Source organism: Rhodococcus antarcticus (assembly GCF_026153295.1).
Classification (GTDB): domain Bacteria; phylum Actinomycetota; class Actinomycetes; order Mycobacteriales; family Mycobacteriaceae; genus Rhodococcus_D; species Rhodococcus_D antarcticus.
On sequence record NZ_CP110617.1, the window covers coordinates 1 to 55,685 of the forward strand.

At 70.2% G+C, this 55,685-nt stretch carries 57 protein-coding genes and 1 pseudogene (1 of these 58 running past the window's edge); 31 read left to right on the forward strand and 27 right to left on the reverse strand.

The window, feature by feature from the left end; all coding sequences use genetic code 11:
- Nucleotides 1–72 precede the first annotated feature (72 nt).
- The gene (locus RHODO2019_RS18505; RefSeq protein WP_265385088.1) at nucleotides 73–1,695 is read left to right on the forward strand and encodes a restriction system modified-DNA reader domain-containing protein; all 1,623 of its coding nucleotides are present in this window, start codon (nucleotides 73–75) and stop codon (nucleotides 1,693–1,695) included.
- Between the two features lie 214 nt (nucleotides 1,696–1,909).
- Here the strand turns inward: RHODO2019_RS18505 and RHODO2019_RS18510 are convergent, their stop codons facing one another.
- Both RHODO2019_RS18510 and RHODO2019_RS18515 read right to left on the reverse strand, forming a co-directional pair.
- Nucleotides 1,910–2,368 (reverse strand): hypothetical protein, encoded by a 459-nt coding sequence (locus tag RHODO2019_RS18510; protein ID WP_265385089.1) that lies wholly within the window; start codon nucleotides 2,366–2,368, stop codon nucleotides 1,910–1,912.
- Nucleotides 2,369–2,899: 531 nt separating this feature from the next.
- Nucleotides 2,900–3,298: an RNA polymerase sigma factor gene (locus tag RHODO2019_RS18515; protein ID WP_265385090.1), complete on the reverse strand. Its 399-nt coding sequence runs from the start codon at nucleotides 3,296–3,298 to the stop codon at nucleotides 2,900–2,902.
- Between the two features lie 707 nt (nucleotides 3,299–4,005).
- Between RHODO2019_RS18515 and RHODO2019_RS18520 the strand changes: the two genes are divergently transcribed.
- The gene (locus tag RHODO2019_RS18520; protein ID WP_265385091.1) at nucleotides 4,006–5,256 is read left to right on the forward strand and encodes an IS30 family transposase; all 1,251 of its coding nucleotides are present in this window, start codon (nucleotides 4,006–4,008) and stop codon (nucleotides 5,254–5,256) included.
- A gap of 574 nt (nucleotides 5,257–5,830) precedes the next feature.
- On the opposite strand, the gene RHODO2019_RS18525 is transcribed toward RHODO2019_RS18520, so the two are convergent.
- Both RHODO2019_RS18525 and RHODO2019_RS18530 read right to left on the reverse strand, forming a co-directional pair.
- Nucleotides 5,831–6,073 carry a DUF2188 domain-containing protein gene (locus RHODO2019_RS18525; protein WP_265385092.1) on the reverse strand — a complete coding sequence of 81 codons (243 nt, stop codon included), beginning with the start codon at nucleotides 6,071–6,073 and terminating at the stop codon, nucleotides 5,831–5,833.
- A 244-nt stretch (nucleotides 6,074–6,317) separates the two neighbouring features.
- A complete protein-coding gene (locus tag RHODO2019_RS18530) occupies nucleotides 6,318–6,989 on the reverse strand; it encodes a hypothetical protein (protein WP_265385093.1) in 672 nt (223 codons plus the stop codon).
- A 201-nt stretch (nucleotides 6,990–7,190) separates the two neighbouring features.
- Between RHODO2019_RS18530 and RHODO2019_RS18535 the strand changes: the two genes are divergently transcribed.
- The 3 genes from RHODO2019_RS18535 (at nucleotide 7,191) to RHODO2019_RS18545 (ending at nucleotide 11,770) form a co-directional block, all read left to right on the forward strand.
- A complete protein-coding gene (locus tag RHODO2019_RS18535) occupies nucleotides 7,191–8,363 on the forward strand; it encodes a DNA sulfur modification protein DndB (RefSeq protein ID WP_265385094.1) in 1,173 nt (390 codons plus the stop codon).
- 125 nt (nucleotides 8,364–8,488) lie between these two features.
- Nucleotides 8,489–10,858, forward strand: a complete 2,370-nt coding sequence (locus tag RHODO2019_RS18540; protein ID WP_265385095.1) for a hypothetical protein — start codon at nucleotides 8,489–8,491, stop codon at nucleotides 10,856–10,858.
- 771 nt (nucleotides 10,859–11,629) lie between these two features.
- Entirely contained in the window at nucleotides 11,630–11,770 is a 141-nt protein-coding gene (locus tag RHODO2019_RS18545) for a hypothetical protein (protein ID WP_265385096.1), read from the forward strand.
- Nucleotides 11,771–11,822: 52 nt separating this feature from the next.
- On the opposite strand, the gene RHODO2019_RS18550 is transcribed toward RHODO2019_RS18545, so the two are convergent.
- The 3 genes from RHODO2019_RS18550 to RHODO2019_RS18560 all read right to left on the reverse strand — a co-directional run bounded on the left by RHODO2019_RS18550 (nucleotide 11,823) and on the right by RHODO2019_RS18560 (nucleotide 12,853).
- Nucleotides 11,823–12,152, reverse strand: coding sequence for a eukaryotic translation initiation factor eIF-2-beta/eIF-5 family protein (locus tag RHODO2019_RS18550; RefSeq protein WP_265385097.1), 330 nt, complete (start codon nucleotides 12,150–12,152; stop codon nucleotides 11,823–11,825).
- A gap of 176 nt (nucleotides 12,153–12,328) precedes the next feature.
- The gene (locus RHODO2019_RS18555; protein ID WP_265385098.1) at nucleotides 12,329–12,598 is read right to left on the reverse strand and encodes a hypothetical protein; all 270 of its coding nucleotides are present in this window, start codon (nucleotides 12,596–12,598) and stop codon (nucleotides 12,329–12,331) included.
- Between the two features lie 6 nt (nucleotides 12,599–12,604).
- On the reverse strand, nucleotides 12,605–12,853 hold the full coding sequence (locus RHODO2019_RS18560) for a hypothetical protein (protein WP_265385099.1): 249 nt from the start codon (nucleotides 12,851–12,853) through the stop codon (nucleotides 12,605–12,607).
- 116 nt (nucleotides 12,854–12,969) lie between these two features.
- On the opposite strand from RHODO2019_RS18560, the gene RHODO2019_RS18565 reads away from it, so the two are divergent.
- Nucleotides 12,970–14,343, forward strand: a complete 1,374-nt coding sequence (locus tag RHODO2019_RS18565; protein WP_265385100.1) for a hypothetical protein — start codon at nucleotides 12,970–12,972, stop codon at nucleotides 14,341–14,343.
- Between the two features lie 209 nt (nucleotides 14,344–14,552).
- Here RHODO2019_RS18565 and RHODO2019_RS18570 read toward each other — a convergent pair whose 3' ends face one another.
- Together RHODO2019_RS18570 and RHODO2019_RS18575 are read right to left on the reverse strand one after the other, a co-directional pair.
- A complete protein-coding gene (locus tag RHODO2019_RS18570) occupies nucleotides 14,553–15,431 on the reverse strand; it encodes an NgoMIV family type II restriction endonuclease (protein WP_265385101.1) in 879 nt (292 codons plus the stop codon).
- 2 nt (nucleotides 15,432–15,433) lie between these two features.
- Nucleotides 15,434–16,561: a DNA cytosine methyltransferase gene (locus tag RHODO2019_RS18575; protein WP_265385102.1), complete on the reverse strand. Its 1,128-nt coding sequence runs from the start codon at nucleotides 16,559–16,561 to the stop codon at nucleotides 15,434–15,436.
- Nucleotides 16,562–16,707: 146 nt separating this feature from the next.
- On the opposite strand from RHODO2019_RS18575, the gene RHODO2019_RS18580 reads away from it, so the two are divergent.
- The gene (locus RHODO2019_RS18580) at nucleotides 16,708–17,181 is read left to right on the forward strand and encodes a very short patch repair endonuclease (RefSeq protein WP_265385103.1); all 474 of its coding nucleotides are present in this window, start codon (nucleotides 16,708–16,710) and stop codon (nucleotides 17,179–17,181) included.
- A gap of 138 nt (nucleotides 17,182–17,319) precedes the next feature.
- Here RHODO2019_RS18580 and RHODO2019_RS18585 read toward each other — a convergent pair whose 3' ends face one another.
- The 4 genes from RHODO2019_RS18585 to RHODO2019_RS18600 all read right to left on the reverse strand — a co-directional run bounded on the left by RHODO2019_RS18585 (nucleotide 17,320) and on the right by RHODO2019_RS18600 (nucleotide 21,105).
- Nucleotides 17,320–18,066: a hypothetical protein gene (locus tag RHODO2019_RS18585; protein ID WP_265385104.1), complete on the reverse strand. Its 747-nt coding sequence runs from the start codon at nucleotides 18,064–18,066 to the stop codon at nucleotides 17,320–17,322.
- 74 nt (nucleotides 18,067–18,140) lie between these two features.
- Entirely contained in the window at nucleotides 18,141–18,464 is a 324-nt protein-coding gene (locus RHODO2019_RS18590) for a hypothetical protein (protein ID WP_265385105.1), read from the reverse strand.
- A 350-nt stretch (nucleotides 18,465–18,814) separates the two neighbouring features.
- Nucleotides 18,815–20,008, reverse strand: a complete 1,194-nt coding sequence (locus RHODO2019_RS18595) for an HNH endonuclease (protein WP_265385106.1) — start codon at nucleotides 20,006–20,008, stop codon at nucleotides 18,815–18,817.
- Nucleotides 20,009–20,265: 257 nt separating this feature from the next.
- Complete coding sequence (locus RHODO2019_RS18600; protein WP_265385107.1) at nucleotides 20,266–21,105, reverse strand: esterase/lipase family protein; 840 nt, start codon at nucleotides 21,103–21,105, stop codon at nucleotides 20,266–20,268.
- A 246-nt stretch (nucleotides 21,106–21,351) separates the two neighbouring features.
- Between RHODO2019_RS18600 and RHODO2019_RS19445 the strand changes: the two are divergent.
- The 3 genes and pseudogenes from RHODO2019_RS19445 to RHODO2019_RS18610 all read left to right on the forward strand — a co-directional run.
- Nucleotides 21,352–21,399 (forward strand): annotated as a pseudogene (locus RHODO2019_RS19445) (hypothetical protein); the annotation flags it as partial.
- 238 nt (nucleotides 21,400–21,637) lie between these two features.
- A complete protein-coding gene (locus RHODO2019_RS18605) occupies nucleotides 21,638–22,066 on the forward strand; it encodes an HU family DNA-binding protein (protein WP_265385108.1) in 429 nt (142 codons plus the stop codon).
- A gap of 177 nt (nucleotides 22,067–22,243) precedes the next feature.
- On the forward strand, nucleotides 22,244–22,612 hold the full coding sequence (locus RHODO2019_RS18610) for a histone-like nucleoid-structuring protein Lsr2 (RefSeq protein ID WP_265385133.1): 369 nt from the start codon (nucleotides 22,244–22,246) through the stop codon (nucleotides 22,610–22,612).
- 142 nt (nucleotides 22,613–22,754) lie between these two features.
- Here the strand turns inward: RHODO2019_RS18610 and RHODO2019_RS18615 are convergent, their stop codons facing one another.
- The 8 genes from RHODO2019_RS18615 to RHODO2019_RS18650 all read right to left on the reverse strand — a co-directional run bounded on the left by RHODO2019_RS18615 (nucleotide 22,755) and on the right by RHODO2019_RS18650 (nucleotide 29,251).
- A complete protein-coding gene (locus RHODO2019_RS18615) occupies nucleotides 22,755–23,327 on the reverse strand; it encodes a DnaB-like helicase N-terminal domain-containing protein (protein ID WP_265385109.1) in 573 nt (190 codons plus the stop codon).
- A gap of 95 nt (nucleotides 23,328–23,422) precedes the next feature.
- Complete coding sequence (locus tag RHODO2019_RS18620; protein WP_265385110.1) at nucleotides 23,423–23,710, reverse strand: hypothetical protein; 288 nt, start codon at nucleotides 23,708–23,710, stop codon at nucleotides 23,423–23,425.
- Between the two features lie 206 nt (nucleotides 23,711–23,916).
- Nucleotides 23,917–24,390, reverse strand: coding sequence for a hypothetical protein (locus tag RHODO2019_RS18625; protein ID WP_265385111.1), 474 nt, complete (start codon nucleotides 24,388–24,390; stop codon nucleotides 23,917–23,919).
- Between the two features lie 508 nt (nucleotides 24,391–24,898).
- The gene (locus RHODO2019_RS18630; protein WP_265385112.1) at nucleotides 24,899–25,282 is read right to left on the reverse strand and encodes a hypothetical protein; all 384 of its coding nucleotides are present in this window, start codon (nucleotides 25,280–25,282) and stop codon (nucleotides 24,899–24,901) included.
- Nucleotides 25,283–26,000: 718 nt separating this feature from the next.
- Nucleotides 26,001–26,924: a ParA family protein gene (locus RHODO2019_RS18635; protein WP_265385113.1), complete on the reverse strand. Its 924-nt coding sequence runs from the start codon at nucleotides 26,922–26,924 to the stop codon at nucleotides 26,001–26,003.
- 227 nt (nucleotides 26,925–27,151) lie between these two features.
- A complete protein-coding gene (locus RHODO2019_RS18640) occupies nucleotides 27,152–28,357 on the reverse strand; it encodes a hypothetical protein (protein ID WP_265385114.1) in 1,206 nt (401 codons plus the stop codon).
- A gap of 308 nt (nucleotides 28,358–28,665) precedes the next feature.
- Nucleotides 28,666–28,863 (reverse strand): toxin-antitoxin system, encoded by a 198-nt coding sequence (locus RHODO2019_RS18645; protein ID WP_265385115.1) that lies wholly within the window; start codon nucleotides 28,861–28,863, stop codon nucleotides 28,666–28,668.
- A gap of 109 nt (nucleotides 28,864–28,972) precedes the next feature.
- A complete protein-coding gene (locus RHODO2019_RS18650) occupies nucleotides 28,973–29,251 on the reverse strand; it encodes an ArsR/SmtB family transcription factor (protein WP_265385116.1) in 279 nt (92 codons plus the stop codon).
- Between the two features lie 440 nt (nucleotides 29,252–29,691).
- Between RHODO2019_RS18650 and RHODO2019_RS18655 the strand changes: the two genes are divergently transcribed.
- The 13 genes from RHODO2019_RS18655 (at nucleotide 29,692) to RHODO2019_RS18715 (ending at nucleotide 43,617) form a co-directional block, all read left to right on the forward strand.
- On the forward strand, nucleotides 29,692–30,663 hold the full coding sequence (locus RHODO2019_RS18655) for a C40 family peptidase (protein ID WP_265385117.1): 972 nt from the start codon (nucleotides 29,692–29,694) through the stop codon (nucleotides 30,661–30,663).
- Nucleotides 30,660–31,325, forward strand: a complete 666-nt coding sequence (locus tag RHODO2019_RS18660; protein ID WP_265385118.1) for a hypothetical protein — start codon at nucleotides 30,660–30,662, stop codon at nucleotides 31,323–31,325. The genes RHODO2019_RS18655 and RHODO2019_RS18660 overlap by 4 nt, the downstream gene beginning before the upstream one ends.
- Entirely contained in the window at nucleotides 31,322–33,022 is a 1,701-nt protein-coding gene (locus RHODO2019_RS18665; protein WP_265385119.1) for a hypothetical protein, read from the forward strand. Before RHODO2019_RS18660 ends, RHODO2019_RS18665 begins: the two co-directional genes overlap by 4 nt.
- A complete protein-coding gene (locus RHODO2019_RS18670; RefSeq protein WP_265385120.1) occupies nucleotides 33,019–33,765 on the forward strand; it encodes a DUF6668 family protein in 747 nt (248 codons plus the stop codon). The genes RHODO2019_RS18665 and RHODO2019_RS18670 overlap by 4 nt, the downstream gene beginning before the upstream one ends.
- Nucleotides 33,766–33,783: 18 nt before the next feature.
- The gene (locus RHODO2019_RS18675; RefSeq protein WP_265385121.1) at nucleotides 33,784–34,083 is read left to right on the forward strand and encodes a hypothetical protein; all 300 of its coding nucleotides are present in this window, start codon (nucleotides 33,784–33,786) and stop codon (nucleotides 34,081–34,083) included.
- 44 nt (nucleotides 34,084–34,127) lie between these two features.
- Nucleotides 34,128–34,931, forward strand: a complete 804-nt coding sequence (locus tag RHODO2019_RS18680) for a DUF8175 domain-containg protein (RefSeq protein ID WP_265385122.1) — start codon at nucleotides 34,128–34,130, stop codon at nucleotides 34,929–34,931.
- Between the two features lie 137 nt (nucleotides 34,932–35,068).
- Nucleotides 35,069–36,403, forward strand: a complete 1,335-nt coding sequence (locus RHODO2019_RS18685; protein WP_265385123.1) for a hypothetical protein — start codon at nucleotides 35,069–35,071, stop codon at nucleotides 36,401–36,403.
- 28 nt (nucleotides 36,404–36,431) lie between these two features.
- A complete protein-coding gene (locus RHODO2019_RS18690) occupies nucleotides 36,432–37,946 on the forward strand; it encodes an SCO6880 family protein (protein ID WP_265385124.1) in 1,515 nt (504 codons plus the stop codon).
- Nucleotides 37,947–38,038: 92 nt separating this feature from the next.
- Entirely contained in the window at nucleotides 38,039–39,640 is a 1,602-nt protein-coding gene (locus RHODO2019_RS18695) for a putative type IV secretion/conjugal transfer ATPase (RefSeq protein WP_265385125.1), read from the forward strand.
- Nucleotides 39,637–41,451, forward strand: a complete 1,815-nt coding sequence (locus RHODO2019_RS18700; protein ID WP_265385126.1) for a type IV secretory system conjugative DNA transfer family protein — start codon at nucleotides 39,637–39,639, stop codon at nucleotides 41,449–41,451. Before RHODO2019_RS18695 ends, RHODO2019_RS18700 begins: the two co-directional genes overlap by 4 nt.
- Nucleotides 41,448–42,080 (forward strand): DUF4913 domain-containing protein, encoded by a 633-nt coding sequence (locus RHODO2019_RS18705; RefSeq protein ID WP_265385127.1) that lies wholly within the window; start codon nucleotides 41,448–41,450, stop codon nucleotides 42,078–42,080. Before RHODO2019_RS18700 ends, RHODO2019_RS18705 begins: the two co-directional genes overlap by 4 nt.
- Before the next feature lie 525 nt (nucleotides 42,081–42,605).
- Complete coding sequence (locus RHODO2019_RS18710) at nucleotides 42,606–42,833, forward strand: carboxymuconolactone decarboxylase family protein (protein WP_265385128.1); 228 nt, start codon at nucleotides 42,606–42,608, stop codon at nucleotides 42,831–42,833.
- Between the two features lie 94 nt (nucleotides 42,834–42,927).
- Complete coding sequence (locus tag RHODO2019_RS18715) at nucleotides 42,928–43,617, forward strand: PIG-L deacetylase family protein (protein ID WP_265385134.1); 690 nt, start codon at nucleotides 42,928–42,930, stop codon at nucleotides 43,615–43,617.
- A gap of 136 nt (nucleotides 43,618–43,753) precedes the next feature.
- Here the strand turns inward: RHODO2019_RS18715 and RHODO2019_RS18720 are convergent, their stop codons facing one another.
- The 5 genes from RHODO2019_RS18720 to RHODO2019_RS18740 form a co-directional block, all read right to left on the reverse strand.
- Nucleotides 43,754–45,526, reverse strand: coding sequence for an aminotransferase class V-fold PLP-dependent enzyme (locus RHODO2019_RS18720; RefSeq protein WP_265385135.1), 1,773 nt, complete (start codon nucleotides 45,524–45,526; stop codon nucleotides 43,754–43,756).
- Between the two features lie 421 nt (nucleotides 45,527–45,947).
- Complete coding sequence (locus RHODO2019_RS18725; protein ID WP_265385129.1) at nucleotides 45,948–46,343, reverse strand: sulfocyanin-like copper-binding protein; 396 nt, start codon at nucleotides 46,341–46,343, stop codon at nucleotides 45,948–45,950.
- Nucleotides 46,344–47,423: 1,080 nt separating this feature from the next.
- Entirely contained in the window at nucleotides 47,424–47,585 is a 162-nt protein-coding gene (locus tag RHODO2019_RS18730) for a hypothetical protein (protein WP_265385130.1), read from the reverse strand.
- A gap of 99 nt (nucleotides 47,586–47,684) precedes the next feature.
- On the reverse strand, nucleotides 47,685–48,077 hold the full coding sequence (locus RHODO2019_RS18735; RefSeq protein ID WP_265385131.1) for a DUF302 domain-containing protein: 393 nt from the start codon (nucleotides 48,075–48,077) through the stop codon (nucleotides 47,685–47,687).
- A gap of 40 nt (nucleotides 48,078–48,117) precedes the next feature.
- Entirely contained in the window at nucleotides 48,118–48,408 is a 291-nt protein-coding gene (locus RHODO2019_RS18740; protein ID WP_435532256.1) for a metal-sensitive transcriptional regulator, read from the reverse strand.
- Between the two features lie 153 nt (nucleotides 48,409–48,561).
- Here RHODO2019_RS18740 and RHODO2019_RS18745 point away from each other — a divergent pair, with 153 nt between their 5' ends.
- The 7 genes from RHODO2019_RS18745 to RHODO2019_RS18770 all read left to right on the forward strand — a co-directional run bounded on the left by RHODO2019_RS18745 (nucleotide 48,562) and on the right by RHODO2019_RS18770 (nucleotide 54,247).
- Complete coding sequence (locus RHODO2019_RS18745; protein ID WP_265385136.1) at nucleotides 48,562–50,715, forward strand: MMPL family transporter; 2,154 nt, start codon at nucleotides 48,562–48,564, stop codon at nucleotides 50,713–50,715.
- Between the two features lie 21 nt (nucleotides 50,716–50,736).
- Nucleotides 50,737–50,901: a DUF8730 family Cys-rich protein gene (locus RHODO2019_RS19465; RefSeq protein ID WP_494338169.1), complete on the forward strand. Its 165-nt coding sequence runs from the start codon at nucleotides 50,737–50,739 to the stop codon at nucleotides 50,899–50,901.
- A 323-nt stretch (nucleotides 50,902–51,224) separates the two neighbouring features.
- Complete coding sequence (locus RHODO2019_RS18750) at nucleotides 51,225–51,485, forward strand: SHOCT domain-containing protein (protein ID WP_265385035.1); 261 nt, start codon at nucleotides 51,225–51,227, stop codon at nucleotides 51,483–51,485.
- Nucleotides 51,486–51,593: 108 nt separating this feature from the next.
- Nucleotides 51,594–52,091: a DUF4395 family protein gene (locus RHODO2019_RS18755; protein WP_265385036.1), complete on the forward strand. Its 498-nt coding sequence runs from the start codon at nucleotides 51,594–51,596 to the stop codon at nucleotides 52,089–52,091.
- A 256-nt stretch (nucleotides 52,092–52,347) separates the two neighbouring features.
- Nucleotides 52,348–52,566, forward strand: coding sequence for a hypothetical protein (locus tag RHODO2019_RS18760; protein WP_265385037.1), 219 nt, complete (start codon nucleotides 52,348–52,350; stop codon nucleotides 52,564–52,566).
- On the forward strand, nucleotides 52,566–52,808 hold the full coding sequence (locus RHODO2019_RS18765; protein ID WP_265385137.1) for an SHOCT domain-containing protein: 243 nt from the start codon (nucleotides 52,566–52,568) through the stop codon (nucleotides 52,806–52,808). The genes RHODO2019_RS18760 and RHODO2019_RS18765 overlap by 1 nt, the downstream gene beginning before the upstream one ends.
- Nucleotides 52,805–54,247 carry a multicopper oxidase family protein gene (locus RHODO2019_RS18770; protein ID WP_265385038.1) on the forward strand — a complete coding sequence of 481 codons (1,443 nt, stop codon included), beginning with the start codon at nucleotides 52,805–52,807 and terminating at the stop codon, nucleotides 54,245–54,247. Before RHODO2019_RS18765 ends, RHODO2019_RS18770 begins: the two co-directional genes overlap by 4 nt.
- A gap of 8 nt (nucleotides 54,248–54,255) precedes the next feature.
- Here the strand turns inward: RHODO2019_RS18770 and RHODO2019_RS18775 are convergent, their stop codons facing one another.
- Nucleotides 54,256–55,062 carry a GNAT family N-acetyltransferase gene (locus RHODO2019_RS18775; protein WP_435532255.1) on the reverse strand — a complete coding sequence of 269 codons (807 nt, stop codon included), beginning with the start codon at nucleotides 55,060–55,062 and terminating at the stop codon, nucleotides 54,256–54,258.
- Between RHODO2019_RS18775 and RHODO2019_RS18780 the strand changes: the two genes are divergently transcribed.
- Nucleotides 55,046–55,685, forward strand: partial view of a MerR family transcriptional regulator gene (locus tag RHODO2019_RS18780; protein ID WP_265385039.1) — the 5' portion only. The gene runs 119 nt beyond the window's last position; 640 of the gene's 759 nt are visible here — the first part of the coding sequence; the start codon lies at nucleotides 55,046–55,048; its stop codon lies beyond the right edge, outside the window. The genes RHODO2019_RS18775 and RHODO2019_RS18780 overlap by 17 nt on opposite strands.

A 55,685-nucleotide genomic window follows, 5' to 3' on the forward strand; every position in this document is an offset into this window, starting at 1 on the left:
ATGAGCGCGGGTGCAGGGCCTCGGTCCCACAGTGTGTGGCGGCTGCCCACGATCGCCGGGGACCCGACGATCGTGGGGTTCGAGTTCCTGGGTGTGGAGATCGCGATCGTCAACCGAACCCACCTGCGGGGACTACCCGAGAAGGGCGACGTGTGGTCCCGGGGAGGCGCGTACATCCTGCTGAACCCCACCTCGGACGACGGGTCAACGGGCACGTATGTGGGTCACGCACGAGATTTGACGATCCGGTTGACGCAGCACACGGCGTTGAAGCCAGAGTGGCGGCGGGCGGTCCTGATCCGTCGGACCGGGCAGGAGCAGTTCTCGACGGCGCACGCTGAGTGGTTGGAAGCGGCGTTGCACACACGGATGTCCGGTGCCCCCAACGTGATGTTGTCGAACGTGCGGATCCCCGCGAACGACAGCATCCCCAACGCTGACGCGGAGTTGATGCGGCCGATCGTCACCAACGTGATGGGGGTCCTCCTCGCCCTGGGCGTGAACGTGGACCGTCCAGCGAAGAAGAAGATCCTGAAGCCCCCGATGGTGACCACTGCCGACGACGCCGAGGACACCGAGGACACCGAGGGGGGTGGGGAGGAGGCAAGCCCGGTGGGGGCGTCGACGTGGTGGTTGGCGGTGTACCTCGCTGCCCTCGCCGCACAAAACGTCACCCCCACACCCCACACCGCCCCCGACGCCGACCCGGTGGTGCTGCGTCACAACCCGACCCCGCAGGACGTGACCCTCGCTGACCTGCTCCGCGTCGAGATGGTGCAACCAGGCGCGGTGCTCCGACCGTTCACCAACCCCGACCCACACACCACGGTCGTGTCGTTGATAGTGCAGCCGGACGGTCAGGTCACGTTCGAGCACGACGACAACCCTGCGCAGTGGGCGTTGAAGGACGCGACCGTGCACGCCCAGATTTTTGAGAACGTCTGGCACTACTGGGCTGACCCCACCGTCGACAAGCCGCGGCGGCGCCTGCAGAAACTCGCTGAGCAGTTCCTTCGCACCGGGCACGTTCCCGACGGATTCGACCCCAACCCCACCCCCGAAACAACACCCCCGAGCGCGGACACCGCAACGCACCCGGACACCGTTATACCGCTCACCCAGCGGCTGTCGGATGTGTGGGCTGCAGCGTCGCACTTCGGTCCACCTCCCGTGCGACCTGTCGCCACGGAGAGCCTGGGTAACCCGGCACCTATTCCCGTGACACCTCCCGTGAAGGCCGCCAAGAACGTCACCGCGAAGAGCCGCGGGAAGACTGCTGCACCTGGTGAGCACCGGCCCGCCGCGAAACTCGGGTCGGGACGCTCCGAGATCCTTGCGCTCATGGATCGGGGTCACCTGAAGGCCGGTCAACGCCTGCACGCCACCTACCGGAACCGTCAGCACCACCTCAAGGTGCAACGGGACGGGAACCTACTCGTCGATGGCACCGCCCTCTGCGACTCGTTCAGCGGCGCCAAAAACCACATCACCATGACTGGCGGAAACGGTTGGTCGTTCTGGTACACCGACCAGAACATCCCAGTCCACGTCCTCCGCATCGACGACCTCACGACAGCCATCCGCCTCTACCGCGAGGAACAAGCCGAGAACACTAAAGCCAAAGCGAAGAAGAAAAAGAAAACCACCCAACAGTCGACGCAGACGTTCCCGGTAACCGTGCGCCGCCAGAAATAGGACCGACCAGAGGTTTCACCGAGCAGGCCCACCGATGCTGACGGAAGGGCAAGTTCCGTCGCTGGCATGCGGAACATAACGGCTTTGATCTGAACCATAGTAGGTAACAGGGTGTCTTGCTATTGGATTGTTACCAATCGGCTTAATGGCGCCCAGCTCAACACTCCGCACGCCATTTGTTGGTGTGCGGGGTATTGCAACTCAGTAGGGACGGCTACGGAATGGTCGTGGTGGTGTCCTGGGTGAAGCCTGAGGAGAGCCAGAGGGTGTAGGCGATGGTCGCGGGGGCGTTGATGGGGAGTCCGCCAGCTTCCAGCGCGACGTTCTCCCAGCTGAGGAGTGCGCCAGTGGTGGGGTCGAAGATGGCGGTGTGGTGCAACGCGGGAGCCTTGTGGCGGTCGTCGGCGCCCACGGCGATGCCGGGTCGTCCCAGTCGGTCGTAGACCGTGCCCTGCAGGGTGAGATCGGTGCGGGCGGCGAGGATGGTGAGCAGGGCGCTCTGCAGGTTCGGGGTGACTGCTTGGCTCGACCAGAGCTCAGCAGTCAGGCTGAGCCACCCGGAGCCATCGCGGTCGGGGTTCTTCGCGATGAGCTCGGAGACGAGGGCGGCCGTGCTCTGCCCCCCGCGACCCGACGATGCCAGTGCTGAGCTTGCCCGGTGCGTAGTCACCACTCGCGGCCACCGCGGGCCCGGACCCGGTCTCGGCAATGCGCCCGGACCCATCAGCGCTGCGCCACCGCTGGCTGTCTCCAGGGTCGATGCTGGAGCTGAGGACGGTGCCGTCGGTGCTCTGCGCCGTGTTCAGGTACCAACCCTGGGTGTGGACGTAGTTGTAGGGCCCGGTGCCAGGGAGCGGTGGTTGCGCTGCGGCCCGGGTGGCGAGGTCGCCGAGGATCTGCGCCGGGGTGTCGGTTGCGGGAAGCGCGGTGTAGAGCAGCGAGGCCGCGGTCTGCACGGTGGCCGGCGCGGTTGCGTGCAGGGCCGTCACACCGCCGATCGCGACCGCGGCGGTGACGGCGGCAGCAACCAGGATCCGCACCCGGGGCCGAGACGTCGATGGGCGGAGTTCAGGTAGTCGAACGATGCGGTCATCGATGTCGTTCGGTGGCCTGAACGCAGGGGGGTGCACGGACCGGACGGCGTCGTCGGTGGGGAACTTCTGTGCGGCCATCCGTTGCAGCGCGCTCCTGGTATCGGTGTTCATCACCGGTTCCTTCCTGAAGTCTGATCGATCCGGGGTTCAGCACCTGAGTGAGGGGTCGGGCCGGCTTCGTCGGCGCGGATCAGTGCTTCGGTGAGCCGTCGGCGGGCGCGGTGCAGGCGCACCGCCAGGGTCGCCGGGCTGCATCCCGCTACCCGAGCAGCCTCGAGGGTGCTCAGCCCGTCCCAGACGGTCATCATCAGCACGTCACGGTCGTTATCGGAGAGCTGGGCCAGAGTGGTGAGGAAGACAAGCCGCTCGAGGGCGGGGTCATCAGCTCCAACGTCGTGGCTGGTGCGTGCGGTCCGCGCGATCTCCGTGGCGAGGGCGTCATCGCGTTGCCCACGGCGCCACTGCTCGCCGAGGAGGTGACGGGCGGTGACCAACAACCACGGCAGCACCGACCCCGGCAGCTCGGCACGTCGGCGCCACGCGATGAGGAAGACCTCGTCGGTGACCTCGCGTGCCTGCTCAGCCGAGGTCCGCCTCATGGCCTACCCCAGCACCCGACCGTGGTGGGTCTTGTACAGCTGAGTGAAGCGCGCCTCGTCCGGATCCACGTGTGCCACCGCCTCCTCACCACTGGAGCCAACGCGGCTCACAGTTACGTAATGGCCACCAGCGCCAGATTCTTACCGCGGTCCCGCACATCAAATCGGCCAGCGCAACGCTCTTGGGCCAGCAACACCAGGACATATCGCAGGTAACTGCACGGCAACCGGCCGCACCCCGTTGGGCCGGGGGAGGGCCAGTTAGTTGTTGGCCACGAGGCCGCCTACAGCGCTGACAGCGCTACGAGGGCGTTACAGGCCTGCACCGACTCGGCCGCAGCGCACTCGCCCCCTCGGCCGGTCCGGCGGCGGTGCCATGCCCTTCGCGGTACTCCACCCGCCACACCCCGACCGCGTCCGCGGCCTGATTTCCCCGTTCATGGGTCGCCTGGCTCCATTCAAACCTGGCGAACACCACGGTCACCCTTCAGCCGCCTCGACGAGGTTCCCTGAGCGGTGGCTGGCCATCCATCGTCGCCGCAGCGACTCCGCTGTCAGCTCGGTGGGGCCAAGTCAGGTTCGGTGGATCCCAGTGAACGTCGCACCACCTGAGCGAGATGCGGGGTGTGGTGGTGGCGGGTCGAGGTCGTCCAGGTCCGGAGCCGTTGTCAGGTCAGCGGGAGTGGTTCGCCGCCCTGGTCGCGGCGGGGGTCAGCAACAGCGAGGCGTGTCGGACTGTGGGGGTGAACCGTAAGACCGGGACCCGGTGGCGTTACGGGCGCAGCATCCCCGCCGCGGGTGGTGGGCTGCTGCACTATGCGCCGGTGCTGCGCCCCCGTGATGGTGTCATCAGCTCCCGCTACCTATCGGAGCAGGAGCGGGTGGTCATCGCCGACCTGCACCGGGGCGGGGTCAGTGGGCGGGTCATTGCCGCCGAGCTCGGGCGCAGCCCGTCGACGGTGAGCCGGGAGCTGGCCCGCAACACCGACCCCGGCCGCCGCTACGGCGCCGGGGTGGCCCAGGCCCGGGCGGTGCTCCGCCGGGGTCGACCGCGACCGCGGAGGGTGGAGAGGGATGTGGTGTTGCGGGTCTTCGTGCAGCAGTGCCTGGACGTGCGGTGGTCCCCGGAGCAGGTCAGCCACGCCCTGAGTGTGGAGTTCGCCGACCAGCCGGCCCGGCAGCTGTGCACCGAGAGCCTCTACCAGGCCCTGTACAGCCGAAACCCGTTCGTGCAGCGGACGTTGCGGTCGAGGCGGTGGCGGTCACGGCGCCGCCCGCACCGGCACCCCGACGCCCGCCGACCGGCTCGGCACGCGACACCCCTGGTGATGATCGAGGACCGCCCGGCCTCGGTGAACGACCGGGTCGAGGTCGGCAACTGGGAGGGAGACTTGATCATGGGACCGGGCAACCGGTCGGCGATCGGGACCCTCGTCGAGCGCTCCACCAGGGCGGTGGTGCTGGTGCACCTGCCCGATGGGCGGACCGCGGTCGCCGTCCGCGACGCCCTCGTCGAGGTCTTCGCCGCCATGCCGGCCGGGGTGCGCCGGTCGTTGACCTGGGACCAGGGCACCGAGCTCAGCGCCCACGCCGAGATCACCCGGATCTTGTCGCTGCCGGTGTTCTTCTGCCACCCGCACAGCCCCTGGGAGCGCGGCAGCAATGAGAACATGAATGGATTGCTCCGCGACTATTTCCCCAAGGGCACCGACCTCGCTGTCCACCCCGCGCAGCGACTGCGCGCGGTGGCCGACGAGCTCAACAACCGACCCCGCAAGACCCTGAACTGGGCCACCCCCGCCGCTCTGCTCGCCGCCCACATCGCCGCGCTACCCTCGGCTTCGAAGTCCATCGTGGTGCGACGATGACTGGGATCCACCTTCCCACACTGGGGCCACTTCGGGTTGACACACTCAGGTTGAGCGCCGACTTGACCATCCGGTCGTAGCTCGCCAAGGGCGGCAGTCCCTTAGTCTGTCGACCAGAATTCCCTGTCACGGCTCAACTCCCCGGTTATTGTTTTCTCAGACGGTGACCCTCAGAGGCGGTTCAGTCAACTTCCCCGGGGGTTTGACACCCGCTCCGCAAGACCTTGCAACCCACTAATCACCATTCTTGTAATTGGCGCTCAAGCTTGACGCTAGACGCCTCTGAATGGTAGGATGAACCTGCGTTCGGAACGTCCGACGCGATCAAATAAGAGGAAGGAAAAAGGGTGCCAAGTAAGCGAAAACCATGGGATCTACTCTTGCGTTCAGTGTATTACGTAGCAATGATCTTCATTAACATTCTTGACTAAAGTCAAATAATATCGATCGAATTGCTGAAATCCTCAAGTAGCCTTCATGCCCGGTATGCATGAAGGCTACTTTAGGCTACGAATAGGCCACGTTCGGCGTGTCGTCTCAGGGGCAGGGCGAGATCATCTGTGCCTCGAGGGGTTCAGCCCCGGGTGGACCTCGGATCGTTGCCCGGCTTGACGGTGTCCTGCTTCCGGATCGTTCCGTTAAGCCCTCGAACCTGGAGCTCGCCCCCACCGTCGTTGCCCAATATCTCTCGAGCCCGATCGACACCCTCCGCCTGCGTGCCGACGACCGCGCTCGCCCGCGCAGCCCCCGGCTTCCGCACCTCGGTCCTGCCGTCGTCCCGCCGCTGCACGACCCGCTTGTTGGCCTTCTCGGTCATGGTGTCTTCTCCTCGAGCTCCGCGGCCGCACACGGAGGCGAGCCGACGCGCTTGGGATACCACGGACCACCGACATTTCTGGGCTCTCGGTGGAACGCTGGAGCCCTCATCGGCACTCATACGCTCCAAATCAACTTGCTGGCACCTGCGCCAGACCGACCGTGATTCTGAACGGCCACGGTGCCTCGCTGCCACGGCTCCGACATCCCGGATCTAGGGCAGAGTCAGAGCGGTGCCCGAACGTTCATCGCCGGTCCGGGCCTGGTAGTGCCGCCGGCACGACTACCCGTCCACCGAGCTCGACCCGTAGTCCTTGCGGTACGGCGATGCCATTCAGCCGTTGCCAGCACTCGTCGACCAGGTCGAACAGCCCCGTGATTCCGGGCGCGGCGACGGCACCTCGCCCTCGGGAGCCAGTCATGTCCCTGTCCGTCCAGATTCCACTCCGTCCTCGTCGCCGCTGGTTCAGCAGCGGGGCCCGCGACACCTGGACCAAATGTTCCAGCGCTTCGCCCACCACCTGGTCCCCCAGCTCGCGCAAGTGACGTCGATCAGCCGCCGGCAACACGTCGCAGAGTGAGGGCCACTGCACGACAATGATCCGGTCCCACACCTCGGGTGGCACGGTGTTGGCCAGGTGATGACTCTCGCCGATCGGTAGATCGCGGAGGCGACGCTGGGCTGTCTGCGTCTGACCCACATAGATCAGACCGGGCCCCTGGCACACCACGCCGTACAGCGCCGGTCCTTCCACGGCAGCACCGTCGCCACCGTGCGGTGCCGTCAGAGCGTGTCCGAGGGCCGCAGCGAACATCAGCCTGCGGTCTTGCAGCGCGCGGACCTTCATCGGTTCGCTGATGAGCTCCCGGGTGGCGGCTACCCATCGCTCAAACCCGTCCAGGGCGTCGCTGCTCATGCCCAACGCTAGAACAGCCGATCGTTGCCCTCTCCGGACGGGACGGTGGCCACTGCGCGCCCCCGGACGCCTCCTACGCACGGATGTACAGCGGGCTGCATGCGACAACCAAGTCTGCAGGGGTTGCTACGTAGATTATTCGTGCGTAGCATCGTCTACAGGAGGCACACTCGGTGTCGCTACGCAGGGATTGGTCAGGTCATGGCGGAGAAGATCAAGCGCCCCACCTTCGGGCGGATCGCGCGGCCGGGCATTGGTTACCACCAGGGATCGCGTCAGATGGTCACCACCGTGTTGTCACCGGTGCAGTTCGTGAACGCGATCGGTGAGCGGGAGGAGTGGGACCCGCTCTCGGGGACGGGTACCAACCGGAGGGAAGACAAGCAGCACCGGCGCGGCATCGCGGACTACCTGGCCGCGAACGCCGACTACGTCCTGAACAGCATCCTGGTGTACCTCTCGCCGGACGAGGCCGAGTTCGTCGCCGACGAACCTGGCGCACCTGTCTCTCTGGGAACCCTCTACATCGACGCCGACGCCAAGATGGTCGTCGGCGACGGAGGCCACCGCTCGAGCGCCTACGGCGATGTCATCGACGCCCACCGCCCCCTCGCCGACGAGGTCTTCGCCCGCATGACAGCGAACGGGCAGCCGGTCATCGTGGTGTTGGACGACAACCAGGCCCGCCGCGTCCAGGACTTCACCGACCTCCAGAACAACGCGAAGCCGCTCAACCAGTCCGTGGCCCAGTCGATGGACCGCCGAGAGCTGGTCAACCGCATGCTGCTCGAGGCCGTGATCAAGGCAGGCGACGTGCCGGTGTTCGACAACGGCAACAGGGTCGAGTTCCTCACCGACTCCCCGGGCAAGCTCTCCGCCAAGATCGCCAGCTACAAGACGCTGCGGTACGCCTCGGGCACCCTGCTCGTCGGCACCGGATACCGCTCGACCAAGGCGTGGGCGGAGGCCGTGGACCTCCTCGTCTCACGCGACGAGGAGGCCGCCGCCGAGAAGGTCATCGCCTTCTGGCAGGGCTACTCCGATCTCCCCCCGGTGGCCCAGGCGCTCTCCGTCGACCGCGGAGTGGCCATCCTGCGTGAGGACACCTGGCTGACCTCGGCGAACGTGATGTACGCCCTCGCCGCCGCCGTGCACAACGTGACGACCGGCGACGCCGCCATCACGACCCCCGAAGCGTTCGCCGCCCTTGGCTCCTTCGACTTCACCCGGACCGCGACGGGTCTGCACGGCACGCTGGTCGATCCGCCACTCACCGCCGGAGGTAACCCGAAGGCGAGGACCGGCCGGGACGCCTGGGAGAGCGCCGCGGAGGTGTTCACCAACGTCATCGTGCAGTCGGCCACGACGACGTAGTCGGCCGCTACACCCCCGTTCGGCAGGCAACTTCCGGGAACACCACCAGAACGCTGCACCCCGCTGCTCGACTACTACCCAACCGCCCGACCCGACCCGCGCCTCTCCCCCGTCAGGAGTACTCCATGACCCACCCCGCCGGCATCGTTCAGGCAGCGCTCGCTGCGAAGACCGCGACCGATGCCACCAACGTTCAGAAGATGCTCGCCGAGTCCTTCGGCGCCACCCACAAGCGCCCCCTCGGGGACAAGTGGAACAACCACGGGCTGATGAGCACCTCGGGCAGCTTCGATCTCAAGCTGATCGAGAACGTCACGAACATGCAGGACGCCGTCATCGAGCGCCACGCGCTCCTCAAGCACGGCACCGTCGCCGCCGTCCCCTACCCCTCCCCGCAGGCCGCCGCCGCCGACCTGTTCCCGTTCCAGACGGCGGCGGAGCGCGCCCGCATGGTGACCGTCACCTTCGAGGAGTCCGACAAGCCCACCGGCACGACCAAGCGGCTGACGCCCGTCTTCCGGGACCAGGGCTGCGGGCTGCGCCCCGAGTCCGTGCCCACCACCATCTTCGGCCTCGGTGGGTCCCAGAAGGACGGGGCCCTGTACCAGCAGGGCGCCTTCGGGCTCGGTGGGGCGATGACCTTCCGCAACGCCAGGGCCGTCGTCCTGGTCTCCCGTCGCGACCCGCAGCTGCTGACGGCCGGCGAGCAGGACCTCATCACCGTGGCCGTCGTCCAGTGGCAGGACAACGTCAAGGGGCGCACCGCCTACTACCTCGTCGACCAGAAGTGGAACACCGCAGGGGACCCGGGCAAGCCGTGGTCCTGCCCGGCTACCGAAGTCCCCGACTTCGAGCCGGGCACCCACCTCGCCCTGGTGTCCTACCGCGTCGACGGATTCCACCGGGTCCGGGAGGGCGATGAGCGCACCTTCGACACCGTCACCAACACCCGCCTGTTCCGGCCGGTGCTGCCCGTCCGCTTCACCAACATGATCGCGCGCGGCGAGACGCGCTCCACCAACCTCGTCGGGCTCGAGTATCGGCTGGACAACGCCAAGCAGACCTTCGACGAGGGCGAGGACGCCCTCCCGTTCTCCTTCGAGGGCACCACCTACACCCTGCCCGTCCGCTACGTGCTCTTCGCCAAGAAGCCCGGCGATCCCGGTGGCCGCCGCAGCTACGTCGCCCACAACCACGCCGTCCTGTTCCTCTCCAACGGCCAGACGCACCACCACTGGACGCCCCAGCAGTTCAAGCTCAAGACCAAGCTCAACAAGCTCCACGACCGGATCCTCGTGGTGGTCGACACCGATCAGCTCCCCATCCGCGTCCGCACCGGGCTGTTCACCGCCGACCGCAGCGAACTGGTCCGCGGCGACGCCGCTCTGCGCCTCGAGGAGGACCTGCGTGCGTTCCTCAACGACTGGGATGCCCTCAAGGAGGAGAACAACGCCGCCATCCGCGAGGCCCTCACCGGCACGGGTTCCGAGCCCACCCTCGAGGCTGCCCGCAAGATCAGCCGCGCCATGAACATCCCCGGCTTCGGCTCATCCGGAGACGGTGGTAGCGGCGGTGGCGGAACGAAGACCGGGGGCACCGGTAGCGGCGGCGGCGGCGGCAAGCCCACCAAGCCGGTCGACCTCAAGAACGACCCCACCACCATCACCGGACCCAGCACCGTCCAGGCCGTCATCGGGCGCACCAGGTCGATCACCTACACCGTCGACGTCGTGGACGAGTTCTTCAACGGCCGCGGCCAGCTCACCGTCGACAGCGACCACCCGAACATCAAAGGCGGCCACGACATCACCGTGGGCAAGGGCAACAAGGGTCGTGTCCGGGTCAGCGTTGCCGTCTCCGACGCCCTCGAGCCCGGCACCTACGAGCTCCGGGTGAGCCTCGCGGACTGGATGAAGTCCAGTGGTGGCGTCGGGCCCACCCTCGAGCACACGACCAAGATCGAGCTCGTCGAGGAGATCCCCGGACAGGGCAACGGCAGCGGAAAGCCCACCCCCGGAACCGGCACGGCCGGAGGTCCCTCCCAGGGCACCAGCGTGGCCCTGGTGTGGAAGGGAATGAATGACGAGACCACCTGGTCGCGCACCACGGTCGGGGAGATCGTCGACACCCCCGCCCACGTGCTCGCGGAGGCCAACCCCGACTACGCGGAACTGGCCGTGCTGGGCGACCAGAACATCCCCACGGTGGTGCTGAACACCGACTTCACTCCGCTCAAGCAGTACCTCGCCGGGCGCAACAAGCAGCTCGATTCCCTGGCCAACCCCAGGGAGCGCTACTCCGTCGGTGTGGGCGTTGGTCTCCTCCTGCTCAAGACGAGCGCGGACCAGCAGGCCGCCACCGATCCCATCAGCGACCGAGCGTTGGCCGCCGCGCAGAACGCCATTGCCAAGGGCGTCCTCGCCGTCATGCCGGCGTTCGACGACCTCAGCAAGGCCGCAGGCCTCGACGACACCGAGGACGACACCAACGAGTAGATCAACATCAGGCGCTCCGGAGATCCAGATGCCTAGTCAGCGCCAGGATCTTCCACATTCGCATTATTCAGAAGCTCTAACCAAAACTACTAAACTCTCGAGAACGGTAACCCAAAGATGCCCGAAAAGCCAGCCGTAATGGCGGACCTACCACCAGCGTTGCGGAGCGCGTTTGATGCTCTGAAAGAAGGTCTGGCAATCGGTAGCGAATACACGCTTGATCTGACTTCGATCGACAGTCTTTCGGAGAAGAATCTGTCTAATCCGCACGACGTAGCAGCTATCGCCATGCGCAAGCTTCAACTTCTCGCAGCCGTCTGCGGACCAGGCGTTACCACGACCAACGACATCGTGGTGTCTCTGTGTACAGAGCTATACCGCGCCCTGGGGCAGTTACAGCACTCGCTGGAAGGAGACCATGTCGACCTGATCAGGATCTGCAGAACAGAGATCAGGGACTGCGGCTTGGGAGTAGCGCGAATGCTACCGCCAGGAGAAATTGGCGAACTGGAGTAGACAGCAGCACACCTACCAAAGGTAGCGCTTTACCATACGCGCTACGCGGCGTAAAAAGAGATACCACCAGTCCGAAACAAAATCTCTAACGCATGACCTCTATGCGGGACATAGCCAATCCCTCACAGGGCGTGCGCCATTCTCGACCGAATCCAACGTTCGCAGCGGAGGACGCAACTCGCGACCTGTCATATACCAAACGTGGTTACCGTCGTGACCAGGCAATGAAGTCGTCGTGCCAACAAACAGGTCGTCGTGAAGCGCCTGTTCCTGCCAAATCATCGTAAGGCGAGCAAAGTCGGCATCTTCGGGCTCACCGAACTCAACTCGATCGGCAAGCTTCTCGAAGGTTCGGGCAGCGGCAGCGCCACGCACGCCAAGGAGAACCGAGGCTAGGACCGCAACCACATGGTTGGTCCGCTGCTGCTTGATGCTCATCTCACGCCCTTCAGAGCCCGGTGCGTGCCTGTGCAGACACCGAGGGGTCTTGATCGTGCCCGTTCGCCCCGGGCGGAGCAAGAGGCACGTCGGACATGAGCGAGTTCATCTGCCGGCTGATCGACTGCTCCCGCGCTTCGGCGGTGGCGCGGTTGTCGCGGACGATCGTGTCTGGACCCACTTCGCGTACGTACTCGCGGATGTAGTCCTGGATCGCCCTGGCGACAAGCTTCGAGACCGTCAGCCCCTGGTGCTCGGCTACAGCTTCGAGGAGTACACGGTCAGCTTCACTGGCGAGCCGCGCCGTAACGGGTGCTGGTGCCTTGTAGGCCACGACCATCTCCAAACCTCTGGACACTGATCCCAAAGACGGTACGCCGAACGATGCGCGAAGCAAACCTTCTGATGATGTGCGTCGTGCTGCTAGGAGCGATGGTGCAAGCAGCACATTTTGTGTATACATCGAGTGTGATGCTGCTCGGCATCCACGGCGCAGTCAGGAGATGGCATGTCCGCTCACTTCGTCCGGCGAGGCTCCGCCCAGATCAGAGCCTCCCTCGCGGTCACCGCGATGTTCTCGATGGTCGTCCAGGTGCCGGCGCAGGCCGCGACCACGACGTCCACGTCCACGACGGCGGTCGCCATCGTGGCGCCGCCCGACAAGCCCGCCGGCAGCGACGGCTGGGCGCAGCTGGGCTCCGGCAGCAAGGTCTGGATCGACGCCGCCTGCCGCACCTCCCTCGTCGCCGCCGGCGTGCCCCTCAAGACGCTGGACTGGTCGGTCATCTCCACCTACCCCGACGTCGCCGCCATCGGCTGCTCCGCCCTCACCCCCACCCCCGCGCAGGCGCCCGCGCAGCCCACGCCCACGACGTCCACGTCCACGACGGCGGTCGCCATCGTGGCGCCGCCCGACAAGCCCGCCGGCAGCGACGGCTGGGCGCAGCTGGGCTCCGGCAGCAAGGTCTGGATCGACGCCGCCTGCCGCACCTCCCTCGTCGCCGCCGGCGTGCCCCTCAAGACGCTGGACTGGTCGGTCATCTCCACCTACCCCGACGTCGCCGCCATCGGCTGCTCCGCCCTCACCCCCCACCCCCGCGCAGGCGCCCGCGCAGCCCACGCCCACGACGTCCACGTCCACGACGGCGGTCGCCATCGTGGCGCCGCCCGACAAGCCCGCCGGCAGCGACGGCTGGGCGCAGCTGGGCTCCGGCAGCAAGGTCTGGATCGACGCCGCCTGCCGCACCTCCCTCGTCGCCGCCGGCGTGCCCCTCAAGACGCTGGACTGGTCGGTCATCTCCACCTACCCCGACGTCGCCGCCATCGGCTGCTCCGCCCTCACCCCCACCCCCGCGCAGGCCGCGGCCAACGCGGCCAACGCGATCGCGAAGATCCCCGCCGTCGGCGGCACGTCCTCGTCGATGACCTCCGTGAGCAGCGGGGGCTCCACCACCACCTCCGAGGCCGGCACCACCACCGTCGTCCCCGACAACAGCTCCAAGCCGGTGCAGATCACGACCCCGGACGGTGGCACCGCCTCGCTCACGCTGCCGACCGCGTCCGTCCCCTCGATCGTCATGAAGGGCACGAGCTACTTCCCCTCGGGCGCCAAGACCACGGCGGTCCAGCCCGTGGCCCAGGCCTCCGGAGGCGGGGCGCGGACCATGATCACCCTCACCGACCCCAGCGTGCCGAACACGGTGGACGTCCGCATCGACGTCCCGACGGGGTCGTCGCTGGTCCTGCAGGAGGACGGCTCCGTCGCGGTGAAGGCCGCGGACGGCTCCTCCACCGCCGGTCTCGCCCCTCCGTGGGCCGTGGACGGGGGAGGCAACAAGCTGACGACCTTCTACGACGTCAACGGAAACACCGTCACCCAGGTCATCGACACGCTGGCCGCGACGTCGTGGCCCGTCGTGGCCGACCCCTGGTACAAGCCCTGGCAGTGGCAGGTCGTGAAGGCCGCCGCGAACTGGTGGAGCAACCACCCGTTCGTCCAGGGCTGCCAGAAGGGGATCACGGCGGTGTGGAACGCCGTGCCGCCCACGCCGACCTACCGACTCCCGTCCGCGGCCGTCATGTGCCTGGCCTTCGGCACCGTCTACTGGGCCGCCTACCCCCCCAACGCGGCCCCGGCCCCGGTGAGCAACCCGGCGCCCGCCCCGGCCCCGGCCCCCGCCCCGGCCCCGGCCCCCGCCCCGGCCCCGGCCCCCGCCCCGGCCCCGGCCCCGGCCCCGGTGAGCAACCCGGCCCCCGCCCCCAGCCCCGCCCCGGCGGGTGCGTCGATCTCCGCGTCGAAGGGCGCCTACTACGGCAGCGGCTCCTACTGGATCAACGTCCGCGTGAACAACTTCCCGACGGGGACCTACCGCTACCAGTGCATCGACAGCACGGGCGCGTTCTACACGAACACGGTGACGGTGACCAGCCCGAACCAGAGCACGTGGAACGGCAACTTCTGCCGCAACTACGCCCCCTACGTGACGCGGGTGGTGATCAACGGCATCAGCTCCAACCCCGTGAGCATGTAGCCCAGCCACGCTTCACTCCGTGCGGCACGTAGTTGGGTGATGACTGGGAAGGCCCCGACCTCCAGAGGTCGGGGCCTTCTCCGTGCCTGTCCCCGCCGACAACGTCGTCTCACGTCCGCTTGTCGTCAAAACCCTGCTCGCTGTCCCGCGGTCGGCCGGTTCTGGTGGTGCGTGCCCTCACCTGGAACCCCTGTGCCGACAGGTCCGGCTCACACAGCAAGATCGAGGGGCAGGTCGGCGATGTCCTTGAGGCGTCGTCCGTCGATCATCATCTGGAGCAGGTCGGTGGTCTCTTCGGTGCCGACCTGGTGGGCGGCGTCGAGGAGCTCGGGGAGGGCGAAGTGGTAGACGCAGTCGAGGTCGCCGGTGCCCAGGGCGAGCGAGCTGATGCGCACGGGGGTGGGTTCGCCGGTGACGACGACGACGTGGGGTAGGCGTCCCTTGCGGTTGCGGATGAGGTTGAGGGCTTCGCTGCGGGCGTTCTGGGCGCGGTCGCTGCGCAGGGTCCACTTGCAGGAGATGACGGCGTGCAGGATCGGGTGCGGCTGCACCGCCGCGCGCAGCGTGGCGTGGGTGGCGACGGAGTCGTCGACGAACACCTCGTGGGTGTTGATCTCGGCGTCGCTGACGGGGGCGCGGGAGACGACGACGTCGGGGGCGATGGCGTAGGCGTTGCCGAGGACGGCCTGCAAGGACGGGTTGGCGGTGACGGCGGCGTCGAGCTCGACGAGGTGGGCGTACTGCTCGAACTGCGCGACCCCGGAGGTCTTACCCCGGGTGGTCAGCTTCGCCACCGACCAGGCCCCGGGACGCAGGTGACCCAGGCGGGGGAAGGTGGCCTGCAGGAAGTTGGTGCAGGCCTGCTCGAACCCACCCCCGGCGGTCTGCCCGGCCAGGCGCTCGCCCTCGGTCTCGACCTTGAGGGCGGTGGCGACGTGACCGGCGAGGGCCTTGCTGAGCTTGCTGCTGCTGTCGGCGTTACTCGCCACACCCTGGGTGACCGACAGGATGCCATCGGCCAGCAGGGAGGCGTGGAACACCGAACGCTGCTCGGCGAGGAACGCCTCCACCGCTGGCTGGTCGGTCATGTTCAGGCGACGTCCGGGACCGCGACGAGGTGCCGCTCCGTCGCGGCGGCGACGTAGGGCTTGAGGTGGTCGGCGATGGCCCGGGCGAGGCCGACGGGGACGGCGTTGCCGATCTGCTTGGCGATACCGATCTTGGTGCCGCACCACCGGAAGTCGTCACCGAAGCCCTGGATGCGGGCGGCCTCGAGGTGGGTGATGGGCCGATTGGTGCGGGCGGTGGGGTCGTGCTCGTCCCACTGGGGGTGGAGGTACTGGCCCTTCTCGGGCTTGAAGAACTCGGTGCGGATGGTCAGGGAGGGCTGGTCCCAACGCATCCGGCCCATGACGTCGGTGGTGCCGGTGGGCTTGTTACGCCAGCAGTCGGGCAGCAGTTCGTCCGGCAGGTCGAAACGGCCACCGCCGGGGGGGATGCAGTCGTAGCGCAGCAGCGACTTCGGGGTGGGGGTACGCCCGAGGTGCAGGTCCTCACCGGTGAACGGTCCGGGCATGTTCGTACCGTCGAAGGCCCACGTGCGGGCCGGGAGGGCGGTGTCGCGGGTGGCCATGGGGATCCCGGCGAGGGCGTCGCGGACGGTGTTCCACGGGAGCAGGCCGCCGGCGCCGCCGCGGGCGTGGGTGGGGGTGGGCAACGGGATGGCCCCGATGCGGGAGCCGATGACGATGGTGCGGTTGCGGCGCTGGGAGACCCCGAAGTCAGCGGCGTTCAGCACCCCGTAGTTCAGGGAGTAGCCCTTGAGGTCGCCGTCGGCGACGCTGCCCTGCAGAGCGGCGAACTCGGTGCTGGAGAGGAACCGGTCGACGTTCTCGATGACGAAGACCTTGGGCTTCGCGTGGGTCACCACCCGCAGGTACTGCTGCCACAGCTTGTTGCGGGGGTCGTTGACGTCGCGGCTACCGAGGTTGGAGAACCCCTGGCACGGGGGCCCGCCGATGACGAGGTCGGCGGTGGGGATGTCGGCGTTGTCCAGGGCGGTGATGTCCCCGGCGAAGGTGTGGTCGGCCCCGTAGTTCGCGGCGTAGGTGGCGGCAGCCTGCTGGTCCCACTCCACCGACAGCACCGGCTCGTAGCCGGCGTCGACGAACCCGGCGGTCATGCCCCCGCACCCAGCGAACAGGTCGATGATCTTCATCCGCGCTCCCAGCACCTACACCACCGAATGACAGTGGTGTGACTCTAGCCGCGCGGCACCGGCGACCGGGCACCACAGGGTCGCACCCATGACCCGTGCGACCCCGAGGTGCCCACCAGGGCGGCACCGGCGATTCTGGGTGCGTTATGACCACACACCCGGATGCCGACGACACCGCCCCCGGGCCGTCAGCCGGCTACCGGCCAGTCCCCTCCTCGGTGGCGGCTCGGGCACGGTTCCGCGCCCAGCGGCGGCGGGACACCGCCCCCGAGCTCGCGCTGCGGCGGCTGCTCCACGCCCGGGGGCTGCGGTACCGGGTCGACACCGCCCCCCTGCCGGGGGTCCGCCGCCGGGCCGACGTGGTGTTCACCCGGGTGCAGCTGGCGGTGTTTGTCGACGGCTGCTTCTGGCACTCCTGCCCCGTCCACGGCACCAGCCCGAAGGCCAACGGACCGTGGTGGCGGGACAAGCTCGAAGCCAACGTGCGCCGGGACCGCGACACCGATACTCGGCTGGCCGAGGCAGGGTGGGCGGTGGTTCGGGTGTGGGAACACGAACCCCCCGCCGAGGCCGCCGACCGCGTCGCCCGGGCCTACGCAGCCCGCACCACCGGTCACTAACCGCCGCGCCGGCCGGGCCGCCCTAGTCACGGTCGTCGAGGCCATGACGCGCCAGCGCCGCGGCGAGGTCATGAAGCAGCGGGTGTTCACCCACCTGGGCATGACCGACTCCGCGTCCCGTGCAGATAGGAGGTACACCTAAGCGGGCGCTGGTCCCTCCGGGAGCTCGGCTCGAGCGAGCGTCTCCAGAAGTTCCCACGCGATCTGGAGCACCGTCGGGCTGGCCGCATCGCCCGGGTAGGTCCGCTGCTCCCAGAGTGTCGGGTCGACCTGCTGAGGCAGCTCTGTCTGGTCCGGCGACATCGGGATGGTTACAACGCCCGCGCCGCGCAGCTTGTACTCCCGAAACTCTGGTGTCATCTCCTCTAGGTCGAGGTGCGCACCGCCGTCCTTGTGCGCCATCTGGTCGATTAGGTCCCAGCGCGAGAACGTCGCCTGCCCTACCGAGTAGAGCGCCTTGCCGCTCCACCAGTTTGCGAACGGCAGAGTCGGTGGGATCGCTTGTCCGCTCATCGGGGCCGGAGCTTCCTCGCCCAGCGGGGCGACGTACCTCAGTCCGCCGTCCTGCACCGCGCGTAAAACGACGAGGCCGAACGCCTCGCCCACCGTCTCGCCCGTGTCGGTGCCGAGTGACACGATGATCCCCGGCGCGATCTCCAGCGGTCGCAGGCTGTTCACGTACTGCAGCTTGTGCTTCCAGCCAAGTTGGCCGAGCACCGAGCGCGAGCTCCGGGTGTCGTGAAGCAGAACCCGCAGGGACACCGCTAAGCGGACCGCCTCGTCGTAGTCGCCCTGCGCTACGAGGTTGCCGGACGAAACCAGGAACCGCATCTGCTTCCGGACCGCCGCGCGCAGTTCGTCCTCGGTCGGTGGCCGTTTCGTCACTCGGCCGACGGTACGGGCCACGCCGCCCAACGTCCGTGATCAGTACACCTGGCTGCCGGGCCGACCGGCCGGACTCAGCACCTCCCGCACCAAGCGCAGCAAGGTCTCCGTGCTGGTGGAGTCCTCGTCCTCGGCGAACCGCTCGGGCCCGTCGTCGCCCTCGCTGCCGGGGCGGTACAGCCCCACCCCCACCCGTTCTGCTCCTCCCGGCTCCAGGACAAGGAGTCCCCGGCGTCGGTGATGAGCAGGTAGCGCCCGGTCTCCAACACGACCTCGAGGGCGGCGCACATGCCCCCGGTCTGGGTGAAGATCGTGGGCAGGCCCGCGGCGTTGAGGGCGTCGATGACGTCCCGGTAGCGCTCGGTGCCGATGTCCATCGCGGCCTGGATGTCTCGCATGCTGTTCTCCCTACACTGGAGCGCCCACGTTCCGGCACTGACGGTCCCACCCGGGTACTGGGCTCTGCCGGGGCCAACCGGCCCCCGCCCCCGCTGGGGTAGGCCGAAGGACGGCCCGCGTCGAGCCACGCAGTACCCGCCGCAGGCGAGCGAAGCCCCCGGTAGAGCGGAGCGGGCCGGGGGTACGCAGTGGTGAGCGCGGGCCACACTGAGAGCCCCAGCGGGAAGGGGCCCAACGACCGCGGCCCGCAGGGACGCGGCACAGCGCCGGGCGCAGCCCGGCTCCGATCGCACGTCAGCTGCCTGCCGCTCGAGGTGCCGTCTCGGGTCTCGGAGGCCCGGCAACTTCCTCAATGGTCTGAGGCGGTCTCCGCTCGCCGTTCGGCCTCGTCGCGGTGATCTTCGAGGAGCTCGCCGCGTGGCCGCGTGGCCTCCTCGATCCTCAGCGGTTTCCCGTGGACCTCCGCCATGAGCTCGGCGTAGCCGTGCAGCTCCGGGGCGAGGTGCACCGTCCAGGTGGTTGTGTCGATCGTCAGCAGGAAGGCATCGAAGAGCCGGTGGATGTCGGCCCGGAGCAGGAGTCCCCCGTCGAGGTGGTGCACCGGGGTGTCGGCGAACCGATACAGGTGGGCTGCGTCGAGCACGGTCACCGGCTGCGGACCGGTGACCGCGCAGCAGGCACCGAACCGCTCGAGCAACGCGGCCTTGAAGCTCTGCTGACCGACCCGGCGCACACCCACCGACGGCACGAGCCCCCCGTCGGGTGCCACGGCGATCCGTCCACTCCCCTCGTCGCCGTCCGACCGAAGATCGGCCAGCCCGTCCACCGACGTGTGATCGCTGAGCAGTGCGACAGCGGCCGACCAGTCCAGGCGCCGCACCGCGTTCTGACGGTCACCCCCGGTAAAGACCCCCTCGAGCAGGCGCCGCGGCAGCGGCGTCGGCAGCTCGGTCCAGGTCGGGGCGTAGATCGCCTCGAACACCGCGAGCTCGCGCTCGACGTACTCGGGGTCGTCGAACTGGCTGCCGCAGTCCGGGCAGCGGTACGTCGGGGACATCGTGGTCCGCCGGTCCGGGCCCGACCGTTTGCACTGCGGGCACAACGTCATCGTCTTGCTGCCCAGCTCGGTCACGACCTCATCAACGAAGGCGTGGCCGTAAATGCTGACCTCGTCACGGATGACGACGAGATCCCCGACCGACACCGCCTTGTGGTTGGGCACCGTCGCGTCGTAGCTGTACTTCACGCCGAGCACGTCGCGGTACCGAACGGCCGGGTCCAACTCATCCACACGCGAGAAGCAACTCCACGCAGAAGGCTGCGGACGAGCAGAGGTGGTCGCGGACGACACGTCAGCAGCGTGATCCCGCGCCGGCGCGGACACGCCTTTCCTGCTGGGGAACTCGGCCCTCACGACCGCCACCTGCTCCGGCGTGAGAACCCACCGGGTGTAGGGAACCGGCGGCGGCCAGGTCCGCCGAAGCCAATTCCGCAGCACGAGCTGGGTCACTCCCAGCTCCAGCGCAAGCTCCCGCGGCGTCATCAACTCATCTTCCTAAACGACTGCCGGGGGGGCCAGTAAGCGCGCGGCAGGCCCGCCTTGGCCACCTAACCACTTCTCATGTTTCATAACCGTCGACGTGCCTTAAACGAAGGGTTTTGCACCGTGTCTGCCATCGCTGGCGGGGCACCCCGCTCCTTCGGTGCCCGTGTCTGGGGGCGAGGACGGTCCGCGTAACGCGCGCCCCAATAAGGAGCGATCCGTTGGTGGATGTCGATGAGGGGCTTCGCGGGAGGCGACTACACGCAGGTCGGGCGGAAGTTGGGGTCGCCCGGTCCCTTGACCTGCGCGAGGGCGTTGCTGACGAGCTGGTGCACCACGGGGTCGTTGGGGGTTTGGTCGTGCTCGATCGGGTCGAGGGGGCACAGGTTCTGGATGACGATGTTGGTAACCCGCTTGGCCGGCCCGGCCAGGGCCTGGCTGGTGTAGGGCCGCACGACTTCGTCGTTGACCGTGGAGATGACGGTGTAGCTGGGGCCCGCAACGATGTCGCCGATGGAGTTGAGCTTGGTCAGAAACGGTGATCCTGCTGCTTGGTCGTCGCACGCCGCGCAGGGGTTCGGGACCAGCGTGGACCCGGCCGGTGGTGTCGGGGCGGCGGTGGTGCCGTGGTTGGAGGGTGCGATGCCGATGAGCTGGTGGACCTGGCGGGCTCCGCCGAGGAACCCCATGTAGTAGCGGGGCATCATCCCGCCCTGGCTGTGGCCGACGATGTCGACCTGCTTGGCCCTGGATGCGGTGAGCACCCGGTCCACGAACGTCCGCAGCTCTGCCGCGGAGGCGGTGATGGGGCCCGACGCGGGTACCCCGTTGCTCACCCCGTAGTCCAGGGAGTACACGCAGTACCCCTGGCTTTTCAGGTCTGGTGAGAGTGTGGCCCAGTTCTTCGCCATCAACTCGAACGTGCCGGGGACGAGCACCACCGGGTAGGGGTGCGCCGCACTGGGCCGACACGCGAAGTCGTTGGCCCCGGGCGGAGAGATTCCGACCGCGCTGGCCGGGGATCCGGCCGCCACCGCCAGGGCCAGGGACACCAGGGTGGCCGCCGAGACCGCCGTGAGGCGACTGATGATCGACATGGAGCTCCTCCGTCAGGGTGGGGCCCGCCGAGAGTGGGTTCGCTGGGCGGGCTCGCCGAGGTTCTCTGTGGTCAACGACACGCCCCCCGACCAGGTGACGGAAGGCGCCGCTGCAGGAACCCAGACTTTCTCGGTTCGGCTGATGCTGGCTCTGTGCCGACTGAACAGCGGGACCTGTCAGGACCTCGCCCCACCACGACCATCCGGGAGTGAGCACGGGCCAACGGACACACCGTCTCCGACCGCGGCCGACTGACCACCACCGTCACGCGGGCCTACTACGCCGCCCACTGACCCCGACGGCAACCCCAGCCTGAAGGGGTTTCAGCGGGTCGCTCAAGAAGCTGATGGCCACGGCGAGAGCGATCGGCGATGGGCCTGCCCGCCCCTCTCACGCATCCTCGCCGCGCCGATTCCGTTCGTCTCCCATTACGCCGGCTGGCAGTACCCCGATCCCGTATGTCGCACACCCTCCACCCCTTTCCCATGTCACCATCAGCCCAAACAATCTGATGACCTGGTGGAGGAACTCATGAACCGTTCGCAGCTGATCAACGCCGTAGCCGCCGCGACCGACCTGCCCCCCGCTCAGGTCGAGGCCACCCTCAGCGCCACCCTTTCCGAGGTTCGGGGCGCGGTGGCCTCCGGTGACAAGGTGCAGCTGCTGGGCTTCGGCACCTTCGAGCCCCGTGAGCGTGCAGCGCGCACCGCCCGCAACCCCGCAACCGGGGCGCAGCTGCAGCTGGCCGCGACCCGGGTGGTGGGCTTCAAGGTCGGTGCCCCCTTCAAGCAGGAGGTCGCCGCCAGCGCCACCACCAAGAAGGCGACGGCGAAGAAGACCCCCGCCGCGAAGACAGCGGCCAAGCAGACCCCGACCAAGGCCAGCGCCGCAACCACGAAGACAGCGGCCAAGAAGGCCACGGCGAAGAAGGCGCCGGCGAAGAAGTCCGCCAAGAAGTAGTCATCCCCGCCGCACGGTTGTGCGCCTGCAGGTCGCTACGGGGTTCCACCCGTGGTGTGCTGACTATCCGACCCGCAGCCCGGGGGTCACCCTTGCGGGTCACCCGGCCCACGATTCGCGCGTCCCCCACCATCTCTACCCCCCAAGGAGCTCACTGACGTGGCACGGCAGCAGAAGGTGGAGACCGTGTTCACCGACGACCTCACCGGCGACACCCTCACCCCCGACGACACCCAGACGGTGACCTTCACCGTTGACGGCGTCTCCTACGAGATCGACCTGTCAGCGAAGAACGCGGCCTCGCTGCGCAACGACTTCGCCGCGTGGACCGAGCACGCCCACACCGTCCCCGGAACCACGACCACCCGCCGGGCTGCACGTCAGCCTTTGACCACTGCGCAGCGGCCAAAGACTGTTCAGCGATCCACCGCCGACCGGGAAGGCTCGACGCGGATCCGGGAGTGGGCACAGAGCAACGGACACACCGTGTCCGCGCGGGGCCGCATCCCCGCCACCGTCGTCGACGCCTACAACGCAGCCCACTAACACCACCGCCGACGACACCGGCTCACCGCACCGCCGCACCGCCGGCCGAACGTGGGAGTCCGCACCGCCGGCGCCGGCACACCCTGCTCGACCCCGCCGATGGCGTCCCCCTGCACGGGTCGCCACCCATGTGCTGACCTGCTCAGCGGCTGCGGGAGGAGTCCAGGACGGCGGCAGCGTGCTGGAGGCGTTCGGTGGCGGTGCGCTGCGCACGCCCGACGGTCACGAGGTGGTCGAACAGGGCGTCGGTGGGCAGCGCCTCCGCAGCCTGGGTCAGTGCGGCGGCAGCGGTGTGGAAGGAACGCCGGTAGGCGGCAGCCAGCACGTTGACCGCGTGGTGACCGGTGGCTTCGGGGGTGGCCCCGGCGGCGGTGGCATCGGCCAGGGCCCGGGTCAGCAGCCCACCCTGGTGGGCCCCGGTGCCCTGCTGGGTGATGACGGCGGCAATGGACGCTGGGTCGTGCGGGCGCCCCCGCTGCAGCTGCCCGGCGATGAGCGTGAACAGGGCACCGTGGGCGGGGCGGGTGAAGTCCCCCGCCTGCAGCACCTCCACCACCGGGCTGGCGGCGGCCGCGGTGGACCACAGCACCCCACACAGACACAGGGCTTCACTGTCCAGGCGGGGGTCCTCGGTCAGGTCACCGGCGTCCAAGCGCTCATCGGGCTCGAGCCCACCGTCGTCGTCGGGGTCCCCGCTGGTGGGGTCGGTACTCACGGGGACCTCCGTTCTCCTGCCCCGCAGGGGGGACGTGGTCGTATTTGTGGCTGATCTCGGGGTGGGTGGTCGCGGGGTGGGTGGTCGGGTGGGGGTCACGTCCGCTGACCGGTGTCGGTCTCGGGGGCGGGTTGGGCGAGGTGGTCGCGGATGATGTCCATCATCGCGGTGGTCCCGGTGAGCTCGTAGCACCCCGCCTCGTCGCGGGCCGGACCGATATAGGCGTCGGTGGCCTCCACCCAGATCCGCACCCCCTCCCCCGCCCCGGTCACCGGGTGCTGACGCCCCCAGTGCGCCAGCACCGCCTCGGTGGCCTGCGTGGCGGCCAGGGTGCGGGTGTCGGCGGCACCGCTGTCGCCGGTACTACAGGTCCAGATGATCACGGTGGTGCTCCTCGAGCTCAGTGGTACCCGGTGTGGTGCGCTGGTGTTCTGAGGGTGCGCGGGTCCCGGCGGAGCCGGGCCCGTTCCCGGGGACGGTGTGGACAGCTGCACCACCGTGTGGACAACCACCCCGCCCGAGGCGGCGGGAGCCTGGCAGACCCGCCGGGCCCCCAGGGCCCGGCGGGTACCACCCGCTCCCCCGGCTCTCAGGGTCCGAAGACGGCGTGGGCGAGGGTGGCGGTGCGGGTGAGGATCCCCAGGGCGCTGCGGTAGGTGGTCTGGTCGTGGACCTGGAAGGTGACCGTGCCGATGCTGATCGCGACGTGCTCGGTGATGACCCTGCGCCCGGGAGTCACCCGGTGAGGCTGGTGGGTGATGCCCACCGCCGGGGTCCCCCACAACCGCACCACCGTCGACGTCCCGGTGAGGCGGTGGTCGATGTGCCGGTGGGCGGGGACCGCCCCCAGGGGCAGCCGGGCCGCCTGCTGGGCGGCCTGCGTCCACGCCTTCGCCACGTGCACCGCCTGGTGCAGGTCGCTGATGGTGAGCATCAGCGAGCCCCACAGCACCGTCAGGGTGGCCTCGGTGGTGCCGGCGGCGTGGGCATCCAGGCGGGCCCGCTGCTCCCCGGTCAGGGCCAGGGAGGTGCTGATGATCTGCGTGCTGGGCTGTCCGGACACCGGCGCCACCACCTTTCGTGAGGCCCGGGACCAAACATGACCACGGGGTGTCAGCAGGGGTTCTGCCAACCACTCCCCCGGGCCGCCCGAGCACGCAGTGCTCCAGGGGCCCAGCCAGGGGCCGAACCCCCGGTGAGGCGGTGCGGGGGTTCCGGCTCGTCCGGGCGGGTGGTCTCGCGCAGCGACCGAGCACCGCGAGGCTCGGATCACCGGCCCGGATGGGCCGGGTTCCTCGGGCCCTCGCCCTGGCAGGGGCGCCCATCCTGGGCGAAGCCGGGCGGCCGGGGGATAAGAAGGGCCGGCGGGCGCGAGGCACGAGCAGACGTCGGTCATCAGCTGCGACGACCGACGCAGGAGGCCGGCGCACCCGATGTCGTGGTCGGCGGTACCGGGCGAGGCACGAGCCGGGCACCGCCGGTGCAGGTCGGTCGGTGCCCGCCACGAGTGCCACACGCGGGGTGCGGCGGCGGGAGCTGCGGGCCGGCAGCAGGGCTGGTACGGCGCTACGTCAGGTTTGTCCCCGGTGACCGTCCTCGGACCTGCCCAGTCCGGTAGGTCGAACGGCGGCGGGTCGGATGGCCGTCGCGGGGACCCACTGGAGCATGGGCAGAACACCACGGTGGGCGGCCACCGGCACCTCCATGCGGACCAGACCCAACCACCGGCCGTCACTGACCCGCGCCCACCCCAGCAGCTCACCGTCCTGGTCCCCCACCAGCCGCAACCCCGCCTGCACCACCCGCATCGGCAAACCCCGAGTCGGGGCCGTGTTCGCCGGCAACATCGCCCCCAGATCCACCACCACCGACTTCGGCGGGGTCACCGGAATCCGGTTCGGACGCTCAAAGTCATCCGGCCACGACACAAAAGGATCGAACACCTGTTCGATCATGCCGCATTGTCTTGCTCTGCAGCCAACAGGTGGTGGAAGGGGCGCCGGGTAAGGATTCTCCGGCCGCATCCGGGCCCCTGTCGCCTACTGGATTGCGCTGTTCAGGACTGCAGGCGCTCCTCAACGATCAGGTACCGGCGTAGGGCTGCTTCCACCAGGGCGCTACGGCTGCCGGCGCCCCACTGCCCCGCCAACGCGTCAAGCTGTTCGACGTCGGAACGAAGAACGCCAGCAAGAGGAACGCGCGCTGGTGCCTGGGAATGACGCCGCCGTGTCGATATGGGGCTGGATGAACTGAAGAGCCCCCCGTGTGGTGCCGGGGTACCCGCGGGACCGGTCCAGTGCTGTGCCAGATCGTCTGCGTGGGCCTCAATGGCGTCGAGTGCGACCCGCCCGTACGTCCGCGCAGTAGCCGGGTTGGTTCCCCTTTCCTGCAGGGTCAGTGCACGCAGAGCTGCGTACACCTCGGGGGCGAGGGTGACCTCCGGGGGGGCGACTCGTGATGGTGCAGCGAGGCTGGCTGCGCGTTGCGAACGCGCGGTCGCAGCGGCGGTTGGCCGGGCCTGTTCGGGGGTAGTCGACGGTGCGTTAACCCGAGTGTTGTCCACCGAGGCGGCCGCATCAGGCGCGGGACGAGTGGGCGCAGGGAGCGGCGGTAGCAACTCGTCGATGTCGTCGAGAGCCGTGGGGTCGAACGCCGCGCGCCTGCGGGCGGTGCTCATGCCACTCCCCCATCGCGAACGCTGACCTGCTCGGCTGCCCGCATGCGGTTGAGAATTTCTCGAGTGAGTGCCTGGTAGTCCCCCGCCAGCCCAGAGGGGTCTCGAGACCACAACCGATCACCGCCGCCGACCTTCTTGCGAAGCTGGGCGATTCGGTGCCGCTGGTGATCGCTTGCCACCGCAACCAGCTCGCCTGGGGTGAGGTGTCGCGTCCGCAGGTCCACGCTTGCGGCCCTGTCAGATCGAATGATGCTCTCGAAGGCGTTCGCGCCGCTGCCCTCGAGAAGCTGAGCGACCTGGTCGACGATCTCACTGTTTCGGGCAGTGGCCCGAGGATTGACGTCGAACAGAACCACTCCGAGAAGTTCGACCAGGGAACCTGATGCCCGCGCCCGCAGGTATCGAGCGGCTAGCATCTCCACTCCTGACAGGCTGGCATCGTCGTCTCGAGTGGGTACCAGCAGGTATCGAGCAGTGGCGAGAAGTGCGTCGAGCAGGGGTGCGTCACCAGGTCCAGAATCGATGAGGACGAGGTCGTAGGCCTCTCGTGCGCAGAGGTCGTCGAGGGTGCTTGCGAGGTTGGCGCGCAGGTCCATGCCGGTCTGCGCGGCGGTCGCTGCCATCGCCCCGACCAAGGCCAGGGATGCACCGCCCGGGATGACATCGAGCCCAGGCCGGACGTCGCGAACCGGCTGAAGCGGCTCGGCGTACTGCAGGGCCATAGCGAGCGAGCGACCGCGATCACCTTCGACTCCGAGATCAGAGGTCGAAACGTTTGCTTGCTGGTCAGCGTCGAGAACGAGAACGCGCTTGTTCGCGGCCGCGACCATGCCTGCAACGGCGGCCACGATGGAGCTCTTGCCGACACCCCCCTTCTGGTTGGCGACCAGAAGGGTTCGGTTCGCATGGCCGGTGCTCATGCCGTCGCACAGTACGTACCACCGTCCGTGCCGCGTGCCTTCGACACGCACCTGCATACGACCTTTTGGACGGTATTTCATCCTGCCTTACGTTCGGCGTTACATCTTGCCTTCCGACCGTCGTTGTAGATGGTCGTGTTGATGGCTTTATGTCCGCCCTGTCACCCGTCCGTGTACATGACCATGCGTATGGCTTTACGTGTGGCCGACTGTGCGGCAAGGCCAGGTCACTGGTGGCCGCGGCGGTGCTGGACGTGCTCGGCCAGGGCCAGCCTGTCGGCGGCTTCTTGTTCGGATCGTCGGTGGGCTGCGTTGGTGGCGGTGGTGTGGGCGGCGGTGAGGGCGGCGGCTCGTCCGGGGCCGGTGAGGGCGGCGACCGCTGTGTGGCGGGCGGCGGTGTGGGTGTCGCGGGCGTTGAGCTGGGCGGTGGTGCGGGCGGTGCGGGCGGCGAGCTCGGCAGTGGCCTGGGCGTCGGGGATGGCGGTGGGGCGTTCGTTGATGTCGACGAGGTTGAGAAGGTGGCAGAGGTAGGAGATGGGTCGTCGTGGTGCGGTGAGGATCTGGTGGCCGGTGGTGGTGAGGTCGGTGAGCAGCTGGTTGAGGTCGCGGGCGGTCCACCCTGCCGCGGCGGCGGCGCTGAGTGCCCCGGACCAGCGGTGGGCCCCGTACTGCCTCGCCCACCTGGGGCACCGCTCGGAGGCCCTCCAATCAAGCATGAGGGCCGTTGCGGGGGTCCTGGAGCCCTCCGACCCACCAAAATCATCCTGCGCATGTCCTGGTGTCGTTGCCCGGCGCGCAGCGCCGTCCTCGTCCCGCGCAGCGGGTGTGCTTGGCTGGTTAGGGGTGGAGGTAACAACATTCCCATCGCTGCGCTCGGGGGAAGAACTACCACTACGTGGTGGGGTGCCACGCACCGTCTGACCTGCGATGACGCGCCCGGGGTTGTCCACAGGGATGGGGACGGGATCGGGTGCAGGGTCGGGGAAGCGGGGGGAGGGGTGCAGGGCGTACTCCGCGGTCCAGCCTCGACGGGTGTCCCCCCGCTCCCAGGAGGCCAGCCGCTCGATGAAGCTCCGGTGCCGGCCGGGCGCGACCTCGGTGGCCAGCCCGACCAGACGTAGCCAGGTCCGGGCTCGGGTGACGGTCCGCTTGCCGAGCTGTGTGGTGGCGGTGATCCCGGTGGTGCCGCCGGTGACCCCGAGCAGGGGCCGTGAGCAGCGCCCGGTGCGGTAGTCACCGGCCCGGGCGTGGGCGGTGGCCACCGCGTGCACAGCCCGCAGCGACACCCCACCCCCGGTGGCAGCGACCAGTTGGGGGCGGGTGAGCAGGTAGCCACGGCGGTACACCGCCACCACATGGGCCAGCCAGCGCTCGGCCGACCACCAGCAGGGCAGGGCCGACCACGAGATCGGCTCCACGCTCGCGCGGGCCAACGGCCGACGCAACAGGATCGAAGCAGTGGGGGAGGAGGAGTCACGCCGGGCCGGCGGACGCGTGTGCCGCGAAGCGACACGCGAACCACTAGACCGGGTGTATGGACCGGATTCAGGGTGCGAGGTACCCTGAGACAAGGCAGCCAAGCCAAGTCCCTTCGGGGCAGTGCACCAAGCCAGCGAGCGTCAACTCACTGGTCCTAGTTTTTAACCCGGACCCGCCCTGCCAGGGGCGGGTTTTCGGCGTACTAGGGCCTACTGACCAGGTGCGATGTGGAGTTGTTTTGCGGTCTGTCGACCGCTCACCGTCACGCGGTCTGAGGCAGCACCTCCTGGTCAAGCTGACGAACGAGGTCGTCCCGGCCAACGTGGGCGGCCATGACGTCAGCGACGTACTGGCTGATGCTCACGCCCCGTTCAGCAGCGGCATTGCGCACCACGTCGTGGACGGGGTGAGCAAGCCGCGTGATCGTGACGACGCGGTCTCCCTTGTGTGGCTGGGCCATGCGCCACACCCTGCCGCCTCGTATCTGATTCGCCGGGTAGACACGCCCGAGTCGCGTAGAAGTACGCATCTCTAACCATCGCTGTCCCGACAGGGTTGTCGGCATGGTCCTAACCGCCGAGCAGGTACTCCCGCAGTGCGTCGACGAGGGTCTGCACCCGGTCACGGTCGAGGTCGTAGCGGACCCGGCGCCCGCTGCGCGCACCCGCCGCGGTGTCGGCGACAACGAGGTGGGCGGCCTCGAGCTGCACCAGACGCCGCCGGGCGGTGTTGGCGTCGGTGCCCAGGGCCTCGGCGATCTCCCCGGTGGTCGAGGGCCCGTGCACGGCGAGGTAGCGCACCACCCCCCGGGCGAACATCGTCCCGAAGCTCTCAATGGCCGCTGCCACCTCCCCGTCCACAGGCTCGGAGGGTCGGAGATAGCGCGGCACCCACCCATCGTGCCGGACACCGACCCTGTCGTGACCAGCAACGCTAGCACGACACTTATTGTCGTGCTTTGATGGTGGGGTAGTCCGAAGATCACAAGCCGAGCACGAGGCGCAGCAGCCTGTGCCGGATGGAGCAGAGCAGAAGCGGGAGAAGCCCTGGGGAGGGGTTTCCCGCCAAGGGGGAGAAGCGATGAGGCCGTCCACGACCGCGCCCACTGGGCCACCCAATGTCTGATCAGGAAGCACGGAAGTCGGGCGCCGCGGCTGTGGTGGCGGTGCTGGGGGTGCCGGTCGGTGTGGTGCTGTTGGTGGTGTTGCTGCTGAGCGGGGGGAGCGCTGCGGCGGCGGCGTGTGCTCCTGGTACGCCGGGGTCGCTGGGGGTCCTGGTCGCTGGGGGGATGCCCGCGGGGTACCTGCCGCTGGTGCAGCGGGCGGGGAGGCTGTGCTCGGAGTTCCCGGCCCCGGTGATCGCCGCCCAGCTGTCCGCCGAGTCCACCTTCTCCGATGCCACCTCGCCGTCGGGGGCGCAGGGCCCGGCGCAGTTCATGCCCGGCACCTGGGCCACCTGGGGTCGTGACACCACCGGCAAGGGATTCGCCGACGTCCACGACCCCTCCGACGCCGTGGATGCCCAGGCCCGCTTCGACTGCTCCCTCGCCGCCCAGGTCCGCGAGGGAATCGCCGGGGGCCGGATCGACGCCGGGTCCTCGGTCACCGAGATCGCCCTCGGCGCCTACAACGCCGGCTTCGGAGCCGTCCTGGGTGCCCGTGGGGTGCCGGGCAACTCCCAGACCCAGGCCTACGTCCCGCGCATCCTCGACCTGGCCCGCACCCGGTTCTCCGACACCGCCACCGCGACCCCGCCGGGCCCGGCCACCCCGGGTACCACCGTCACCGCCGCCTCCGCCGCGTCGGCGGGGTGTGGGGCAGCGGGCGGGGCTGTGCCGGTGGGTCCCGGTGGTGGGCCCCGGGCCCAGCAGGTCGTCGCCGCCGCCCTGACCCAGCGGGGTCTGCCCTACATCTGGGGCGGGGGCAACTACACCGGGCCCACCGGTGGTGGCTTCGACTGCTCCGGGCTCACCGCCTTCGCCTTCCACCAGGTCGGGCTCGACCTGCCCCGCACCGCCCAGACCCAGTACGCGGCCACCGCCAGCGTGCAGCTGCCCGGCGGCTACACCCCGGCGGCTTACCAGCCCGGGGACCTCCTGTTCTGGGGGACCCCGGACAACATCCACCACGTCGGCATCGCCATCGGCAACGGGCAGATGGTCCACGCCTCCACGTTCGGCCAACCCCTCGCGGTGGCCCCGATCTATGACGGCGACTTCCTCGCCGCCACCCGCCCCCTCGGCGCAGGAGCCACGCAGTGACCCGCCGCCACGCCGTCCTCACCGCGGCGACCACCGCGGCACTGCTGGTCGCCGCCGCCGGGTGCACAACCAACACCCAGGACGCACCGACCCCGGCCCCGCCCAGCTCGAGCACACCGGCACCGATCCCAGCCCCGACGTCGGCCGGCGCTTCGGCGACGTCGGGGGTCCAGACTCCGACCGCGTCGGCCCCGGCGATGCCGACCGGCACCCCTGGCCGGCCGCGCGGGCTGCCCGCCGCGACGGTCGACACCACCAGCGCGGACGCCTTGGCGGAGGCCTTCACGACCACCACGTTCGCCTACGACACGGCCATCGATCTCAGCGTGTTCGACGCCCAGGTCCGCTCCGCCGTCTACGCCACCCCCGCCTTCGCGACCGAGCTCACCACCCCCCTGGCGCAGACCGGCACCGCATTCTTCGCGGACCTGGCCTCCCACCAGGGGTTCACCACCGTGGCCCTGGCGACCAACGCCGACGACGGCCAACCCGCGGACGCGCTGCGTTCCGCCGCGCGGTCGTACTCGGTCACCACGACCGCGCGGGGCAGCGGCGGGTACACAGCCCCGGTCGACACCACCACCGTGTACCTGATGCTGACCCGGGCCGGGGCCAGCGCCGGGTGGCAGGTCACCTCGGTCACCTTCGGGCTGGGCCGATGACCCGCCCCCGCCCCCGCCGCAACTCCCGCCCCGGGGGTGCTGCCACCGGGTACCTGGGCCCCGACGGGCGGCTCTGGCAGGTCCCCGCCTACCCGCGCCCGGTCGTCGTCCTGGACACCGACGTGGTGACCATCGACGGACGTCGTTACCCGGTGCGCCCCGGGCAGGAGCCCCGCGACGCCGCCAACCCCGTCCTGGTCGAGCTGGCATTGCGGCTGCGGGGGGAGGCCGGGGCCATCCACGCCGACGTCCGCACCACCGGCAGCGAGCAGTCGTGGCCGGTGGTCGTCACCGGCACCGGCGACGTCTTCGACGCCACCCCCACCAGCAGCGGGAGCGGGACCCGGCGCAACGGGCGGCTGCTGCTCGCCGGGGGAGGGGTCCTCGTCGCGGTCCTGGGCCTGGCCACCGCCGTGGTGGTCGTGGTGTCCACCTCCTCCGCCCCCGCGGCCACGGTGGCCGTCGTGGCCGGGCCCGCACCGACGGGGACGCCGGTGCCCTACCCGCAGCTGCCCCCACCCGGGTTCTCTCAGACCGCCGCCTGGTCGGCACCCATCGACCCGGGCACCACCCCCGTGATCACCACCACCGGGCAGATCGTCACCGTCAGCCCCCCCGGGGCGGGGGAGCGGACCCTGGACGTCCGGGACCCCGCCACCGGCATCACCGCCTGGTCCGCGGTCCTGCCCCGGGGTGCCGGAACCGGCTCGGAGGGTGTGCGCCTGTCCCAGGTCGAGGGCCACGAGTCCGTGGTCGCCACCACCTCCACCGACCTCACCTGGTGGCCCACCGACGGCGAGGATCACACCCCCCGCACCGTGGCCCTGCCGGTGGGTGCGGTCGTGTCCTTCGCCGGGTCCACCCCGCTGGTGACCTGGCCCGCCCAGCACGCCGGCATCCTCACCGACAGCACCCCCACCACCGGCGCAGCCCTCACTGACCTGGCGGTCCCCGCCGGTGCGGTCGCCGTGGGTGCCACCGCCGGGACCGTGATCGCGGTGAACAGCGTCGGGCAGCTGTGGCGGCTCACCCCGGCCACCGCGCAGTTCCCGCCGGCCCCGGTGGCTACTGCCGCCCTGGTTCCCGGGGCGAGTGCCCTGGAGTCCGTCGCCGCCTACACCGCCCCCACCCCGGCCGGGGCCACCCCCGAGCTGCTGGTGCTGACCTGGTTCACCCCCGACCCCGCGGTGCGGGTGGTGAGCCTGCTCGATGCCACCACCGGCGCCCCTGTCGGTGCCCCGGTGACGGTGGCCCGCAGTGACCTCACCGGCGGGTGGCAGACCTCCGAGCACAACACCCTGGGCACCCTGGGTCGGGTCCTGCTCGACACCACCGTCCCCGCCCTGCGGACCCTGCCCGCCGGATGGGCCACCACCGCGATCAGCGACACCCAGGTCCACGGCAGCGCCGCGAGCACCCCGATGGTCCTCACCCCTGCTGGTGTCGCCACCCCCACCGGCTCCGGGGTCATCCCCCTCGGCGTCATCCCCACCGTGGTTATCCCAGGGGCTATCGCCGCCGGGTTGGCCGTGGTCACCGCGACCGCCGGCACCCTCACCACCCTCTACGGGCTACCCACCTCCACCACCCCGGCCGGGCCCACCCCGTCGGTGCCGGTGCCCGCACCCCCGGCGCTGCGGCCCACCAACCCCGTCCCGAGCCCTGCCCCCGCCCCCACCTCTGGAGCTGCCTCGTGAGCACCCCCGACCGCAGCCGCGCGGGCAACCCGCTGCTGCCCACCGCGCCGCCGCCGTCGCCCCGCGAGGCACCGATCGAGTCCTCCGCGGTGCTCCGCGACCAGGTCGAGGCCCGCTACGGACCGCAGACCCCGCTGAACATCCCCCAGCAGGTCGGGGTCGGGCTACCCCCGTGGCGGGTGACCACCAACCCCGCCCTCTGGGTCGTCGGTGTGCACGGCGGCGCCGGGGCCACCACCATCACCCGCCTCCTCGGGCCCGCCACGGCAGAGCTGGCCCGGCACTACCCCGTCGCGCCCACCGGGGCACCGGCACCCCGGGTGCTGCTGGTGGCCCGCACCCACGCCAGCGGCCTGACCGCCGCCCGGGGTGCCGCCGCGCAGTGGGCGTCCGGCACCACCGGGGTGACCCTGGTGGGCCTGGTCGTCGTCGACGACGGACCGCGGCTGCCCAAGGACCTCGTCGCCACGGTGACCGCCCTGGGCGGCATGGTCCCCGCCCTGTGGCACCTGCCCTGGTGCGAAGCCTGGCGCAGCACCACCACCACGCCCACCGAGGTGCCGCGGCGCACCCGCAAGAGCCTCGACGCCATCACCGCCGCCGCCGAGAAGGCCACCGCCTGCCTACCGGCCCCGGGCACCCCGGGTGGGGCACTGCGACCACCACCCCCGGCTCACCCCGACCGCCACCCACCCGCCCCGCACCACACCACCCTGTGGGCCGCCCGGCCCACAGCCGACTGACCCCAGAAGGAACCCACCATGGCCACCCTCAGCACCCTCCGCGACACCCTCGTCACCGAGCTCTACCTCGGCCAGTCCGGCATCACCGTCACCCCCGAACGGCCCCCGGGCACCGACGGACTCGTCCGCCTCATCAACTACGTCGCCTGGGGCGCCTTCGCGATCTGCCTCGTCGGCTTCATCATCGCCGCCGCCACCATGGGCATCAAGCACTCCCGCGGCGAAGACCTCCCCGGCATGAAGGGCATCGCCCTGTCCCTGCTCGGCACCGTCCTCATCGGCAGCGCCGGGGCCATCGTCGGCTCCGTCACCAACTAACCACCCGCACCCTTACCCACCGACCAACCAGCAGGGGGACGACCATGCTCGGCAGACGCACCACCTCACGCGGTGAAGAACCAGGCTCGGGACTGGGGCCCGGCTGGTGGGCCGCCGCCGCCCTCATGGCCGTGGTCGTCATCGCCCTCGTCGGCGTCCTCGTCGTCGTTGGGACCCGCGACAAGACCACGGTGGCGGCGGGGGACCCGACAACGGCCCCCGCCGCCCCCTCAGCCCTCCCCGCACCCGACGGCGGCGGCAGCCCCGCCACCACACCGCCCAGTGGGGACACCCGGCCCGCTGGGTGTGCCACCACCGGCACCGACCAGACCATCCCCATCGACACCCCCGCCGACGTCACCTGGACGTTGAACAAGGGCCTCGCGGTGCCGATGTCGCCCAGCGACGGTCCGGCACTGCGAGGACCGGCAGGCGTCGCCTACTGCTACTCGCAGACACCGGTCGGCGCCGTGCTGGCCGCGACGAACCTCGGTCGTGGAACAGGTACCGACGCTGCCGTGAAGGCGGAGCAGCTGAAGTTCTCGACGGTGCCCGGCCCCCTGGCGGATGCCTACGCCGCTGAGCCGGTAAAGCCGAGCGACCCCGCTGCGTCGGCGGGCGTGCAGTTCCGCGGGTTTCGAGTCATCAGCTACTCGAAGGACAGCGCCAGTATCGCGTTGGCGGGCGCCAACGCCGCGCAGCCGGGGATCTACGCGGTGCTGACCATCGCTCTGCAGTGGTTCCAGGGAGATTGGCGGGTAGTCCTACAGCCCCAGTCTGGGGGCGTTGTCACGACCACGACGACCCGGTCGCTTGATGGCTTCGTGGCCTGGTCAGGTGTTTCCTAATGCCGGATTGCACTCCTCTTGACTTCGGTTGCAAGCTGTCCGACGGCATTGGTGGCGCGATCGGGAGTGCCACCAGCGCCGTCGCCGGTGGCGTCCTGGATGAGGTGCGGAAGTCGGCGGTCGAGATGACCACGACGATGCTGAAGACGTTGGGCACGTTCTGGTTGAAGATCCCGTCACCGAGCTTGGACGTGTCCCCGGGCACGGGCACCGGTGGCGGTTCGGGTGTCGGTGCTTTGGGGGTGTTGCAGTCCAACCTGGCGTTCTTCACCATCCTCGCCGCCGTCGTCGGCCTCATCATCTGCGCGGCGAAGATGGCGATCACCGCCCGCGGTGAGCACGGCGCCGAAGGGCTGAAGATGCTCGCCCGCCTCGTCGGCGTCGCCGGTGCCGGCGCCGCCGTGGTCGCGCTGCTGGTGGCCTCAGGGGACGCGTTCGCCCCGTGGATCATCGAGCAGGCCACCGGGGCACCGTTCGAGCAGTCCGCCCCCACCATCATCACCCGTGAGGCGCTGGGAAGCATGACGGCGCTGCTCGCGATCCTGGTCGCGGTCTTCGCCCTGTTCGGGTCCCTGGCCCAGGTGCTGTTCATGATCCTGCGCGGCGGGATGCTCGTGGTCCTGGTCGCCGTGTGGCCCCTGGCCGCGTCGCTGTCCTCCACCGAGCAGGGCCTGGGTTGGTACAAGAAGATCAATGCCTACCTGATCGCCTTCGTCCTGTTCAAGCCCGTCGCCGCCATCCTCTACAGCGCAGGCTTCCTGCTGCTCACCGGCGGCAACGCCACCACCTCCGACGATCCGAGCGTGGACGCCACCATCGGCACCCTGCAGGGCCTGGCCCTGCTCACGGTGGCCGCGCTGGCGTTGCCGGCGCTGCTGCGGTTCGTGTCCCCGCTGACCTCAGCGGGGTCGGGCTCGATGAGCGGTGCCGCCGCCCTGGCGGGCACCGTCGCCGTCGGCGCTGCCGTCGTCACGATGGGCGGTGGAGCCGCCGCTGCCGGTGCCGGTGGCGGGGCCAGTGCGGGCGGGGCCGCCTCGGGCGCTGGTGCTGGTGCTGGTGCCGGTGCCGGTGGTGGTGCTGGTGCCGCCGGCGGTCAGGGCCCGGCCGGCGGCGGAGGCAGCCCCGGTGGGAGCTCCGGCGGCTCCGGTGGCGGCTCTGGTGGTGGTGGCGTCGCCGGTGGTGGCGCGACCCCGTCCGGTGGTGGTTCCGCCGAGGACCCCGGTGCCGGTGCAGGAGGTGGCAGTGGCAGCGGTAGTGGGGGCGGTGGTGGCTCGGCACCGCCGCCACGACCGGCGCCGTCGGAGGGTGGGAGTGGCGCCGACCGCCCCGCCCCCGCCTACGCCGGGGCGGCATCCGGGTCGCGGATGGCCGCGGCCAGCAACGGTGTCCGGGTGATGACCGCGGCCGCGGAGAACGCCGCCACCGATCACAGCGAGCCCTCCGGGGCCCGCCACGAACAGCAGACCCAGTGATGCGCACCGACGGTAAGGACGTGACCTTGTGACCACCCCGCAGATCGTGGAGCCCGTGCGCTACGGCAACCTCCGCAACCCCCGCCGCCCCGGCGTGGCCGGACTGTCCCTCGCCGCCACCGTGCTGGCCGGGTCCTCGGCGCTGGCGGTGGTGACGTCGATGATGGCGTTCAACCTGGCCACCGCCGGCGTGGTGCTGGTGGTGGCCGTGGTGGTCCTCGCCCCCCTGGTCCAGACCGACCGGGAGGGCCGCATCGGCTACCAGCGGATCGTGGCGCGCTTGCGGCACCGGCGGGCGGCGAAGGCCGGGCGCACCACCTACGTCGCCGGCCCCGCGTCGACCGGCACCCCCGACGGCCGCACCCGGCTGCCCGGGTTGGCTGCGGCCACGGAGCTGCTGGAGGGCCACGACGTGTACGGCACCCCGTTCGCCGTGCTGCACACCAAGGCCACCGACCACTACTCCGTGGTCTTCCAGGGTGAGGCCGATGGTGACGACCTGGTCGACCAGTCGGTGACGGACGCCCAGGTCGCGCACTGGGGTGGGTGGCTGGCCCGGTTGGGTCAGGAGGCCGACGTCGCCGCCGCGTCGGTGACGGTGGAGACCGCGCCGGACCCCGGTACCCGGCTGACCCGCATGATCCGTGGCCACCAGCAGCCCGGGGCCCCTGAGTTCGCCGCGACCACCCTCGACGAGATCGTGGCCAACTACCCCTCGGCGTCCAGCATCATCACCACCCGCATCGCGATGACGTTCACCGGCAAGGCCCGCAGCGACGAGACCCGCCGCAGCCCGGCCCAGATGCTGGAGTACCTGGCCCGAGTGGTGCCCGGCTACCGCAACCACCTGCGGGTCACCGGTGCCGGGACGTCGGTGCGAATGATGAGCGCCGCGGACCTCACCGACGCCATCCGCGTCTGCTTCGACCCGTCGGTGTCGCAGCTGGTCGACGAGCAGCGGGCCGAGAACCCGAACGGCACGGGCCTGACGTGGTCCGAGGCCGGACCCGCCTTCGCCCAGGAGCACCCCGACCGCTACGCCCACGACGGGGCGTTCTCCATGGTGTGGCAGATGCGCCAGCCCCCCACCGGGGTGTTCACCGACACCGTGCTGAAAGCGTTGTTGGCCCCGCACCCCGACATCGCCCGCAAACGGGTCACCATCATCTACCGCCCCGAGTCCGCCGAGGCCGCCGCGACGATCGTGGAGCGCGACGTCCGCGACGCCAACACGATCATGACCGGCAAGGCCCGCGCCCAGCACCGGGACTCCACCGCCCTGCGGGCAGCGAACAAGGCCGCCTCCGAGGAAGCCGAAGGCGCCGGGCTGGTCCGCTTCGGGATGATCGTCACCGCCACCGTCACCACCGAGGCAGGTTTGCAGCGGGCCGCGTCCACGATCAACCAGCTCTCCGCCCCGGTGAAGCTGCGGCTGCGCCTGGCCCGGCACAACCAGGCCGCCGCGTTCACCGCCGGGCTGCCCCTGGGCCTGGTCCTGCCCGCGCACCTGCTGCTCCCGGACATGCTGCGGGACGCCCTGTGAGCACCCGAGGGGACCTGAGCCCAGGGCAGCAGGGGGGTCAGCAGCCGGGGCACCAGCTGCAGGTGTCACCGGCAGATGACCGTGACCCGAACATGACGATGCGCATCCCCGCCCGGCAGGTCCCGCCGCGGCTGCACACCCCGCCGACGATCGCCGCACCCCTGACGCGGGCGCAGCGCAAGTCCGCCCGGAAGGCGACCCGCGCCGCCGCACGCGTGGAGCGGGCGAACCGGCCCGGTGCCCGCGGGTGGCGCCGCCCGGGTGGGGGTTCGGTGGCGTGGGTGGAGGCACCCCCGGAGTTCCGGGGCACCACCGTGCAGGTGTGCGGGTTGTGGCCGTTCACCGCCGGCTCGGGCACCCCCACCGACGGGGTGCCGTTGGGTCGTCACCTGCTGTCGGGGGCCACGGTGTGTGGGGACCCGCTGTTCTGGTTCCTCGCCGGCCGCATCTCCAACCCCTCCGGGTTCATCCTCGGTCGCCCCGGGCTGGGCAAGTCGTCGTTGGCCCGTCGGATCGTGAACGTGTCCACCGGGTTCGGGATCATCCCCCTGATCCTGGCGGACCTGAAGCCGGACTACCCCCCTTTGGTGCGGGCCCTGGGGGGGCAGGTCATCGTCGTCGGACGCGGCCGTGGCTACGTCAACCCCCTGGACCCCGGACCCCTCGCCGGGGATCTCCACCTGCTCCCAGTGGTGGCGCGGGAGCGGGTCGCCGCCGAGCAGCTCGCGCGCGCCCTCAACGTCCTGACCGGGCTGCTCGAGCTGGTCCGCGGTGGGCGGCTCACCGACCGGGAGCAGACCATGCTCGCCGCCGCCCTGCGCGTGCTCTACGCCGACCCCGACGGCCGGGTCCCGGTGATGGGCGACGTGCTCGACCTGGTGGCGTCGCGGCACCCGCGGGTGCGGGCGGTGTCGCTGGACCGCGGTGACGACGACCGCTACGACGACGTCACCGAGAACCTTCAGACCGCGCTGATGGCGTTGTGTGAGGACGGGCAGTTCGGGGACACCTTCGCCCGCCCCACCAGCGTGCCCATGCTGCTGGACCGGGCCGTGGTCTTCGACGTCTCCGCCATCGACGACGCGGAGATCATGTTGCAGGCCGCCGTCCAGCTCGTGTGCTGGTCCTACGGCCAGTCCGCGGTGTCCGCGGCGAAGGAGCTGGCGGAGGCGGGGCTGCGCCCGCAGCAGTACTACCTGATGGTCATGGACGAGCTGTGGCGCACCCTGCGGGCCTCAACGGAGATGGTCGACCGCGTCGATGCGATCACCCGGCTGAACCGGCAGAAGATGCTCGGCCAGCTCCTCATCACCCACACCATGAACGACCTGAAGCTCTCCGACGCGACCGCCACGGCGAAGGCGTGGGGGTTCGTGGAACGCTCGGAGATGGTGTTCATCGGCGGCCTCGCCCCCGCCGAGATGGGCAACCTCACCCAGGTCTTCGCCATGAGCACCGCCGAGACGCAGATGATCGCCGAGTGGTCCACCGAAGGTGGGTTCTCCTCCGAGACCGGCACCCAGGCCGTCCCCCCGGGCCGGGGCAAGTTCCTGCTGAAGATCGGGAAGAACCCCGGCACCCCCTTCGAGGTGGAGCTCACCGCCACCGAGCGCGACGTCAACAACACCAACCGCGGCTGGGAACAGCTCCGGGAGCGCCACCGCACCAGCCTGGTCGCTCTGGACAAGTCGTGAGTGCCCCCACCCGCAACCCGGACCGGCTGTGGCTGTGGATCGCGGTCGCTGTTGTGGCCGTGATTGGGCTGCTCGGGGTGCTGTGGGCAGCGGTGTACGCCGGGGCCGGCAACGCCGGACAGCCCACCCCCGGCGGCCCGGTCACCCTGGTGGTCGACCTGGCCACCGGCACCCGGGCGTGGCCCGGCGGCATCTCCACCGTCCTGGCCATCGGGGTACCGCTGCTCGTGGTCGTGCTCGCGGTGGCGTGGTGGCTGGTGTTCGGCACCACCACCAGGGCCCGCGTCGACCCGGCCGCGAAAGACCTCGCCCGGCCCCGTGACCTCGCGGGGTTGACCCCCACCGCGGTGAAGGCCTCCGCGGCGACGCTGCGTCCCGGGGCCGACCTCACCGACCCCGGCAGCTGGGGCGTCCTGCTCGGGGTCACCCTCGGTGGCCGGGTCCCGCTGCGCATGGACTGGGAGTCCGTCGCTGTGTGCGTCGCCGGGCCCCGGGTCGGCAAGTCCATGTCCCTGGCCATCCCCGCCCTGGTCGCGGCCCCCGGCCCGGCGGTGGCCACCTCCAACAAGGCCGACCTGCACGACGCCACCCGGTCGCTGCGCATGGCCCGCGGCCGGGTGTGGGTCTTCGACCCCCAGAACATCGCCAGCACCGAGCCGGCCTCGGCGTGGTGGGTAAACCTGCTCGCGTCGGTGTACAGCCCAGCCACCGCCGAACGCCTGGCCGGGCACCTCGCTGACGGCAACACCGACCCCGGCGCCACCCCGGACGCCTACTTCGAGCCCGAAGGCCGCTCCCTGCTGGCCACCTACATCCTCGCCGCCGCAGTCTCCGGTGGTGACCTGCTGCACGTCCTGCACTGGATCACCAGCGCAAGCTCCGATGTGCCGCACCGCCTGCTCGCCCAGCACGACCAGCCCGCCGCCGCCGCCACCGCCCGGCGGTACCTGGAGATCACCCCGAAGCAGCGCGACGGCCTGTTCGGCACCGCGGCCAAGATGATCCGCGTCCTCACCGAACCGGCCTACTCCCAGTGGGTCACCCCACCGGTGCGGGTCACCTTCACCGAGGACGCCGGCCGCCTGGTCGCGGTGCCGCAGGCACCGTGGCGTGACCAGGTGCCGGAGTTCGACCCGCTCGGCTTCGTCACCTCCACCGGGGACACCCTCTACGCCCTGTCCATCGAGGGGCGGGCCGCGGCGACGTCGCTGACCACCGCCCTGACCGCCATGCTGTTCGACGCCGGCCAGCTCGCCGCCACCCGCACCCCCACCCGCCGGCTGGCCACCCCGCTGCTGTTCGTCCTCGACGAGGCCGCGAACGTGTGCCGCATCCGGGCGCTGCCCGACCTGTACTCCCACTTCGGGTCCCGCGGCATGCCCGTCATCACCATCCTGCAGTCCTGGTCCCAAGGCTGCGAGGTGTTCGGCGAGGCCGGGATGCGCAAGCTCTGGTCCGCGGCCAACGCCAAGCTCTACCTCGGCGGGGTGAGCGAGGCCGGGTTCCTCCGCGACCTGTCCGCCGTCGTCGGCGAGCACGACGTCCAGCGCTGGTCCACCTCGAGTTCCCGCAACGGCGGGTCCCGCTCCCAGTCCTGGTCACGGGAGCCGATCCTGAGCGTCGCCCAGCTCCAGGCCCTCGACCGCGGCCGCGCCGTGCTGCTCACCTCCGGCAACCCGGCCGCACTCATTGCCACCGTCCCCTGGACCCACGGCCCGGATGCGGACAACATCCGGGCTTCGCTGGCCTACTGGGCACCGGACGCAGAGACCGCCGACACCCGCGTCGCACGTGGCTGGGGGCCGGCGTGAGCGGCTACGACGACGACGGACCGGTCGTCCCGGCAGCCGACGGCGACGGCCCGGGCGGTGATGGCCAGGGTGCCCGGTCGGTGCTGGCATTGACGGTGGAGCTGGGAGACGCCGTCGACCGAGCGGTGCTCAAGCGGGTGCAGACCGAGGCCGACGCCATGGCTGCGATCGCGTTCGAGGAGCTGCTGACCCCGGAGCTGTCGGTGGTCCTGCAGGAGCGGGCCCGGCAGGCCACCGCCGCGGTGCTGGACAACCGGGACGACGACCACACCGCGGAGCTCGCGGGCGCCGGCCCCTTGTTCACCACCGTGCAGGACTGGGTGGCCGGCTTCCTCGCCCGCGTCATCGTCCGGTGGCCCTCCCAGGACTTCATCTGGTGCCCACGTTGGTGGGCCCACGCCGAGGTCGTCTCCCGCCTCACCGGGCTCTGGATCACCTGGGAGCAGGCCCGGCTCGGATCCCCCGCAGACATCAACACGTGGTGGCTGCAGCAGCTCGACCCGCACCTGGCCGTCATCACCGCCCAGGGCGGACCGCTCACCGGCTGCAACCAGAACGAGGGGCACGGCGGCACCAGGGCCGGACTGCGCATCGAGCCACCACCACCCGGGACCTTCGAGTCCCCCTGAACCTGGGTGCCGGCGTCCCACCCCTTCGCCGAGCACCCCTGCCTGGGGCGCTGGTCCCATCCCCCCTGGTCCAGCGCCCCCCACCCGTCGGGTGGGGACCTTCGCCGTGCGGGCTGCGGCTGCTGTCGTGCGGGTCGTCTCAGCCGAGGGTGTCTCAGTTCCTCAGAAGTGAGACACCGGACGGCACCGCAGCAGGCCCCGTCACCGGAATGTTCTCCGGACAGGGCCTACGGGACGCGCCGGCGCTCGCCCCCTCTGTGGCCTGCCGCTATCCCGGTAGCGGTTTCTCTTGCGGGGCGGCCGGACGGGCTGAGGTGAGTGGCAACGACTACCGGGGTGGGTGGGTGTGAATCCCCGGCAGACGCACTTCTCCCGCCACCCGCCTGTCTGGTGATGGACTTTCGACCCTGGTGCGAGCACGAGGCCGGAGGTCGAATAACGCATGGAGTACGCGGGTTTGACGATGGGTGCCGACGCGGGTCGTGGCTGGGGGTGCTCGGCGTGAGCGGGGGGACGTCGCAGGAGGTGATCGAGGAGCTCAAGGTGAGCACGCGGTCGTTGGCGCAGGCTGCGCCGGCGACCTGGACCGCCTTCGCGGATCTGCATCGTGGCGCCGTGGCTGACGGTGCCCTGTCGGGGAAGGTCAAGGAGCTGATGACGCTGGCCACCGCGACGGTCAAGCCGCGCGACGGGTGCATTACCTACCACGGGAAAGCTGCCGCTCGACGGGAGGCGTTGGGGTGGCCCTGCTGATAGATGGGGGAACTGCGTCGGTGTACGCACCTCGTACGTGGGCGGCGTTCCACGAGTTCACCGAACCGCCGATAGCGCCGCCGTCGTGACGGTCGTGGGCGTTGAGTCGCTGGTGCTGGGCGAGCTCGCTCAGCGTGGGCCGGTGCTCGCCGTGGTCGCGCACCCTGACGACGAGAGCTTCGGCCTCGGCGCGGTGATCGCCGCGTTGCACGTGGAGGGCGCTGACATCCGGGTCCTGTGCCTGACCCGCGGGGAGGCCAGCACTCTCGGGGCGAGCGCTGACCTCGGGGTGGTCAGGTTGCTCGAGCTGAGGGCCGCTGCGGGCGTGTTGGGGGTGTCGGAGGTCGTCCTGGAGGACTTCGCCGACGGCGGCCTCAGCGGTGTCCCTGTAGCCACTATCGACGATGTCCTCAACGCGCAGCTGCGCGATGCGGTGACGCTGCTCGTCTTCGACGTGTCAGGGGTGACAGGCCACCCCGATCATCGGGCGGCGAGCGCTGCGGCGCTCCGGGTGGCCCGGCGTCACCACCTGGACGTCCTGGAGTGGGGCGTCACCCCCCAGGTCGCTTCCCAGCTGAACATCGAGCTTGCTACCAGCTTCGTCGCGCTGGCCGGTGATGGCGTCACCGACATCGTGGTCGACCGCACCGTCCAGCTGGCGGCCATCGCCTGCCACCAGAGCCAGGCCCACGACAACCCGGTCCTGACCCGTCGCCTCGAGCTGCAGGGCACCCTCGAACGCGTCCGCCTGCATCCCGCCGACCGGGTGCAGGGCACCGGATAACAGGTGGTACCCCGATCACCTTTGTCGGGGTACCACTTAGCCCTGTGGTGCCAGCCGGGACCAGGTCGTTGCACGCCCGGCCGGTAGTTGTCCCAATCGCTTCGCCCTGACGGTGGCGGGGCAGCGTGATCAGCGGTCAAGGCCTCGGTGGTCGGTCTCCGGCAGGGGCCAGTGGTGTCCCTGTGGTGCTGGTGGGTTGTAGGCACTGCGGTGGTAGGGGGAACCAGCGCAGTGCCTCGAAGTCCGGTGGAAGGCCGGTGGGTCCGTCGGGCACTTCCGCGGTCCGTGACGTCAGCAGGGTGCGGGCGTCGCGCACGTCATTGGCGAGGGCGTCCTCGCCGAGGGTCGCCCGGGCCGCCGGGTACCGCAGCTCACCGGTGTCGTCGTAGCGCACGTCATGCAGGCGCAGGATGGGTTGCCACGGGCCTGCGCGGTGGTGCCATAGTCCGGTGTGTGGGTCGAAGGTGTAGTCGGTGAGCAGCCGGTGGCCGTAGTGGGCCACCAGGTCGACCGCGTCGATGAGGTAGTCCCGCACGGTGTCGGAGATGAAGTAGTTGAAGTTGAGGCGGGTCCAGCCGGGTTTGATGCCCTCGCAGCCGAGCCCGATCTCGTGCCGGAAGGCGTGGGAGTGCTGGGGGTCGATGGCCAGCAGGCGGTGGCCGTACGGTCCGGCGCAGGAGCAGCCACCGCGGGTCTGGATGCCGAACAGGTCGTTGAGCAGGGCAACGACGAAGTTGTGGTGCAGGTAGCGCCCGCCGCCGGCCCGCAGGCGGAAGGAGACGATGGACAGTCTCCGGGCCTGGGAGTGGCCGAGGATGTCGATGTCGGGGTTGCTCTGCCACCGTTGCAACGCGTGGCGCCACAGGCGCGTCTCTCGTTGCTCGATGAGGTCGGTGCCCACGGCGTCCTTGAGGGCGAACACCAGCCCGGCGCGGATCGACTCGATGATCGCCGGGGTGCCGCCCTCCTCCCGGGCCACGGGGTCGTCGAGGTAGCGATGGCCCGTCGGGTCCACGAACGCCACCGTGCCGCCACCAGGCGCGGTGGGCACGCTGTTGCCCACCAGCTCTCGGCGCACCACCAGGACCCCGGGGGTCTGCGGGCCACCGACGAACTTGTGCGGGGAGAGGAACACCGCGTCCTTGTGGTCGTCGGCCCCCAGGCCGCTGCTGCGCACCCGGATGGGGACGTAGGGCCCGGCGGCGGCGTAGTCCCAGAAGGACAGTGCGCCGTGCTTGTGGAGCAGGGCGGCGACCCGTTCGGTGTCGGTGAGCACACCGGTGACGTTCGATGCGGCGGAGAAGCTCCCGATGAGCAGCGGCCGGTCGGCGTACTCGGTGAGCCGTTCGGCCAGCTGAACCAGGTCGATGTGGCCGTCGGGGTCCTCGTCGATGACGATGACGTCGGCGATGGACTCCCGCCACGGCAGCTCGTTGGAGTGGTGCTCGTAGGGGCCCAGGAACACCACCGGACGCTGGTGTGCGGGGATCCGCTCACCCAACCGGTAGCGCTCGTCGAGGCCCGCGGGAAGGCGGAGCTCGAGGATGCCCACGAGCTTGTTGACCGCCGCGGTGGCCCCCGACCCGCAGAAGATCACCACGTCGTCCTCAGTGCCCCCGACCGCGTCGTGGATGAGCCGCCGGGCGTCCTCCCGCAGCTGCGAGGTCTGCAGCCCGGTGCCGGAGCTCTCGGTGTGGGTGTTGGCGTACCGCGGGAGCACCTGGTGGCGCAGGAAGTCCTCCAGGAAGTCCAGTGACCGCCCCGAGGCGGTGTAGTCGGCGTACACGATCTGACGCCGGCCATAGGGACCGTCCACCACCTCACCCTCACCCAGGACCCCACCCCGGATTCGCTCCACCAACGGTGAGCTCGGTGCCGGACCCGAGCAAGAGGTGCCCCCTGACCGCAGCCCGAGCCCCGCCGCACCGTCGTCGGTGGCGTACGGGCCCCGGCCCCAAGTTGGGTCAGAGACGACGGTGGTGTCCACCTCGGCGTTGGTCAGATCGGCGGGTGGAGCAGTCCAAGCCCCGGCGGGTGCGGTGAGGGCGGAATCTTGTCTGGGCGTCGCCATGGTTCAAGCCTGCCCCCGGTGGGGTTCGAGCAGCAGGGACCAACGACACCCACCACAGGGGTCGTGCGAACCACGCAGGGTGGGGATCCTTGGGCCCGCTGCGCGGGGTGGTCGGCGACCAGACCCGGTGTCATGACCAGGACAGTGCGAGACCAGGCCGTGGTGGTAGGCGTCGACGGATCGGAGAGCGCGGACCGGGCGGTGCGGTGGGGTGCTACCGAGGCGGCTCGCCACCACGTGGGTCTGCTTACGGTGGACATCAGCTGACGTCGAGCTCCTGGTGCATGCCGTCGCTGTAGTGGTTGGCGAGGTTGCACACCATCTCGTAGTGGCCGGCGGGCAAGGTGACGTTGACCCAGGACGCGCTGCCGGAGGTGATGCCGTCACCGGCACCGTTCCCGCAGCTGGTGGAGGCTTCGCCGAGCGCGCCGTCCTCGGTGACCTTGCCGTCAGCACCGACGGTGCGTTGACCCGCACCCGCCCCGGCGTCCAACGGCAAGATGATGAGTTCGTGGGTGCGCCAGCCCCGGTTGTCCACGACGAAGCTGACCTGCCCGGCCGGCACGCTCACCGGGGTGGCCTGCAGCATCATCTGCGCACCCGCTGGCGCGGTCCCGCCCATCGTGGTGTTCATCCCCATGTCGCCCAGGGTCACGGTGACGGTGCTGCCAGGAAGCGATGTCGGCCGCGACGAGCACGAGGCTGCAGAGGACTGGTAACCCCCACCGCCCATGCCGCCGCCGCCCGAGCCCCCACCGCCCATGCCGCCGCCGCCCGAGCCCCCACTGCTCGTGTCGCTGCCAGCGCCGCCCATCAGGGAGCTGCCCGATCCCTGCGAGGGACTCGAGCAGCCCGTGAGAACAACTCCACCCACCACCGCGACCACGACAGACGTCCTCACCCGGCGCCAAGACCACAGTCCATCCATGGCTCCACCTCACCGGGGCATGCGCATCACCGGAAGAGACGGAGGTCCCGGCGACCCGCGACCAACGGTCCCTCCAGGGTTTACCTGCCAGTCCACAACCCGGGCTCGGGTACTGAGCGCGAGATCACCGTCGGAGCCCAGGTCCCCTACGTGCGCCTTCCGCGCGAGGTGGACCTCGTTCGCGAGGTCAGGCTCGTGCTGCAGCTTGAGCACCACCTCAACATCCCGAGGTGTCCGCGAGACGATGGGCGGCGGCGTAGGCGCTCGAGGACGTAGGACGCCGGGCAGCTACCGGTGGCCACCAGCAGAAGCTGGTTGACCTCCACGAGGCCGGCGACCACGAGGAACCGCGGGCTGACGGTCGCGGCCAGTACGGCGGTTCCCAGCGTGACCGTCCCCGCCATCGCGAGCGGCATGCAAGTGGTGGGCTATCCGGCGGTGGTGCTGCACCGCGTGGTCGGGGGTCTCCTGGTGGTGGCATTTCAGCGGTGTGCCGCGACAGGCACCCACAAACTCCCCATGCGGTACGTCGGTGGGGCTGTACCCCATGGGTTGGGGGTGTTGGCCGTGCGGTCGTCGGTGCTGTCGGGTCCCGACCAGGGGTGCACCCCGCCGTGTGGTCGCGCCTCGTCACCAGGACGCACGAGAACGTCCACCGGTGTAGTCGGTGGGCGGCGACCCTCCGTCACGTCGGGTGCCGCACGGCGGTAGCGGGGATGGACGGGTCGTACTGTCTCCGACGGCCGAGAGGAGTGCGCATGCTCACCCCCTGCTTCCGCACCCCACTTCAGCGCACTTGAGCGGGGCTCAGCTCCGGGAGGGGCGGGCGGGGTCGGGGGTGGCTTCCCGCACCGCCCACGTGTTGGGCCGTGCTGGGTGGGAGTCATTGGCGACGTCGAGCTCGTGCTCGAGCTCGAGCAGGGTCTCGACGCGGCTGGGGGGCGGTGGGTCGTTCGTGGGTGTTGGCATGGTCCCTCCTTGCGGGGTCGGATCGGGTTCCACGGTGCTCGTGTGGCCGCCCCGGGGCCAGGGTCGTTGGACCTCGTCCGGCCTGCGGGGTGGGGCTGGTCAGCCGGCGAGGGTGGCGAGGGCGGCGTCGAGGCGGGTGGTGGCCTCGTCGGCGAGGGCGGCCATCGCGGGCAGGTCAGTGACCGAGGCCATCAGCTGCGGGTCGAGGAAGGAGACGATGGAGCCCTCCCCGTCCCCGCGGACGACCACGTTGCAGGGCAGCAGGACCCCGGTGGAGCGGTCGGCGTCGATGGCCTGTTCGGCCAGCGCCGGGTTGCAGGCGCCGAGGATGACGTAGGGCTCCATGTTCTTGTCCCGCTTGGCCTTCATGGTGGCCTGCACGTCGATCTCAGTGAGGATCCCGAAGCCCTGCTCGGCGAGGGCGGTGGTGGTGGCGGCGACGGCCTCGGCGAACGGGAGCTCGACGGAGACGCTGTTCTGGTAGCTGGTCACGGTGGGCCTCTCGGTGTGGTGGGCGTGCTCGGGTTCGTGCTCAGGCGAGGGAGAGGAAGAGGCGCTCGAGCTCGGCCTGGTCGACGGCGCGGGTGCCCACGTCCTCGAGCAGGCACTGCTCCAGACCCGTCGCGATGATCTTGAACCCCGCCTTGTCCAGGGCCTTGGAGGCCGCGGCGAGCTGGGTGACCACCTTGGAGCAGTCCTGACCCTCCTCGATCATGCGGATCACCCCGCCGACCTGACCCTGGACCCGCTTCAGGCGGGCCAGCACATCGGTCAGCTGGTCGGTGTCGATGTCCACGGTCCGCTCCGTCCCTGGTACCCCCATGGGTACCTCTCCACGCGACTGTAGCGCTAGGGCCGGAGGTCCTGTTCCTGCGAACCGGTACCCCCCAGGGTACTGCTACGTTTGACGGCAGCGGGTACCCCCACCCGTATCCCGATCGTGGAGGAGAACGTCGTGAGCAGCGCAACCACCCTGGTGACGGACCCGTCGCCCGGCCCCGATCCGTCGGGGCCGGGCGTGCGCACCGAGGGTGTGCTGGCCCGGCTCGGGCGGACCATGGCGCTGCGGGCGCGGTGGGTGTTCAGCGTGTGGCTGATCGCCCTGGTGGCGCTGGGTGCGCTGGCCCCGTCGGTGTTCAGCTCGCTGGCGGGGGCGGGGTGGCAGGCGAACGGTTCGGAGTCCGTCGCCGTGCGGGAGCTGGCCCAGGCCCACTTTGGTGGGGCGTCCTCGGCCGCCGTGCAGCTGGTGGTGCACTCCGACACCGCAGTGGTGACCGACCCGGCCGTGCAGGACGTGCTGACCCGGGCGACGGCGGTGTTCGCCGCCGACCCCCGCTTCGGGCAGGTCGTTGCGCCGCAGCCCGGGGCCACGATCTCCGCCGACGGTCACACCGGGATCCTGATGGCCGGGGCCACGGGCACCACCGACGACATGGTGAAGGCCGTCGACGACGTGAAGGACCGCCTCACCGCACTGTCGGGCAACGGGATCGACGTCTACCCCACGGGCGCCTCCGCACTGTGGTCGGACTTCAACGCCGCCAACCACGACGCGATGATCACCGCAGAGCTGTTCTCCTGGCCGGTGACCCTGGCGATCATGGTGGTCGCCTTCGGCTCCCTGGTGGCCGCGGGCCTGCCGCTGCTGCTCACCCTGGCCGGGCTCGTCGCCTCCGCCGGTGGGCTGGTGCTGCTCAACACCGTCACCCCGATCTCGGTGTGGGCGATGAACTTCGCGATGATGTTCGCCCTCGCCCTGGGCATCGACTACGCCCTGTTCCTGGTGGCCCGCTTCCGCGACGCCCTGAGCCGCTCCGGCGACCGGGAGCAGGCCGTGGCCGAGACGATGGACACCGCGGGCAAGGCCGTCGTGCTCTCCGGGCTCACCGTGCTGGTCAGCCTCTCGGCCGTGCTGCTCGTGCCCGCCCCGGCCGTCCGGACCATGGCCGTCGGCATCATGCTCGCAGTCGCCTTCGTGCTGCTGGCGACGCTGACGCTGCTCCCGGCCGCCCTGGGTCGGCTGGGGGAGAAGGTCAACGCCGGGTCCCTGCCGCACGCCCGCCGTCAGGTCCACCGCTCCCCGCGGTTCGCCTCCTGGGGCCGGCTGCTGCACGCCCACCCGTGGCCCTTCGCCCTCGGCGCGCTCGGGGTCCTCGTCGCCCTGACCGTCCCGGTGTTCGGCCTCAAGGTCGCCATGCCCTCGATCCAGGTGGTGCCCGCGGACTCCGCGGTCCGCCAGGGCTACGACCTCGTCCAGGCCGGCTTCGGCCAGGGGGCACCCGGCCAGCTGCAGATCATCGCCCCCGCCACCCAGGCCGACGCCGTCGCGGCGGCCGCACGGGCGGTCCCGGGCATCGCGATGGTCGGCCCCGCCCAGGCCGCACAGGACGGGTCCGGGCTCGTGCTGCTCTCCGCAGTCCCCAACGTCGACCCCTCCGCCCCCGCCATGGGGGGCATCCTCGACCAGCTCAGGGCCGACCTGCCCACCGATGCGCTGGTCGGTGGGGCGCCGGCGGAGAACCTCGACCTGCAGTCCGCCCTGAACACCTACCTGCCGATCGTGGTCACCGTGATCCTCGTGCTCGGGTTCCTGCTGCTGCTCGTGGCCCTGCAGGCCCCCCTGATCGCCCTGCTGGGCACCCTGGTCAGCCTGCTCTCCACCGGTGCCGCGTTCGGCGTCGCCAAGCTCGTGTTCCAGGACGGGCACGGTTCCGGGCTGCTCGGGTTCACCCCGCAGGGCTTCCTCGACGGCTGGGGCCCGGTGTTCTTCTTCGCGATGATCTTCGCGATCGCCATGGACTACACCGTGTTCCTGCTCTCCACCGCCAAGGAGCACTACGAGCGCACCGGGGACCCCGAGGTCGCCGGAGTCGACGGGCTCGCCCACTCCGGGCGGGTCATCCTCGCCGCCGCCGCCGTGATGGTCGCGGTGTTCTTCTCCTTCGCCCTGGCCGACCCGCTGCCCCCCAAGGAGATGGGCGTCATCCTCGGCGTCGCCGTCCTGCTCGACGCCGGACTCGTCCGGCTCATCCTGCTGCCGGTGCTGCTGCGCCTGACCGGGCACGCCGCCTGGTGGTCCCCGCCCTGGCTGCGCCGCGTCCTGCCCACCATCCGCTTCTCCCACACCTGAACCCACGAGAGGACCACCACCATGTGCCGAGCAACCCCCTGCACGACGTGCGGCAAGACCACCTGGGCCGGCTGCGGCCAACACGTCGACACCGTCATGGCCCGCGTCCCGGCCGCGCAACGCTGCACCTGCGACCGCACCACCCCGGCACCGTCACTGCTGCGCCGGTGGCTCACCCGAGGCTGAGCAGCCGGCCAGCCGGTGGGCGAGGTCCCCGACGCCGCGCGGCGGCGGCCTCGCCGAGCTCACCTCCTCATGACCAGCAGATGCTGGTACCGCAGCACCAGGATCCGCCCGCCGCCGGGGCCTGAGACCCCGTTCCTGGGGTTCTGGTCCCCGGCGTCGTGTGGCCGCCGCCGAGAGTGCTCGCAGCGGTCCCCGTGCTGGGTCGCGGGTCGGATGGCCGCGGTGGGTGGGACGTTGGGCCCTGCCCCGGGGAGGTGGCTGTCCGACACGGTGGGAAGGGCAGGGAGCGCCGAGGGCGTGCCCTGAACGCGAGGAGGTTAGGGATGTTCTGGTACGGCAACGACGGTGGTTACGGCGGCGGTGGGGGTGTCGTGGTCATGGTGGTGGGCATGCTGCTGTTCTGGGGGCTGGTGATCGCCGGCATCGCTCTGCTCCTGCGGCGCCCGCACCGGGAAGCGGGCGGGATGGTCCCCGCCCACCGCAGCGCCCAGCAGGTCCTCGCTGAGCGGTTCGCCCGCGGCGAGATCGACGAGGGTGAGTTCACCGCCCGCCTGTCCGCCCTTCACGGCCCGAAGAAGCTCTGACCGCGTGCACCCGGCGCTCTGATCGACCGGCCCCGGCAAGGTCCGCCTCGCGCAGGCCGTCCGATCGAACACCCAGGGCCTCGTGGCCCTGCCACAGACAGGAACACGATGCTCGGAGCTGGTCGCACTGCCGCCACCAACATGGACAAGCAGGGCTTTGGGGACCTCGACGCAGCAGCCAAGTCCCGCTACGCGGTGCCGCTGCGCTTCACGCCCGCGCTCGGCACGGCCCTGATCGTGGTCGGCCTGGTGTTGCAGTCCCCGCTCTGGCTGGCCGCTGTCGCGGTGATAGCCCTGAGCGGTGTCCTGCTGCCCGAGGCCATGGTCCTCGACCTCGTCTACAACCACGGCGTCCGGCACCTGTTCGGCGGCCCAGCACTACCCCCGACACCACCACCACGACGGTTCTCCTACGCCCTGTCCGCCACCCTGCTGGCTGGTTCGGCGCTCGCCTTCACCCTTGGCCTCCCGGCGTGGGGATACCTCCTCGGAGGCGCCGTCGCCGTCGGCGGCACGATCCTCACCCTCACGCTGTGGTGCCTCGGATCGTGGATCTACCGGCTGATCCCCGGACGCACACCAGCAACCACCACGAACCCGAGGTAGCCGCACACGCCGGCAACGACACCACCTCGACGACTGGACGACTGGACGTCCCTGCTCGTGTTCCTCGCCACCGTCACCGTCCGGCTGTGGCCCGCCTACGTCGCGGTGCGGGCCGGGACATCGCTGTGACCGACCCGGCGCCCACCACTCCCGACGCCCGCCAGAGCGCGGACCCTGCAAACACAGAAGGAGTGACGTGACCCAGCTCGTGATCGACGCAGTGCATCCGTTCGCGCTCGCTGGGCCGGATGGTCCGGTGACAGTGCTCGCAGGCCCGGGGGGTCCGGGAGGCCTGGTGGGCGTAGGGGGCGGGTTCGGCAGCATCACTGCCCTGCTGGTGGTGTTCGCGGTGGTCGCTCTGCTGGCGGTGGTGGCCCGGTTGACGACCTCCCGCCGCCGTGGTCGCGGCCGCGGCACCGGCACCGGAGTGGCTGAGCTCGACCAGCGAGACGTGCGGAGGGGTGGGTCGTCGTGATGGGTGGGTTCGGGATGGGTGTCGGGTGGCTGTTCGGGCTGCTGGTGCTGGCCGGGGTGGTGGCGTTGGTGGTGGTCGGGGTGCGCGCAGCGCGCGGCGGGATCGGGGGTGGACCCATCCGGTCGACGCCCGCCGACCGATCAGCGGGAGCACGGCAGATCCTGGAGCAGCGGTACGCCCGGGGTGAGCTCAGCACCGAGGAGTACCAGGAACGACGCGAGACCCTCGGCGGCGGCTCGTGACCGGGGCCATCAGCCGCCGGAGCTTCCTTCTCGTTGGTGGCGCCGGAGTCGTTGCCACCGCGGTCGGCGGCATCGGACGGGTCCGCTCGTCCGGGTCGGGCTTCGACCCGGTCGTCGGTGGGCCGCTGCGGTCGCCCCCGGTGCTGGCCAGCTCGGGTGGGGTGCTGGTGGCCACGTTGGAGGCGGCGCGGTCCCAGCTACCGGTGGCCGGTCGGGTGGTGACCGCACTGGGGTACAACGGTGGGCTGCCGGGCCCGACGCTGCGGGTGCACCCCGGTGACCTGGTGGGGGTGAGCCTGGTCAACCGGTTGGACGTGCCGACGAACCTGCACGTGCACGGCCTGACCGTGTCACCCGAGGGCAACGGGGACAACGTGTTCCGGCGGGTGGCCCCGGGGGAGACCGGGCAGTACGAGTACCGGCTGCCGGCGGATCACCCACCGGGGGTCTTCTGGTACCACCCGCACGTGCACGGGGCGGTCGCCGACCAGGTCTTCGGTGGCCTCTACGGCGCGATCATCGTCGAGGACCCCGCCGCCAGCGCGATCGCGGCCCGGGACGAGGTGATGGTCATCTCCGACACCACCATCGACGGCGGCGAGGTCTCCGGGTCGGTGTCGGCGATGCAGCGGATGCGTGGGCGGGAGGGTGAGCTGCTGCTGCTCAACGGACAGGCCAGCCCGACGATCGCTGCGCGCCCCGGGGAGCGGGTGCGGTGGCGGGTGGTCAACGCGTGCGCGTCCCGCTACGTGACCCTGCAGCTCGAGGGTCACCGGTTCGGCGTGCTCGGGGTCGACTCCGGGCGCACCGCGGCGCCGCAGGACACCGAGCAGGTGACCCTCGCCCCGGGCAACCGGGCCGACCTCCTGATCACCGCCGCCGCCGGGCGCAGCGTGCTGCGCGCCCTTCCCCACGACCGGGGCGGGTCGATGATGGGCGGCACGAGCACCGGGCAGGCGACGACGCTGGCCACCCTGGAGGTGACCGGTGAGCAGGCCGCCGCACCGTCGCCGGTGCCCGTGCAGCCGGTGCCCACCGACCTGCGGGGTGCCCAGATCTCCGGGCGACGCACCCTGACCTTCGCCATGGGCATGGGCATGGGGATGGGTGGCGGTATGACGGCCACCATCGACGGGGCGACGTTCGACCCGCGGCGGGTCGATCAGGATCCCCGCTCGGGCACCGTGGAGGAGTGGGTGCTGCGCAACACCTCGACCCTGAGCCACCCGGTGCACCTGCACGTCTGGCCGATGCAGGTCGTCAGCCAGGACGGCACCCTGGTGGCGGGCGTCGTCGTCCGGGACGTCGTCGACGTCCCGGCCGGCGCCAGCGTCACGGTGCGCATCGCGTTCACCGGACCGGTGGGTCGCACCGTCTACCACTGCCACATCCTCGACCACGAGGATGCCGGGATGATGGGCGTCGTCGACGTCCGTTGAGCCATCGATTATCGGGATGCCTCAGCGTGTGGGTCCGGCGCGGGCAGGGCATGGAGGTCTCGTCGCATGATGAGGCGTGGCATGCCGCTCGCTACGGCACCGGTGGTGCCCACGACTCGAAATCCGGCGCGTTCGAACATTGACCTGGTCCCAACGAACGCCATCGTCAGATCCATCCGATCCGGAGGGTCGACCGGATGCGCCTCTACTGCTGGCGCTCCATGGGAGGCGGCGTAGGCAACCGCACCTTCGAGCAGGGGTGCCGTCACACCTTGTCGGCGATGACCGGAGCGGACGACAACGCACACGATGCTCCACACCGGCAGGTCATCGATGGGGCGGATGAGACGGGAGTGTGCCAGCCGCGAGATCTCGGTGCGGGGGCCGATGTTGCACCATCCGACCGGCTCGCCGTCCCGGTAGATCACGACTCCTGGCGGATGATCACGCTCGCACAGGGACCGCATGGCCTGCTCACGGCTCCCGCCGCCAAGTTCCTCGATCTCACCAGCCCGCAGCCGATGCGACAGACACCAGCAATGGTTAGCACGGCGGGTGCGGTTGATGACGTCAGCAAAGTCCTCAAAGCGATCCGGTGTCAGCGGATGCGTCTCCCAAGTCACGCTGCCACTCCACCACGGCCCGCCGACACTGGAGGCGGATCCGGCGACCGGGACGTCTTGAGCGTCGGTGGCGGCCAAGCCCAGGTTGATCCTGGACTCGCGCTTGACCTTGACGCTGCGGCAACTTCTAGCGTCGGCTGTGACCGGCACCAAGCCGGTCGGGAGGACGGGTGAGATGACCTGGTCGATCACCGAGGTGGCCCGGATGTCGAAGGTGACGTCTCGGACGCTGCGGCACTACGACCAGATCGGTCTGCTCACGCCGGCGCACGTCAGCAGCAACGGCTACCGCTACTACGAGCAGGAGCAGCTGCTCAGACTGCAGCGCGTGTTGCTGCTGCGCGAGCTCGGCCTCGGGCTCACCGCGATCGCGGCGGTGCTGGGCGGCGAACAGGACCAGGTTGAGGCGCTGCGCGTGCACGAGCAGGACCTGCGCTCCGAGGGTGCCCGGCTGGCCCGGCTCGCCGACACCGTCTCCCGCACCAGCACGCAGATCCGAGGAGGAGAGCAGATGAGCGCCGACGAGATGTTCGAAGGCTTCACCGCCCGGCAGGCCCGCTACGAGGAGAAGCTGGTCACCGAGCACGGCGAAGGCGTGCGCGAGCACTTCCGCAGCGCCAAGACGACCACGAAGGACTGGGGCAAGGCGGAGTACGCCGACGCCGAACACCGCCAGGTCGAGCTCGACGACCGGATGATCACGGTCATGCGGTCCGGGGCAGCACCGGATTCCGCCGCGGCCCAGGACGTGATTGCCGACCACCACGCCGAGATCAGCAGGTTCTGGACCCCGAACCGGGAGAGCTACACCGGCC

Bases quoted from the DNA above. Each gene is read 5' to 3' on its own strand.
- RHODO2019_RS18520 (WP_265385091.1), top strand. From the start codon at position 4,006: ATGCGGGGTGTGGTGGTGGCGGGTCGAGGTCGTCCAGGTCCGGAGCCG.
- RHODO2019_RS18525 (WP_265385092.1), bottom strand. From the start codon at position 6,073: ATGACCGAGAAGGCCAACAAGCGGGTCGTGCAGCGGCGGGACGACGGC.
- RHODO2019_RS18530 (WP_265385093.1), bottom strand. From the start codon at position 6,989: ATGAGCAGCGACGCCCTGGACGGGTTTGAGCGATGGGTAGCCGCCACC.
- RHODO2019_RS18535 (WP_265385094.1), top strand. From the start codon at position 7,191: ATGGCGGAGAAGATCAAGCGCCCCACCTTCGGGCGGATCGCGCGGCCG.
- RHODO2019_RS18540 (WP_265385095.1), top strand. From the start codon at position 8,489: ATGACCCACCCCGCCGGCATCGTTCAGGCAGCGCTCGCTGCGAAGACC.
- RHODO2019_RS18550 (WP_265385097.1), bottom strand. From the start codon at position 12,152: ATGGTCGTGGCCTACAAGGCACCAGCACCCGTTACGGCGCGGCTCGCC.
- RHODO2019_RS18555 (WP_265385098.1), bottom strand. From the start codon at position 12,598: ATGACCGACCAGTCCAGCGTCTTGAGGGGCACGCCGGCGGCGACGAGG.
- RHODO2019_RS18560 (WP_265385099.1), bottom strand. From the start codon at position 12,853: ATGACCGACCAGTCCAGCGTCTTGAGGGGCACGCCGGCGGCGACGAGG.
- RHODO2019_RS18570 (WP_265385101.1), bottom strand. From the start codon at position 15,431: ATGACCGACCAGCCAGCGGTGGAGGCGTTCCTCGCCGAGCAGCGTTCG.
- RHODO2019_RS18575 (WP_265385102.1), bottom strand. From the start codon at position 16,561: ATGAAGATCATCGACCTGTTCGCTGGGTGCGGGGGCATGACCGCCGGG.
- RHODO2019_RS18580 (WP_265385103.1), top strand. From the start codon at position 16,708: ATGACCACACACCCGGATGCCGACGACACCGCCCCCGGGCCGTCAGCC.
- RHODO2019_RS18590 (WP_265385105.1), bottom strand. From the start codon at position 18,464: ATGCGAGACATCCAGGCCGCGATGGACATCGGCACCGAGCGCTACCGG.
- RHODO2019_RS18595 (WP_265385106.1), bottom strand. From the start codon at position 20,008: ATGACGCCGCGGGAGCTTGCGCTGGAGCTGGGAGTGACCCAGCTCGTG.
- RHODO2019_RS18600 (WP_265385107.1), bottom strand. From the start codon at position 21,105: ATGTCGATCATCAGTCGCCTCACGGCGGTCTCGGCGGCCACCCTGGTG.
- RHODO2019_RS18605 (WP_265385108.1), top strand. From the start codon at position 21,638: ATGAACCGTTCGCAGCTGATCAACGCCGTAGCCGCCGCGACCGACCTG.
- RHODO2019_RS18630 (WP_265385112.1), bottom strand. From the start codon at position 25,282: ATGATCGAACAGGTGTTCGATCCTTTTGTGTCGTGGCCGGATGACTTT.
- RHODO2019_RS18635 (WP_265385113.1), bottom strand. From the start codon at position 26,924: ATGAGCACCGGCCATGCGAACCGAACCCTTCTGGTCGCCAACCAGAAG.
- RHODO2019_RS18645 (WP_265385115.1), bottom strand. From the start codon at position 28,863: ATGGCCCAGCCACACAAGGGAGACCGCGTCGTCACGATCACGCGGCTT.
- RHODO2019_RS18655 (WP_265385117.1), top strand. From the start codon at position 29,692: ATGCCCGCGGGGTACCTGCCGCTGGTGCAGCGGGCGGGGAGGCTGTGC.
- RHODO2019_RS18665 (WP_265385119.1), top strand. From the start codon at position 31,322: ATGACCCGCCCCCGCCCCCGCCGCAACTCCCGCCCCGGGGGTGCTGCC.
- RHODO2019_RS18675 (WP_265385121.1), top strand. From the start codon at position 33,784: ATGGCCACCCTCAGCACCCTCCGCGACACCCTCGTCACCGAGCTCTAC.
- RHODO2019_RS18680 (WP_265385122.1), top strand. From the start codon at position 34,128: ATGCTCGGCAGACGCACCACCTCACGCGGTGAAGAACCAGGCTCGGGA.
- RHODO2019_RS18685 (WP_265385123.1), top strand. From the start codon at position 35,069: ATGCTGAAGACGTTGGGCACGTTCTGGTTGAAGATCCCGTCACCGAGC.
- RHODO2019_RS18695 (WP_265385125.1), top strand. From the start codon at position 38,039: ATGACGATGCGCATCCCCGCCCGGCAGGTCCCGCCGCGGCTGCACACC.
- RHODO2019_RS18730 (WP_265385130.1), bottom strand. From the start codon at position 47,585: ATGCCAACACCCACGAACGACCCACCGCCCCCCAGCCGCGTCGAGACC.
- RHODO2019_RS18740 (WP_435532256.1), bottom strand. From the start codon at position 48,408: ATGGGGGTACCAGGGACGGAGCGGACCGTGGACATCGACACCGACCAG.
- RHODO2019_RS19465 (WP_494338169.1), top strand. From the start codon at position 50,737: ATGTGCCGAGCAACCCCCTGCACGACGTGCGGCAAGACCACCTGGGCC.
- RHODO2019_RS18750 (WP_265385035.1), top strand. From the start codon at position 51,225: ATGTTCTGGTACGGCAACGACGGTGGTTACGGCGGCGGTGGGGGTGTC.
- RHODO2019_RS18755 (WP_265385036.1), top strand. From the start codon at position 51,594: ATGCTCGGAGCTGGTCGCACTGCCGCCACCAACATGGACAAGCAGGGC.
- RHODO2019_RS18765 (WP_265385137.1), top strand. From the start codon at position 52,566: ATGGGTGGGTTCGGGATGGGTGTCGGGTGGCTGTTCGGGCTGCTGGTG.